This is a genomic window from Variovorax sp. 01N425 (assembly GCF_056399465.1).
The window spans coordinates 56,316-110,644 of record NZ_JBFTRJ010000017.1 but is presented as its reverse complement, the minus strand read 5'-3'; the positions used below and the strand labels follow the sequence as shown (position 1 = coordinate 110,644).

The following is a 54,329-nucleotide window of genomic DNA, read 5'->3' as shown; positions in this document are numbered from 1 at the left end:
GCCAGGTCTCGCCGTCGTACGTGTCCGGAATTTCGCTGTACTCGGCCCGGAAGATACGGTTGAACTCCCTGTTCTCGGCGGTATCGTATGAATAGTTGTACTGGCTCACACCATACAACCCTACGCCGGCATCGCCCAGCGGTCGCGTATTCAACAGATCCAAGACCTCAGTCACGATTTGCATCTGCTCGCCCAGCCGGTATTGGCCAGCCTGCTTGAGGAAGGCAGTGGCGTCGTCGCCGCTCATGGCGACGTAAAGCACTTCCGGCTTGGCTTGACGGATGCGAGCGATGTAGCTGGAGTAGTCCTTGGTGCCGAGGGGCGTCAGGACGCTTCCCACCGTTTGCTTGCCCAGGCCGCCTATGAGCTGCTCGAACGTCGAAAGACTGTTCTTCCCCCAGGCGTAGTCCTGGGCGATAGTGAAGAACTTCATCTTGGGCGACTTGGCGAACCAGAGCGAGATCGCGCGGGCACGCATGGGACCGGAAGTGCAAGTGCGGAAAGCGTTGGGGACGAAGTTCTGCGCCGTCAGCGATCCAACACCGCTGATGCCTGCCAAGTACAGGGCGTTCCAATCTGCAAGGCGCGGCATGATGGCCAGGGATTCGCCGCTGGATATGACACCGGTGATCAACTTGACACCGCGGCCTTCGATCAGTTCGGAGGTCTTGCGTACGCACGCAGCGGGGTCCCCCTGCGTATCTTCGAAAAAGAACTCGACCTGACGACCGTCGATGCCGCCTTTGGCGTTTACCATCTTCGCGAACAGTCGGCACGTGCGCTGGATCTGCGATCCAAGAGCCGACCAGTTGCCCGTGACGCCTGTCGGCACACCGATTCGCACTGCCTCCTTTGTTTGCGCCCACGCGGGCTGAAAAGTAGCCGCCAAACCTGCGCCTGCAGCGCCGGCCAAGAACCCTCTGCGATCGATAACCATGGTGTGCTCCTTGTGATTGCGAGGCAATGCTATATTCGCCATATACATCTGTCAACTAGGGTAGTTAAGGAATACAAGAGGCACTTTAATGGCGCAGAGCTTGCCTTTCTGGTGCACTCACACTTAGACACACCCGCAACCTGGACTCACGCGTATGACTTTGCCTTCCCCCCCTTCTCGTCCGATCTACATGGACTACATGGCGACGACCCCAACCGACCCGCGAGTGGTCGCCGCACTCCTTCCTTACCTTGGTGAGCATTTCGGAAATCCTGCCTCACGCAGTCATGTCTACGGGTGGGAGGCAGAAAGTGCTGTGGAGACGGCGCGCGCCCACGTCGCAAGTCTCTTAGGAGCCGATCCGCGTGAGATCGTCTGGACCTCTGGTGCCACCGAGGGCAACAACCTCGCCATCAAGGGTGCTGCTCACTTTTACAGCGGCAAGGGCAAGCACATCGTCACGCAGAAGACGGAGCACAAGGCTGTTTTGGACACGTGCAGAGAATTGGAGCGTGAAGGGTTCACGGTCACATACCTCGACGTTGAGAGCGACGGCCGCGTACGCATAGATTCGGTGCGAGAAGCCCTACGCGACGACACGATTCTGGTGTCCATCATGTTGGTCAACAACGAGATCGGTGTGATCAACCCAGTCGAGGAGATTGCGCAGTTGTGCCGTGATCGCGGCATCGTCTACCACTGCGACGCGGTGCAGGGGGCGGGCAAGATCCCGATCAACCTCAGCACATTCAACGCCGATCTGTTGACTGTGACCGCGCACAAGGTCTACGGTCCTAAGGGCATCGGGGCGCTGTATGTGCGTCGCAAGCCGCGGATTCGGATCGAGGCGCAGATCCATGGTGGGGGTCATGAGCGCGGGATGCGCTCCGGGACCCTTCCGACTCACCAGATCGTTGGTATGGGGGAGGCGTTTCGCCTAGCGAAGATCGAAATGGAGGCAGAGTCCGCGCGTGTGAGGCAGTTGCGGGACCGGCTCAGCGCAGGCCTGACCCAAATGGAGGAGGTGTATGTCAACGGCAGTCTTGAGCACCGGGTGCCGCACAACCTCAACATGAGCTTCAACTACGTCGAGGGGGAGTCGCTCATCATGGGAATGAAGGACATTGCGGTGTCGTCGGGTTCCGCCTGCACCTCCGCTTCTCTGGAGCCATCCTTCGTGCTTCGCGCTCTGGGTCGTAGCGACGAACTCGCCCACAGCTCCATTCGGTTCACGCTTGGGCGGTTCACTACAGAGGCGGAGATCGATGCGGTGGTCCGGCAAGTCACGGAAACTGTGGCGAGGCTTCGCCTGCTGAGTCCGCTGTGGGATATGTACAAGGAAGGGGTCGACATCTCATCGATTAAATGGGCTGCGCATTGACACGGGCATAGGTCGAAATCGCGGTGCGGTTCAAGACCCAGATCCGCTTGACGATGCCGGTGACGGGTCTCGCGGCTCCGAACGCTGGTCAAAGGCAGCCTGTTCGTTATGGCCGCAAGCGCCGGTGGCGGCTAGGATCGTGATCGGCCAGCATCCTTCGCAGTGCACAGGTCCGACGGCGCATGCTGGAGATGGGCGCCGAGCACCGAACCGGTAGGCGGGACGCCGGAGGCGTTCCGCAATCTGGCGCTGTCCGAACGTCGCCGCTGGGAGCTGGTGGCGCGTGCGGAAGAGATTCGTATTGAAGAAGGGCGAGGCGTGCACTCGGCTACGAAGGGCAGTCGAGCATTTCTGGGCATGGCCCAATGCGCCTGCAGGTGCTATGGGCCACTACCGCATTGAGCATGTTTACAGCCGTCGGCTCTATCGAAAGATGGAGCATTTTTCGATGCGTGTCTTCCAGCCGGACGCCGCGCTCGTCGCCGTACTTGTGATTCACCTACGTGGGCGTCAAATTGCCATGTCTCGCCGACGATCGAAATGCCATGTGACTGACTTTCCCTGGGCCACAGCAGAGACGTGTTGCCCCAGCCGAACTTCCACTGCAGGTCGCCACGCCACTAAGGTGAACCCCATGCCATCGTCAAGCACCGCAAAGCGCCCGCTCACGAGTTGAATAGAACAACGGTAGATGCCACTCGCTCTTCCATTCTCCCCAAGAGGCCGATAGGTCTGGCCTGTCCGCTCTTGCAGAGCCCCTCCGACGGCCACCAACTCGCGCTCCCTCAAGGTGTGCAGCAGATTGCGCGAAAGAACTACATGCGGGCCGCGTCGCTCAGCTAACCTCTGTTCGACCAGGAATTCCTGTCGGCCGCGCATTGCATCGCGCACCCGGGCGCCAAAACCGTGCGCCGCTAGTCCATCGCCATTTCCAATCAATTGCCGGTCCAGCCAGGTCGCGCCGATGGCTCGCACCTGTTGGTGGATCGGCAAGTGCGAGCGCAGTTCAATGACCGGAGCCGTGACTTTCTGCGTATCGTGCTGCTGGCCCTTCTGCGCTAAGTCAGACGGTACTCGCCAGACCCCATCGGCCACGCGCACCACAATGCCAGAGCGACGCAACGCTTCCAGCCGTCGCACATGAACATCGATAGTGGCCAGCGGATCGCGGTATGCCGCCTGCCGCAGTCGATCTAGGTGATTCGCGGTCTTGTAGATGCCGTCCTGGGAGATTGCCGCGATAGTGCGGTCGACCGCCCGCTCCCCTCCCGGCGTCTTCGCCTCCACAATGCCGTCCACCGGAAACGCCAAGAGATCGGCACCGGGCGGTAGTTTCAGATAGTGCGCCCGGCCATCAATGCCATCGACCACCAGATAGCCTCGGTCGTGCAGTTCGTCGGTCAGGCCCTTACCCGCGATGCGGCCGATGACGGGGGTGGTCGACGCGTCCTCCAGCACGCATTCACGCTGCTGGCCCTTGAGTGCCCGGCGCATGGTGTCCAGCGCCTCCTCGCGTTCGCCCATCGCGGTCAAGGTCCGCACCATGTCCGGCGCCAACCGCCACTGGTTGGCATCGACCCGCTCGGCCAACGCCATGGCTTCGAGCCGCTGCAGCCGCGCCCGCAGCACGTTCTGCCGTTGCCGGTCTTCGGGCCGACCGGTCAGGTCCACGGTCTCCGCCACGGCCTGGCGCATCAAGGCCCGGTCCAGGCCGGTGAGTCGCTGCTGCTCGATTTCGCGCTGGAGGCTTTGCCGGATCTCGGTCTCGGTGCGCGGCCCCAACCATTCGGTAGCAATCTCGCTGGCGCGCATGCGCATGCCCCGGGCGATGTAGTCCGGCGCGATGATGAGGTCTTCCGTGCCCGCGGTCCGGCCGTTCAAGACGACGTGGGTGTGCGGGTTGTCGGTGTCCCAGTGATCGACGGCCACCCAGTCCAGCGGCGTTTCCAAATCCACCGCCATGCGCTGCATGAGTTGCCGCGTGAAACCGCGCAGATCTTCCAGGTCGACCGCGTCCTCGGCCGAGACGATGAAGCGGAACTGTTGGCGATCTCCCCTGCCCCGCTCCTCGAAGGCCTTCAGATCGGCGGCATCGGTCTCGGGACCATAAGCCTGCCCGCGCTGCCCGTCGCGTGTCACCCCATCGCGCTCGATGTAGCGCAGGTGCGTGGATACCGAGTTCGCGCCGGCTTTCCGGAGCACCACGAAGCGGGCCTTGATAACCACGCGCCGAGCATGCGCGCCGAGGCGACCGCCGGCCATGCCGGCCGCGACGCGGCCCCGGCCAAAGGTCGATGCAGGCCGTCCTGCCCGCTTGCCCGACGCTTTGGCGCCGGCCTTCGAGACTTCCTTGAGAACCCGGGACACAAAGCGCTCCGGGCGCGGTCCTGCGTGGGATTTCGGGGCCGCGGGCCGGACACGAAAGCGCTCGCCATCCAGTTCCTTACGCGAAGCCAAGGCGGGCACTCTGGAGCGATGACGCGCAAGGGATCGAAAGCGGCACACGCGCAAGGCCGCAGCAACGTGGCGTTGCGCATCGGCGCAGCACCGGCATCGACAGGTGCCGTGCCGCGCCCAACCCACGTGCAGACTGACTTTGCGGGTGGCGGCGTGCCGCCCCTTTTATCTGGCCCTCCCTGCACCTCGGCGATTTCGCCTCCCGCATCCGCTCCCGGCTCCGACCTGCCGCCAGCCGCGCACGGGGCGCGCAACGTTGCCTGTGAGGCAGCGGCGGTGCAGCTCGCGCTGCACGCTGGCGGCGGGCTCTCTGCACGAAAGGGTGCAGCAGGGACGCACGTCCGGCTGCGATTCGGCGGCATGCTCGATCGCGAGATATCGCGAACTTCATGGCGAACTCCACGTCCACAAAGGCCGCGCGACGCCCAACACGGCCGACGCGGAGATGGGCCCAAAATACCGGCTGTCGAACGACGCCGGGTTCGTGTCGCCGAGCAGGAACAGTTCGCCCCCCGCAAGGGGGCGGCATTGCGACCAGGCTTGCAGCGGGCGATGCGCGCCGTCATGCGTCCGCGTGCTCGCCACCACGGCGCCGTCAATGCGCACGAGGTGCTCGCGAACACACACCGATTGCGGCGCAAGCGCGCCGACATGCTTGAGGATCGGCACGCCGCGCGGCAGGTAGCCGCGCTGAGCCGCGAAGGCGGCCACGTCGGCCGGAAGCCATGCCAGCACGATGCTGCCGACGTGCAGCGAGTCTGCGTTCTCCATGCGGCCGATGCGGTACCAGCCGCGCGGTACGCTGTCGCTCGGGTTGTAAACGATGAACACGCGGTCGCGTGTCGCCACCGGCATGACGGCCGGCGCGCACAGCGCAGCCAGGCCGACGCCCATGCAGGCGAAGAGCAGGCGCGGCGTCATCGCAGCGCCCCGCGCACCAGATGCGCCGCATGCCGCTCGGCGGTGTAGACCGGCAGCGGCTGGCGCGCAGCCAGCCGGTTGCCGACCGTGCGCCAGTACGTGACGGCCGCTGCGCACGGGTCGATGCCCGAGGCCTCGATGGCGTCGACCGCCGCGAGCACGGCCTTGACCTGGATCTCGCCGTCGGCGCGCAGCAGAATGCGCGCGCCCGGCTGTACACCGGCAACGCGCTGCGCGCCGTCGAGCGGCATGGGGGCCTGCAGCACCATCAGCTGCCAGAGCGCCGTGCCGTAGTCGTTGCCGATCCACTTGACGCGGCAGCAGACCGCATCCGGCTCGAAGATCGCAACGCGCCGCCAGCGATCGAGAATGGTCTCGCGCGCCGGCCGACCGAAGCGCAGCCAGACGTTCACGCGATGCTCGACGAAGGCCAATGACACCCGCATGGAGGTGGGCCCGCGCGTGGTCCCCGGACATACGACGGCTGAGGGCAAGGACTGCGCAGAAAGCGGCCGCGACTGCATCACGGTTCACCTCCGCCGTACTCACGCTCAAGCAACTCGCGCAGCATCTCGGCCGCAGTGACGTCGCGCTTGAACGCGGCCACCTTGATGTGGCCTCGCAACGCGGGTGTCACGTCGATGGTCAGGCGCGCGGTGTAAATCGACGCCTTGTCCGCGCCTGCTGGTTCGTCGGCCCGCCGCACCCAGGCCGACGCCGGATCGGCAGCCGGCCTGCGGCCGATCGGCGCGCGCTTCGGCGAAGTCGATGTCGCTCGCGACGTCATCGCAGCATCTCCCGCACGGCCTGCGCCAGCGCAGCGATCTCGCGCGCCGCGGCGCACGTCGGCGCCGCTTCGCAGGCGAGCCGCCCTGCAGCAACGCTGTCGGCGAACACGATGCGCTGCGAGATTTCGGCGTGCAGCGCGGCGAACGGCTGATCGGCCAGCGCCGCGCGCGCCTCGCGCCCGATGACCGTGCCGACCACGCGCCGGTTGATCACGAAGGCCGCGCGCAGTTGCGGCCGAAACACCCTCGCTTCGATCACGAGCTGCACCATCTCGTGGCTGGCCCACACGTCGTAGGCGCTGGGCTGCACCGGGATCAGCACCAGGTCGGCCGCCAGCAGCGCGGAGCGCGCAAGGGCCGCGACCCGCGGCGGGCCATCGATGACCACGTAGTCGGCCTGCGAGGCGATTTGCGGCGCCTCCTGGTGCAGCGAGTCCCTCGCCAATCCGAAGACGCCGTACAGCCGCGCCTGACCGTTCTGAAGCCGCCGCTGCGCCCAGTCCAGGGCCGAGCCCTGCGGATCGGCATCGAGCAGCGTGACGCGCCGGCCTTGCATCGCCAGCTCGCCGGCCAGATGCGTGGCGAGCGTCGTCTTGCCCGCCCCGCCCTTCTGGTTGAGCAGTGCGATCACCTTGCCGGGCCGAGGCCCACTTCCTGGCGAGCGGTTTTCGGCACTCTGACCTGCTTGGGCTGCTTCGGTCAAAGCACTGCCCATTGTTTGAGCAGCTTCGGCTCGCGCGCGCGTGACTTCCATTTATGTATCCCTTTAGATGTTTAGGCAGTCCCGAAGCCGTTGCCGGGCGCGGCCTCCGGCCCGATCGGTGCGGGCGATCCACCGATGTTTCTGCGGGTGATCCACCGAGGGTCGTGCGGGCGATCCACCGAGTCCGTCCCCACGTCATCCACAGGTTCTTCAACAGAAACTGTGGATAAGTCGCTTTGAAACAGTTCGCCCGGCGTCGGTCGGAAGGCCAACCACTCGATGCCGCCACTGCGCTCGAGGGACAGCCGGTAGCCCGGCACCGCCTGGCGCCGCACCAGATGGCGCACCTGCAGCGCGAAGTCGGAATGGCGCTGCAGGCTTCCGGACTTCAGGTGCAAGTGGCGCATGGCGAAGCGCCAGCCGCCGGGCTGCCGCCCTCCATGCTTGCGCACCAACCGATACAGCCAGCGCTCGATGCCGCCGGAAAGCTGGAAGTACGTGGGATCGAGCGTGAGCACCAAGGCCTCGTCCATCACGCCCGAGAAGAACCAGTCGGCCAGGATCAACTCGATGCCGTCGGCGCGTCCGTCGGAGCGGATGTATTCCTTCCACTCATTGATCCAGGAGAAGCGGTGCACGCGCATCGCGCCGCTCGGACGCTCCCGCTGGCGCAAGGTCGTGGCGACAGTGGTGGACTGCAGCCGGTCCAGCGCGGCGCGCAGCGCCAGGTAGTCGCTGCGGCCGGTGCCGCGCTGCGCGAAGCGCAGGATCTCGTAGGGCGTGGCCACCATCAGGCGCGAAGGCGCGATGCCTTCCTTCTTGGCCTGGACGATCTGGCTCGCGGCCCAGATCAGCACGTCGGCATCCCAGATCGTCGCAATGCCGTGCTCGGGCACCCCCTCGACTGTGAGCGAGACGCCGCCGGCTTCGAAACGGATCGGCACGGTGCGCGGCGACTTGGCCAGCGAGAAGAACGGGTAGGCCATCAGGTCCTGCGCATCGCGCAGCGCCATGTCAGCGCCCGGCAGCGCGCGGAATAGCGACAGCTGTTCGCGTTCGGAGGGGCGCTTCGACATGGATGACACTCCCTGCCCTGCTTGCCGGTCAGCGGACGGAGTCGCGCTGCACGTAGCCGGGATCGGACGTCATCTCATAGGCCCGACTGTTCGCCCAGGCCCGCAGATCCTCGACCGCGTAGACCACGCGCGAGCCGAACTTCCGAAATCGAGGCCCACCGCCCAGCACACGATGCTTCTCCAGCGTGCGCGGCGACAAGCGCAGGAATGTACCGGCCTCGTCGGTGGTCAGGAACTCGGGGTTGGCCGGCGCGGCGGGTGCCGCAAGGGGCCGCGGCGCAGCCATCGCAGCGCGGGCGGAAAACGGGGAACTGGCACTTGCCATGAGGGCCTCCATCGTTGTCGCGGGGCCGCGAACCATTCGCAGCCCAATGGAGGCAGTCTCGGGAGTAAGGGCCCTTTTGCGCAGGGAGATATTCAGCGCATCGGTTCGTCTCCGGGGGCATCGGCTGCACTGCGCTGTATGCCCGCGAGGCTCAGATAGCCACCGGCCATGTACGCCTCGGCACGCCGCAGCAGGTGCCGAACCTGAGCCCGCAACTCGCCATCGGCATGCCAGCGCGCTCTGGCCTCGATACCGAACAGGGTCTGGGCAATCTCGCGGTGCGACGCACCGGCCTGCGCGCCATCGAGCGCCTGCAAGGCGCGAAGATGCAGCAGTGCGGCGCGGGTGACAGCCCGTGAGGAATCCACGGCGGGGGCTTGGCCTCGCAGAAGCTGTGCCTGCGCGTTGAACGCATCCAACTGGCCGCGCAGGCCAGGGCCAAGTGGGACGGCGCAGGTGTAGGCCGCGCCATCGCAGAGGTCGTCGGCCAGTGACATGGGCAGCCGCTGCGCGGACACCTCGGTCAGCAACGTGAGGCCCGAGCCGCCGAGCGCCAGGCGCTTGCGGCCAGGCACGCGCCAAAGATCGAACGCCGGCCGAGTCGGCGCACCGTGCGCGCGCGAAGCGCGCACGTGCAGCAACTCGTCAGCCGCCGTGATCCAGAACGGCTGCGCTTCGCGCGCATCGAGACGGGGATCTTCGGCGCTGTCGCAACCCCCACCGTTCAAGCGATGCGGCGCGTCGTGCCCAGTCCGCCTGGTACTGCGGATGGCGGCGCAGGTACTCCCACGCGAGCGCGGGGCTGTCGAGATCGAGCGTGTAGAGGTAGGCCGCCGACGCGCGCCAGGGCGCGCTCGGCAGGCCTTCGGCCTTGCGGTCGGTCATGGCAGAACTCACTTCTTCTTGCTTGCGCGAAGGCTGCCACAAGCATGGCCGGAGTGACTGGCTTTTGCAGCGATGCGCTGTCGCGCGAGCTGCGACGATTCCGTGCGCCCCAGCCGCCAATGAAGTTCAGTCGTTGATCGACCCGTCGCGCTGCGCTTCGGCCAGATAGCCGGACAACGGCTGGCGTGCCCTGAAATGCGGATCGGCGACGATGCGCAACCCCTGGGGACCGCGCACACGCTCGAGCGCCGACAGGCTCACGTGCCCGAGTTCGGGGAAGCCCGTGCCGGCATCGGTCAGCCCATAGGCGCGATCGCCATCGGCATCGAGTTCGGTGAGCAACCAGCAGGCCGAGGCGTCCAAGGTGTACAGCTTGACGACGGGATAAGGATCGACGGCGCGGCCATCGGCGCGCGCTGCGCCGTTGGCCAGCATCTGGTCGCGCTGTTGTTCGGTGAGGAATGCCATGGCTTCGAGAGGAGACCTTGGAATGCTAGTGCTTTGCGCGATGCCTCGCTGTCGAATCGCACTCGATAACGCCTTGATGAGAATGCGTTTTGAACACTATAGATTGTAGCCCTATAGAGGTCGATAGGTTGTCATCGCCGTTCCCCGACGAACGACCGAATGACCTCCGCCACCCACTCTTTCCCCGCGGCTCTCAAGGCTGTGCGGAAAGCCCGTGGCCTGAGTCAGGAAGCGTTTTCCGACGTGTCGAGTCGCACGTACCTGAGTTCGCTTGAACGCGGCCTGAAGAGTCCGACCCTCAGCAAGGTGAGCGACCTGTGCGAGGTCATGGACGTGCATCCACTCACGCTGCTGACGCTCGCCTATGGCGGCGACGACAAGGCCAGAGACAAGCTCTTCGAGCGTGTACGGCGTGAGCTCGCCGAAATCCAGGGTTCGCACACAGAATGAAAGCGCGGCCGATTGGCCGCGCCTTTGGCGCTACGCCATGATGCGCCCTGCCAGCCGCGCTTCGCGCGCGTAGCCGCTCAGCCGCTTGTCAGCGACGAAGTAAAGATCGCGCTCAATAGGAAGCCCCCATCTCCCGCGCAAGCTCTCAAACTCCGTCAGGCTCACATAGCCGAGTTCGGGAAAGCCTTGCCCGAGGTCGCAGAGTCCAAACGCGATGTCTTCGGCGTCGAGTTCGGTCAACAGCCACGTCGCGCCCGCGTTGGGCGTGAACAGCTTGACCACCGGCAGCGGGTCGAAGTGAGAGTTCTCGATCGATTCTCGGCCGTTGGCCAGCAGCAGCGCGCGTTGCTCGTCGGTGATGAGCTTCGTCATGGTCTTTCTCCTTGGAAGGATTCCGGGCGGGATTGCCCGAGACCGAAGCCGCACGGCGCAGCGCAGCCGTCAGGGTTCGAAAGACGGCCGCCGGCCGCAAGCGCACGACGTGCGCGCAGACCTTGACGGCCAAGAACGGCGTGCAACGATGAAGGGAACAGCAAGCCAGCCCCTCCCCTGTCTTTCGGCAAGCGAAGCGCGCAGGCCGGGAACGCAGTGAGGGCCGTAGGCGTCAGGGATGGAAGCCCGAAGGGTCGAGACGCCACCGGCGGCTCGATGCGCAGCACGACAGCCCGGCCCGGCACCGCCGGGAGACGCACGAACATCTTCGCCGCCAAACCGTATGCACGCCGATTCGTAAAACCTGCGACGCGTCTTTGTACAAAGCGACGGATCCGCAGAACCGCCTGCGCATATTCACGGCTACTCGTGCATCCGTAGAACCGCAGAGTCGGAACGACGACCATCCACGGATCAGCAAATCAGGAAGCACGGATTGGCGCCAATCCGCACTTTCGCTATTCAGTACGCGCCTGCAACAGCAAAACGGCCCGCGACAAGCGCGGGCCGTTGATGGAACTCAGGGATAAAGCGCCCCGCCCGCAGGCGGGGCGCCGGGCGACGATCAGTCGCCCTTGCTGCGCGACCAGATCAGGTTGTGCGCGCCGTCATCGCCCTCGACCAGGCGGGCATAGATGGTCGCCGGGAACGAGGGGTCGTCCAGCGTCACCGACAGGTAGGGCCGGTCCGCCTTGCTGACCTTCTTCCATGCCGCGCCGATCTCGTAGCCCGTGCCCGCCACGATGCGGTAATCCGGGGCGTTCTCGCTTTCCTTGTCGCTGGGCGCGATCTTGACCTTGACGTTGAGCGTCAGGGTGCGAACCGTGCCGGTGAAGCCGTTGTTCTGTGCGGTGAAGGTGCCGATGTTGGCCATGATGAAGTCCTTTCGAAGTTGACCAGGTCCGCGCCCATCGCGGCCTTGGCGTGATCCGGACGGCGCGGGTCCGGGCGCGCCGCACCGAAGGCCGTAACGCGAGTGGAGGACCGGAAGGCCCGAGAAATTTGCCTCGCGAGGAAGACCGCAGGTCGGGGAAATTTGTCGGACCGCACGGTTGCGGCGATGAAGCCCGAGGCGAAGCGCAACGAAGAGAAGCGCCGCCGTGCCCGCGCCAGGATTCACGGCACATGCAAGGCCGTGGGCGTGCACCTGATCCCGAAAAGGACGCATGGTCCAGGCACCGACGACGCGGCGAGAGCTCTCCGGCATGGCCCTGACGCGGTCCAGGTCCAGCCGACTGAGAGGAAAGCGCCCCCGGAACGCCCCACAGCGTCGAGGCGGCAAACGCGATCGGCATCGGCGGCATGGAAGCAAGTCAGCCATCCACGGCGTGGGGCTGACCGGTGACACTGGATGGCCCGTCGTTCCCGACCGTCAGACCCGCTGGCCGCCGCGGGTCGCCTCGAGCGCACCGATCTTCGTGGCAATGCGCGACTCGATGCTCGCCCGGTGCGCCGCCACCAGCGTGACAGTCCCGTCGAACACGAGTTCGTGGTCGTCATGTACCTGAACGCGGAACGTCGCGCTGCGCTCGCCCAGGCCCTCCACCCATCCGCGCAGGCGCAGGCGTGTCGCCGGCGGGATCGGGCCGCGATGCTCGATGTGCACGGTGCGGCCCACGACCACCTCGACCGTCGAGTCGACATGCCTCTGCATTTCGCGAATGCAAATGGATTCGACAACCGCAACCAGATACCCGGTCGCCAGACATTCGATCAGCGTCTGCGCATAGTCGCTGCCGTGCGGCAGTTTCGCGAACAGTGACCGCGCGGTCTGGTCCTGCGGTACCGCATAGGTTTCTTCAAAGCAGATTTCGCTGACGCCTTGTTGGTTCATGAGGATGTGAGGGATGAAATCGTCGAGCTCTCCGAATCCGAGAGAGATGCGTACGCCTCTGGATCGGAACTCTCACGATGCTCACGCGATGCGCTGGCGCAGCCAACCCAACGGGGCATGCCGGGGCGTACCACGGCGCAGGGAATTCCGCTGGGTTGTGACGCTCAGCGCCGCCACGGCGTGTCCATCGCCCTCCCCTCGTCGCAAACGACAACGCGCGCGGCACACTTGCCGCGCGCGTTTTTTTGCACATCCAACGCCCCGGCCTCTGGCCGGGGCCTCATGCCTAGGCGACCGCCGCCAGTTCCTCGCGATCTTCGGCTTCCGCAGCGGCTTCATCCGCTGCGGGCACCGCTCCGATTCCAGACGATGTCGGCGTCTCAGGACGCGGTTCTGGCTTGCCCCTGAACATCACCGGCAGCCACCCGGTCCCCGCCACGAGCCTTTCGGCCTCGCTCGCCATCTCGGCCTTCTTGAGCTTGGACAGCCGGGTCACGTGATCGGGCGCAAAGGCCAGCACCGCCTCCAGAGCCTTGGCCTTGGACACATGCGAGAAATAGCCTTCGGCGGTCGGTGTCCACCAGTCGTGCATGTCGAGGCGCACGGCTTCGGCCAGTTCGGCGGCGGGCGTTTCGTCCTCGCGGGATGCCAGCACGCTGACCGTGGACGCCACGCACACCGCGAGCAGCGACAACAGCTCGTTCTGTGGCAGGACCAGCAGTTCGGCAAAAAGAGCCTTGGGCTCTTTCGGCAGGCGCGTGGCCCACGCCTCGCGGACCTTGCCCATGCCCATCGCCGCAGGCAAGTCCCCGATATCGGGTGCATGCAGCGCGAGCCCATCCTGCGGCGTGGCGATGATGTCGACGGGCGACCCGCCGGAACCGTAGCTGTCCAAGACCACGCGCAGCGCGAGCCGATGCACCAGCGCCACCAAGGCCACCTCCGGATGCCGGGCGACCTCAGCCTGCAAGGCGGCCGTGCGGTGGGCGCTCAGCCGCTTCGCCAGCTTCTCCGAGATACCGGGCTTGGCCGGCTCGTCAGCCTCATTACCATCGTGGCCGTTGCGTCCCCCGCCTGCCGCACCGGCTTCCTGCCGATCCTGCGCCCGCAGCGCCTTGGCCTCCTCTTCGCGCAGCAGGCCACGATGCACCACCGCACCGCCCATGTGATCCACGGACACCACGGCACCGGCCATTTCCATCGCACCGGACGGGTAGACCGTCAGGGACTGCTCGATGGTTTCCAGCTCGTCGCCGAGCCGATCCAATTCCTCCTGCAGCGCACGCTCGCCGTCCTCGCTCAGGCCCGCATCCTCGTCGTCAAGCCGGTCCTGCAACTCGTTCTGCTTCGCTTCGAGCTTGGCGATGCGCTTGGCTTCGGTCCGGTTTGGGTCGCGGCGCGTGCGCCGCAGGCGCTGGAACATATGGAGTTCGGCCGCCGTGGCGCGCGGCGCGACCTCGACCCACCCCCAGCCCTCCAGCTGAACCTGTTCGACAACATCGGCGAGCTTGTGGCGCGCGAGCGTGTCCAGCAATCCGGCATCGGTGAGATAGCCACTTTGCCGTTCGTCCGAAAACAGGTCGCGGCGCACGCCGCCCCCTGCGGCCTCGTAGGCCTCGAGCCCGACGAAGCGGGCCAGCGCATCGCGGCTCGCATCGATCTCTTCATGGGTCAGGTGCTCGCGCAGCGCCTCGGGGCTGCGCTGCCACGCCGGGCTGTCGTAGAACGCAGCCTCCTGCGCCGCGTGGTCGTCGGTGATGGCAAGCGCCATCAATTGTTCGAGGGTCGCGGTGCCGGTCTGATAGTCCGCCAGCAGGCGCGGCGAGACATTGGCGAGCCGCAGCCGGCGCTTGACCGCCAGCGGCGTCACGCCAAAGTCCGCTGCGATGGCTTCCACCGAACGGCCTTCGGCCACAAGCGACTTCCACGCGAGCAGTTCCTCGACGGGGCCCATGGCCTCCCGCTGCACGTTCTCGGTGAGGCTCGCCGTGCGCGCCAACGTATCGGCCACCCGCAGGCAAGGCACCGGCCAATCCTCCGGGATGCGCCGCTTCTTCGCGAGCAGCTTCAAGGCCGCGAGGCGCCGCCCACCGGCGACGACTTCGAAGTCCCCGTCGTCGCCAAACGGGATCACGGTGAGGTTCTGCAAGAGGCCCAGACGCCGGATGCTTGCGGCCAAGGCAGCGATTGACGTGCGCGCCTTGCGGCGCATGTTGCGCTTGGACGGCCGCGCGCGCAGCCGCGACAACGGCACCAGCACCATGTTCTGCGCAGGCATGGCCGCTTCAAGCGTGGAATCGTCTGGCGTATCAAAAGTATTCATGATCGAGCTCCTGTCCCATATCGGGACGTTGAAAAACAAAACTGGGAAGAAAACAAAAACCGGAACTGGATTCAGGGTGTGGGTCTGTGCATAGGCGCTCTCCTTGGGTGTTGGGCTCCGCAGGGGCCGCGAAGCCCTTTCGCGGCCATAGAGGCCGGCTGGGGCCGGCGCGGGTGCGCCGTCAAGGGAGAACAGCGAAGGCGTTGGCGCGGCCCGCAGGCGAAGCCGAGGACACGGGCGCCGCAGCGGCCCTTGACGGGAGGAGCGCCCGCAGAGGCCAGGCAAGCCGCAGGCAGCGGCGCGCAGGCGGCGGGTACCCGCCACCGGAGAGATGAGATCGAGAGAATCGGCCGGCACCGGCCGCCGGCCAGATGCACGCGCGCAGCGCGCATGCGAGTGGGAAATGAGTGGGAAGCAAAAAGGGGCGAAGCCCCTTTGGCTACATCAGCCCATGCTCCGCCATCGAGTAGATGACGCTGCCGCCGACGATCAGATGATCCAGCACCCGAACATCCACCAGCGAGAGCACGGTTCTGAGGGTTCGCGTGAGCGCCTGATCGGCCAGCAACGGCTCGGCCAATCCTGAGGGATGCCCATGCACCAGGAGCAGTGCGGCACTGTTGCGCGCCATCGCATCTTTGACCACCTCACGCGGATACACCGAGGTCTGTGCCACCGTCCCACGGAACATCTCCACCTAGTCCAGCACGCGGTTCTGCGAATCCACATGCACGACAGCGAACACCTCGTGCGCCAGTGCCCCGTGCCGCAGACGCAGGAAGTCCCGCACCAGCGCAGGCGAAGACAGTGCGTCGGCGTGTTGGGTGGCCTCATCGTAAGAGCGCGTCACGTCGAAGGGCATGCAGTGGTCGAAGATGACCCAGTGCCCATACTTGGGTTTGAGCGCCGCGAAGGGATTCTTGTAGACGCGTTGAGGTCCCTGCCAGCAGACACGTGGCAGCACCAGTCACGAGGCCGCACTCACCATAGGGATTTATATAGAGTGCTATTTACTAGTACACTAGAAAAATGCCCAGCTCGTCGCGTCTTGGTACGCAACTCTCATTCGCGCTCTATGGCGCGGCAAGCCGAATGATTCGCCTTCACAAGCCATTGCTTGATCCTCTGGGCCTGACGTTCCCACAGTATCTCGCGGTGTTGGAACTGCTCGACCGAGCGCCAGTCACTGTCGGCCTGCTCGGAATGCGCCTTTGCATGGACACCGGGACCATCACGCCGTTGCTCAAGCGCCTTGATGCAGCGGGGATCGTCACCCGAGAACGCGACGTGAAGGATGAGCGAAGGGTTCTTGTTGACCTTACAGCGCGTGGTCGTCGACTTGAATCCGAAATCCGCGGGATCACCGAGAAGATCAAAACGGCCTGCCAGATGAGCGAAAAGCAACTGGCAGATCTTCATCGCACCCTTGACGCCTTGGCGCACCCCGCGAACGACACCCTCCCACGCAACAAAGGAGTTTGAATCATGAAGATTGGCATCATCGGCGCAGGCCATATCGGAGGCACCCTAGCCCGCAAACTTTCTGCCGGCGGACACGCTGTAAAGCTGGCAGGCTCCAGAGGTCCAGAAGAAGTACGTGAGCAGGCCGAAAAGATTGGCGCGGTCCCCGTCGCATCGAAAGAGGCGGTCAGGGACGTCGATGTTGTCGTCCTCTCGATTCCGTTTGCGAAAATTCCTGACGTGGCCAACCTGTTTGCCGATGTGCCGGCTGAAACGGTTGTGGTCGACACGTCGAATTACTATCCCATGCGTGACGGTCAGATCGCCGAGGTGGATGAAGGTAAGCCTGAGAGCGTGTGGTCGAGTGAGCAGCTCGGGCGGCCGGTAGTCAAGGCGTTCAACGCGGCGCTGGCCCAGACCCTGGCGGAGGAAGGCTTGCCGGCGGGTGCGCCAGGTCGCATTGCGATACCAATCGCGAGCGACGACGCCCGAGCAAAGAAGATTGTGGAAGTCCTGGTGGATATGGCAGGTTTCGATCCCGTCGATGCAGGCGACTTGGCCAACTCTTGGCGTCAGCAGCCCGGCACCCCAGCCTATTGCACTGAACTCCCCGCGCCCGAGCTAGTGCAAGCGTTGGCGGTGGCAGACAAGTCGCGAGCACCGGCCAATCGTGACGCGCTCATTCGGGAGTTCATGAGCAGTGAATCGCCGCCGAGCCATGACCTGATCGTGCGTCGGAACCTCGCTGTGACCGCGCAGCTATAAGCAATGAATGGCGCCCGACTCGCGCTCGCCTTTGCCAGATGTAGCCGCTAAAGGGCCAACTCGTGAAAGCATCGGACAAGCAGGATCGGCTGCTTGTCTGATGTTCAGGTGGCGTCGCTCCGTGGGGAAACCAGTGCGCGTTCCGACTAAGTCCACCCGCCCACCGAGTACATATCGCTCACCGTTTACCGGCAGGCATAACTGGCCGCATTGCGAGTGTCACCCCCGAGAAAGGTTGGCTTCTTGGGGTAGGCGCAAAAGCATGTCCCCCCGGTTCGCAACTTCGCTTCGGGACGCTGCACATTGCTGCGGCAGGTTGGGCTCAGTAGACATCCTCGGCAACCTATGGACATACCGCGACAGCACTGGACGCCGCCGTGGAAATCGAAAGGCAAGGCCACATGCGAGCCCAAACCAACGATGGATCGAGCCAAGAGGTCGCCGCTGATCATGCAGTTCAACGAACCTTGCAGGCGGCTCATCTGCTTCAAGAAGCGCTTGTTCTTCTTCGCGCCGATCCAACGCTGCCGATGACACACACGACGAAGCGCGCGCCCGACAGGCTTCTGAGACTCCCTGAAGTCGAACGCCTTACCGGGCTGCGCAGATCGGCGATCTACGAGCAAATGCAAAGGGGCGTCTTTCCGCGATCGGTGAAGGCCGGACGGCGTGCTGCGACGTGGTCGGAGAGCGCCGTCCAATCATGGATCGCAGATCGCTTGGATGGACGCGCGAGTTGATGCTGGCGATGTGAACCGGCGCGCGTATGCCGCATCTCTACAACGGCCCAGGACCGTCGGAAATCCAGGACACGGTTAGGACACGAAGGCTCAAAAAGACAAAAGGGTTAGCAGATGCTTACCTGCTAACCCTTGTGAATATTGGCGGAGTGGACGGGACTCGAACCCGCGACCCCCGGCGTGACAGGCCGGTATTCTAACCAACTGAACTACCACTCCTGGTAGACAACGTTCACTCCTTGCGGAGCCAAGTGCTGACGACTTGTGCCTGCTTCACTTGCGCGAAACTGGCGACCCTACGGGGATTCGAACCCCGGTAGCCACCGTGAAAGGGTGGTGTCCTAGGCCTCTAGACGATAGGGTCAAAACCTTAGGAACCGTGCTGCGATCAGCACTTATCTTCTCGACACTTTGATGGTGGAGGTAAACGGGATCGAACCGATGACCTCTTGCATGCCATGCAAGCGCTCTCCCAGCTGAGCTATACCCCCATTTGACTTTCAGGCTTTTCTTTTCAGAATTACCCTGCGTCGCTGTCGAGCCTCAAATTATAGACCGAAAAATCAGGCCCTTTTCAAACGCTCGATAACTTTTTCACGAGAAAAGATGGCGAGCACCGAATCGAGGGATGGCGTCTGCGGTGTTCCCATCAGGAGGACGCGAACCGGCATCGCCAACACAGGCATTTTCACCGAATGCGCGGCCAGGACTTCCTTGATGGCCGCGGCGATCGAAACTTTTTCCCATGCCACGCCCGCGAGCTTCTCGGCGAGCGTTGCGATGACGGGCTTCACTGCATCGGTCACGTGCTGCGCGAGGTCGGCTTCGCTCGGCGCCACGTCCGTGTAGAACGCGGCGGCCCAGTCGGCCAGCGCGACCGTGGTTTCGCAGCGGTCCTTGAAGAGCGCGCAAATGGCGGGCAGCCGATCGTCGGCCTCGATGCCGCGCTTACTCAGCTGCGCGGCCACGAGCGGTGCAAGCTCCGCGTCGGGCTTGGCCTTGATGTACTGCGCGTTGACCCACGCGAGCTTCGCGGCATCCCATTGCGCCGGGCTCTTCGAAAGGTGCGAGCCGTCGAACCAGCTCACCATCTGCTCGCGCGTGAAGAGCTCGTCGTCGCCATGGCTCCAGCCCAGGCGCGCCAGGTAGTTGAGCATGGCTTCGGGCAGGTAGCCGTTCTCTTCATAGGCGGTGACGCTCACCGCGCCACGGCGCTTCGAGAGCTTCTGCCCGTCGTCGCCCAGGATCACCGGCACGTGGCCGAACGCAGGCAGCGGCGCACCAAGCGCGCGGAAGATGTTGATCTGCCACGGCGTGTTGTTGATGTGCTCGTCGCCGCGGAACACGTGCGTGATGGCCATGTCCCAGTCGTCGACCACCACCGCGAAGTTGTAGGTGGGCACACCGTCGGGACGCAGGATGATGAGGTCGTCGATCTCGCGGTTGTTGATGGTGATCTCGCCCTTGACCAGGTCGTTCCAGCTCACGTCGCCTTCGGGCGGGTTGCAAAAGCGCACCACCGGCGGCACGCCTTCGGGCACGGGCGGCAGCACCTTGCCGGGCTCGGGGCGCCAGCGGCGGTCGTACAGCGTCTTCTCGCCGCGCGCGCGCTGCGCCTCGCGCATTTCGTCGAGCTCGGCGGGCGTGCAGTAGCAGTGGTAGGCCGTGCCGGCCGCGAGCATCTGCGCGATGACTTCGCGGTAGCGCTCCAGGCGCTGCATCTGGTAGATGGGGCCTTCGTCGTAGTCCAGTCCGAGCCAGTGCATCGAAGCGAGGATCTGGTCGGTCGAGTCCTGCGTGGAGCGGGCCACGTCGGTGTCCTCGATGCGCAGCACGAACTCGCCGCCGTGATGGCGTGCATAGGCCCACGAGTAGAGCGCGGTGCGGGCCGTGCCCAGGTGAAGGAAGCCGGTGGGAGACGGAGCGATGCGGGTGCGAACTTTGCCGGTCATGGATCAATCAGGATTTCAGGGTGCCCAGGCCACGCAGCAGGTCGGCCTTGATGTCGTCGATGTGCTCCAGGCCGACCGCGAGGCGGATGAGCCCCTGGCTGATGCCGGCGGCCTGGCGCTGTGCTTCGGTCAGGCGGCCATGCGAGGTGGTGCCGGGGTGCGTGATGATGGTCTTAGTGTCGCCCAGGTTGGTGGCGATGCTCACCACGCGCGTGCTGTTGATCACGTGGAAGGCATTGGCGCGCGCCGCCTCCGGCGTGTCGCCGACCACGTCGAACGACAGCACCGCCCCGCCCTGCCCCGACTGCTGGCGCATGGCCAGTTCGTGCTGGGCGTGCGAGGCCAGGCCGGGGTAGTAGACGCGTGCGATGCCGGGCTGCGTTTCGAGCCACTGCGCGACAGCCAGCGCATTGGCGCACTGCGCCTGCATGCGGATGCCCAGCGTCTCGAGGCCCTTGAGCACCACCCACGCGTTGAACGGCGAGAGCGCCATGCCGGCGGTGCGCACCACCGGGCCGAACACGTCGACGATGAGCTTGGAGGGGCCGCAGATCGCGCCGGCCATCACGCGGCCCTGGCCGTCGAGGTACTTGGTGCCCGAATGGATGATGAGGTCGGCCCCCAGTTCGGCCGGGCGCTGCAGCACGGGCGTGCAGAAGCAGTTGTCGACCGCGAGCAGCGCGCCGGCGCCGTGCGCCAGGTCGGCCAGCGCCCGGATGTCGCAGACCTCGGTCAGCGGATTGGTCGGCGTTTCGGCGAACAGCAGCCTGGTGTTGGGCTTCAGGGCTGCGCGCCATTCGGCCACGTCGGTCTGCGAGACGAAGGTGGTCTCGACGCCGAACTTGGCAAACTCCTTGCCGAACAGGTTGAGCGTGGAGCCGAACACCGAGCGCGAGCACACCACGTGGTCGCCGGCCTTGAGCAGGCCCATGCACATCATGAGGATCGCGCCCATGCCGGTGGAAGCGCCGATGGCGGCTTCCGTGCCTTCGAGCGCGGCCAGGCGCTGCTCGAAGCTGGTGACGGTGGGGTTGGAGGTGCGCGAGTAGGTGAAGCCCTGCTCGGTGCCGGCAAAGCGGCGCGCCGAGGTCTCGGCATCGGGCTGCACGAAGCCGCTGGTCAGGAACAGCGCTTCGGAGTGCTCGCCGTGCTGGCTCGGCGCCAGGCCGGTGCGCAGCGCGAGCGTGTCGCGGTGCAGCCCGGGCGGCAGGGTTCGTTCGTCGGTCACTTCTTCGGCTCTCACTCGCTGTGGTTGGGAAGCGCCAGGCGCGAAGAATCTTCTTCGGTCTCCTCGACGCGCGGACGGTTGCCGTTCATGCGCGAGATGGCTTCGGTGTCGATGTCGCCGGTCACGTACACGCCGTCGAAGCAGGAGGCATCGAAGCCGTCGAGCTTGGGGTTGAGCGAGCCGATGGCGCGCTTCATGGCGTCGACGTCCTGGTAGATCAGCGCGTCGCAGCCGATCAGCTCGCGGATCTGCTCGACGGTGCGGTCGTGCGCGACCAGCTCGTCCTTGGTGGGCATGTCGATGCCGTAGACGTTGGGGTAGCGCACGGGCGGCGCCGCGCTGGCCAGGTAGACCTTTCGCGCACCGGCGTCGCGCGCCATCTGGACGATCTCGCGGCTGGTGGTGCCGCGCACGATGGAATCGTCCACCAGCAGCACGTTGCGGCCCTTGAACTCGCTGGCAATCACGTTGAGCTTCTGGCGCACCGACTTCTTGCGCACGCCCTGCCCCGGCATGATGAAGGTGCGGCCCACGTAGCGGTTCTTCACGAAGCCTTCGCGGTACGGCACGCCGAGCAGGTGCGCGAGCTGCGTGGCGCTCGGCCGGCTCGATTCGGGGATGGGAATGATCACGTCGATCTGGTTCGGCGGCACGGTGGACACCACGCGCTTGGCCAGCGTTTCGCCCAGGTTGAGCCGCGCCTGGTAGACCGAAATGCCGTCGAGCACCGAGTCGGGCCGGGCCAGGTAGACGAATTCGAAGATGCACGGGTTGAGCGTCGCCCCTTCGGCGCACTGCATCGAATGCACGTTGCCTTCGAGGTCGATGAACACCGCTTCGCCCGGCTCGATGTTGCGCTCGAACACGTGGCCCGAGCCTTCGAGCGCCACCGATTCGCTCGCCACCATCACGGTGCCGTCGGCGCTGCGGCCCATGCACAGCGGACGGATGCCGTAGGGGTCACGGAAGGCCAGCAGGCCGTGGCCGGCGATCAGCGACACCACGGCGTACGAGCCGCGCAGGCGCTTGTAGACATTCTTGACAGCGGCAAACACCTCGGCCGGATGCAACGGCACGCCGCGCGAGGAACGCTCGATCTCGTGGGCCAGCACGTTGAGCAGCACTTCGGAGTCGCTCTCGGTGTTGGTGTGGCGGTGGTCGGTGGAGAACAGCTCCGAGCGCAGCGCATGCGCGTTGGTCAGGTTGCCGTTGTGCACCAGCACGATGCCGAAGGGCGCGTTCACGTAGAAGGGCTGCGCCTCTTCCTCGCTGTAGGCGTTGCCCGCGGTCGGGTAGCGCACCTGGCCCAGGCCCACGCTGCCCGGCAGCGCGCGCATGTTGCGCGTGCGGAACACGTCGCGCACCATGCCCTTGGCCTTGTGCATGAAGAACTTGCGCTCCAGCAGGGTGACGATGCCGGCCGCATCCTGGCCGCGGTGCTGCAGCAGCAGCAAGGCGTCATAGAGCAGCTGATTGACGGGTGCGTTGCTGACAACGCCGACGATTCCACACATGAACGATTCCTCTCAGGGCAGGTAGCTTGCCAACTTTTCAGGCAGCGCGGGTTTCAGGCCCTGCAATGCCGCATCGAGAACATTGGCGCTGTGCGATTCGTGCCACCAGGCACTGTCGCTCAACGCCAGCAAATGAACAATGACCGCCAGCACGAGCAGGGCAACCACGCCCCGCGCCGCCCCGAAGGCCCCACCCAATATCCGGTCCACCGGCCTGAGGCCGACAGCCGCAATCAGCTTTCGCGTCAGCGCCGCCACCAGGCCCACGCCGAACGCCACCCCGACGAACACCAGCACGAAGGCCAGCGGATAGCGCCAGGTGGCCTGCGGGTCGCCGAAGGGCAGCCAGGCCGCCACATCCGACGCCAGCCACTGGGCGGCAATGAATGCAGCCACCCAGCCCACCAGCGAAATCACCTCGAACACCAGGCCGCGCACCAGGCCGAACAGCATCGACACGACGACGAGCGTGACGGCGATCCAGTCGAGCAGGGCCACGGCGGCGGGCGATGGCTACTACAACGTGAGGATGGCAGCCGACAAAGACAAGCCCTTGACCTTCTCGGCGGCCTTGTCCGCCTCGGCACGCGAGCCGAACGGGCCGACACGCACACGCGTGCGCTCGCCATCGGCCGTCTTGGCCACGTGCACATAGGTCTTGAGGCCGGCCTTCTCGAGTTTCTGCCGCACCTCGCGGGCCTTGTCGGCATCGGCAAAGGCGCCGACCTGCACCACGAAGCGGCCGCCGTCTTCGGACGCAGCGGGCTTGGTGCTGGTGTTGGACGGCTTGCCTTCGAGCAAGGCACGCGCGCGGTTGCCGTCGTCAGCCGAGGCCGGCTTGGGGGCGGCGGGCTTGGCTTCGGGTTTGGCTTCCGGCTTGGCTTCGGGCTTGGGCTTCGGCTCGGGTTTGTGTTCCGGCTTGGGCTCGGGCTTGGGTTCTGGCTTGCGCTCCGGCTTGGCCTCGGCCGCGGGCCGGGTCTCGGCCGGAGGCGTGCTGGCCGCCGGCTTGCCGGGATCGGTTATCTCGGTGCCGTCGGCGCTCTCGGTGATCATGCCGCCGCTGCCCGACGGTGCAGCGGCCACGCGGGCGCCGGGATCGGCCGCGCCGGTCGCCGGTGCGGCGGGTGCCGGCGTGGCGGGCACGGGCAGCGGCTTGACCTTGTTGCGGTCGGGAATCTCGATCGGAATGTCGACCGCGACCGGGCGCGGCTGGGTATCGAACAGCAGCGGGAATCCGATCACGCCAAGCAGCACCAGGACCGCCGCGCCCACCAGCCGGTGGCGCGCACGGCGCCGCATGGTTTCGACACTTTCCGCGGGGACGGCGGCCGGTGCGCTGCGTCCTTCGTTGCCTTGCTGGCCGCGCGTGCGGAACTTGAAAAACGCCATGAAGTTCGATCCCTGAAGGAGTGCAGCGAGGTGTGTGCCAGATGGTGCGGACGGGCCGGCGATCAGCCGCCGGGCAGCAGGTGTTTGGCTTGCAGCCGCGGAGTGCCATGCTCCAGCACGCCACCCACGGTGAAGAACGATCCGAAGACCACGATTCTATCAGCGGGGTCCGCGCGCTCGATGGCTGCGCGCAGCGCCTCCATCGGGTTCGCATGCACGCTGCCGGACACGTCGGTGCGCGTGTTCTGCGCCTGCCAGCTCGCGAGCAGATCTGCGGCCTTGGCGGCGCGCTGGGTCGGCAGGTCGGTGAAGTACCAGCGGTCGATCATCGGGCCGATGCGCGCGAGGATCGGGGCCAGGTCCTTGTCGGCCATGACGCCGAACACGCCATGCGTGGTGGGGTAGAAACCCATCGCGTCGAGGTTCTCCGCCAGCGCCGCGACCGCGTGGGCGTTGTGCGCCACATCGAGCACCAGCGCGGGCTCGCCCGGCACGATCTGGAAGCGGCCGGGCAGCTCGACCATCGCGAGCCCCGTGCGCACCGCCTGCGCGGTGATCGGCAGCCGGGGCCGCAGCGCCTCGAGCGCCGCGAGCACGCCGGCGGCATTGAGCAGCTGGTTGGCGCCGCGCAGCGCGGGATAGGCCAGCCCGCTGTAGCGCCGCCCGCGGCCCGACCAGCCCCACTGCTGCTTGTCGCCCGACACATTGAAGTCGTGCCCGAAGCGCCAGAGGTCGGCGCCGACGGCTGCTGCATGGTCGACGACGCTTTGCGGCGGCATCGGGTCGCTCACGATGGCGGGCTTGCCCGCGCGCATGATGCCGGCCTTCTCGAAGCCGATGCTTTCGCGGTCGGGCCCGAGATAGTCCATGTGGTCGAGGTCGATGCTGGTGATGACCGCGCAATCGGTGTCGATGATGTTGACCGCATCGAGCCGGCCGCCGAGGCCGACTTCCAGGATGGCCACGTCCGGCTTTTCCTCGATCATGCAGCGCAGGATGCCCAGCGTGGTGAATTCGAAGTACGTCAGGGGCATGTCGCCCCGGGCCACTTCCACCGCCTCGAAGTTTGCTATCAGTTTGGAAGCATCGACCGCTTCGCCCGCCAGCCGCAGCCGCTCCTCGAAGCGCACCAGGTGCGGCGACGTGAACACCGCCGTGCGGTAGCCGGCGTGCGTGAGGATCGATTCGAGCATGGCGCAGGTCGAACCCTTGCCGTTGGTGCCGGCCACGGTGATCACCGGGCAGTCGAAGCGCAGGCCCATCCGGGAGGCCATTTCCTTGGCGCGGTCGAGGCCGAGCTCGATGTTCTTGGGATGGAGTTGCTCGGCGCGCGCGAGCCAGTCGTTAAGGGTTTCCATGGAGCCCGGCATTGTCGCCGACCCGCAAAGCGCCCGGCGCCCCACGTTTTATCGGCATCATTGGCGTCCATGACAACCCTCTACGGCATTCCGAACTGCGACACCGTCAAGCGCGCCCGCACCTGGCTCGACGACCACGGCGTGGCCTACACCTTCCATGACTTCAAGAAACAGGGCGTGCCCGAGGCCGAGCTCGACCAGTGGCTCAGGAAGCCCGGCTGGGAGGCGCTGGTCAACCGCCGCGGCACCACCTGGCGCAAGCTCGACGAAGCCACCCGCAACGCGGTGGTCGACGCCGCCTCGGCGCGCGCCATGCTGCTGGCCAACCCGAGCCTGATCAAGCGGCCGGTGGTCAACTGGGGCCCGAAAACCGGCGTTACGACGGGGTTCGATGCCGAAGCCTGGGCCACCGTGAACGCCGTGAATGCCGTGTAAATGCCGGAACCCCGCCTTGCCGGCCGGCCTCCAACCTCGATCTGCAGGAGAGAACACCATGAACAAGCACGTTTTTCGCACCCTTGCGGGTCTTTCCGTGGCCGGCCTGCTGGCGACCGGCGCCAGCGTGGTGCAGGCCCAGCAAGTGGTCCAGGCCCGGGTGATTTCGGCCACCCCGATCCGCGAGACGACCGGCAGCGACGTGAGCTACAACGTCACCTACGAATACAACGGCCGCCAGTACACCACCCGCACCAACAGCCGGCCGGGCGCGACCATCCCGGTCGAGGTCGGCGCCTATGGCGTGACGACCTCGCCTGTGGCGCCGCAGCCGCAGTTGCAGCCCTACCCCGTCGAGGCCAACAACGGCGGCCAGCAACAACAGTATCAGCAGCAGTACCAACAGCAGCAGCCGCAATACGCGCAGCCGGACGGCGCGCCCTGGGACAACGTCGTGCCCGAGCCGGGCGTGGTGGTCTCCAATGCGCCGGCGCCGGTCTACGTGCAGCCGGCACCGGTGTATGCGCCGCCCGTCTACGTGCAGCCTGCCTACACCTATCCCTACGCCTATCCCTATGCCTACCCGCCGGTGGGCATTTCGCTCAACCTGGGGTACTCGAGGGGCTGGGGCGGCTACCGCGGATACGGCTACCGCCACTGGCGCTGAGCCGCCCGATGCGGCGGGCCGGGCTGGCGGTGCCGGCCAAGCCCTAAAATCGAGGACTTTTCCAACCCCCAAGGGGTGCGCCGCCGCGGTGGCGCGTCCTCGACAAGCCGACCGCGCATGCGCCGGCGCCATCCAATGACGACGACTACCGACACTCTCAACAGCGCCGCAGTGGCGACCAAGGCCAATGTGTATTTCGACGGCAAGTGCGTGAGCCACAGCCTCACGCTGGCCGACGGCACCAAGAAATCGGTCGGCGTGATCCTTCCGTCCACCCTGACCTTCAACACCGGCGCGCCCGAGATCATGGAAGGCACCGCCGGCAGCTGCGAATACCAGCTGGCGGGAACCACCGAATGGATCGCCTCGGGCGCCGGCCAGAAGTTCAGCGTGCCGGGCAATTCGAGCTTCCAGATCCGGGTCACTGGCGAGCCCTACAGCTACATCTGCCACTTTGGATAAACCCCCAAGCTCCGCGCACTTCGTGTCGCTTCGCCAACCCCCTTGCAGGGGGCGATACCAGTGGCCCGGCAAAGCCGGTTCCACGGTATCCCCGGCACAGAGCGCGGCACCGACGCCATGAGTCATTGAACAGCGCCACCACAAACGGAACACCCACATGTCGACCATTCTCCAAAACGTTCCCGCCGGCCAGAAGGTCGGCATTGCCTTTTCGGGCGGCCTGGACACCAGCGCGGCACTGCACTGGATGAAGCTGAAGGGCGCGATTCCCTATGCCTACACCGCCAACCTCGGCCAGCCCGACGAGCCCGACTACGACGAGATCCCGCGCAAGGCGATGCTCTACGGCGCCGAGAACGCCCGCCTGATCGACTGCCGCGCGCAGCTCGCCAACGAAGGCATTGCCGCGCTGCAGGCCGGCGCCTTCCACGTCACCACCGCCGGCGTCACCTACTTCAACACCACGCCGCTCGGCCGCGCGGTGACCGGCACCATGCTGGTGTCGGCCATGAAGGAAGACGACGTCCACATCTGGGGCGACGGCAGCACCTACAAGGGCAACGACATCGAGCGCTTCTACCGCTACGGCCTGCTCACCAACCCGAACCTCAAGATCTACAAGCCCTGGCTCGACCAGCTGTTCATCGACGAGCTCGGCGGCCGGGCCGAGATGTCGGCCTTCATGACCAAGGCCGGCTTCGGCTACAAGATGTCGGCCGAGAAGGCCTACAGCACCGACTCCAACATGCTCGGCGCGACGCACGAGGCCAAGGACCTGGAGAACCTCGACAGCGGCATGCAGATCGTGCAGCCGATCATGGGCGTGGCGTTCTGGAAGGACGAGGTCGAGGTCAAGCGCGAGACGGTCAGCGTGCGCTTCGAGGAAGGCCGCCCGGTCGCCCTCAACGGCGTCGAACATGCGAACCTCGTCGAGCTGATCCTGGAAGCCAACCGCATCGGCGGCCGGCACGGCCTGGGCATGAGCGACCAGATCGAGAACCGCATCATCGAGGCCAAGAGCCGCGGCATCTACGAGGCTCCGGGCCTCGCGCTGCTGTTCATCGCCTATGAGCGCCTGGTGACCGGCATCCACAACGAAGACACCATCGAGCAGTACCGCGACCACGGCCGCAAGCTCGGCCGCCTGCTCTACCAGGGCCGCTGGTTCGATCCTCAGGCCATCATGCTGCGCGAGACCGCACAGCGCTGGGTGGCGCGCGCCGTCACCGGCGAAGTGACGATCGAGCTGCGCCGCGGCAACGACTATTCGATTCTCAACACCGTCTCGCCCAACCTCACCTACAAGCCCGAGCGCCTGAGCATGGAGAAGGTCGCGGGCGCGTTCACGCCGCTGGACCGCATCGGCCAGCTCACGATGCGCAACCTCGACATCGTCGACACGCGCGAGAAGCTCGCGATCTACACCCGCACCGGGTTGCTGTCGCCGGGCCAGGGCACCGCGGTGCCGCGGCTCTCGAACGACGACGAGACCAAGTAAGCGCCACGCGCTTTCTCCAATGACGAACGGGCCCTCGCGGGCCCGTTTGCTTTGGTGCGTACGCCTGGTGCGCCGCTCCGGCCGGTCAATCGCCGCCGCCACCCCCGCACCCGCCGCCACAACCGCCGCCGTCGCCGCCGGACGAATCCCCTCCCCCGCCGCCATCGCCGCCGCCGCTGCTCGATTCGCTGCCGCCGAAGCCGCCGGCATCGCCCGAGCCGCCGCCATCGGACGACGAGTCGCCGAAGCTGGTGCCGCAATGGGCATCGGAGCCGGCATGCCGGTCGACCGCCCTGCAGTCGGGCACGTAGTCGAAGCCGCCCGGGATGCCGAACTTCACGTCCAGCGCGAACAGGAGCGGCAGGCGCGCCGGCGCGCGCGGATCGATGCTTTCCTCCTTGCAGGCCCAGTACCAGCTGCGGCGCAGGCCGTCGTTGCGCTTCGGGTCCTTGCCCAGCACCTCGGCCGGGCTGTGGTGCAGCATGCCGCCGAAGGCGGCCTTGCACCAGTTCTGGTAGCCCTGCGTGTGCAGGATGAACTCGTGCCAGGCCGTATCGACCACCTTGGACGGCATGGCGACGAACTTGCGGCCGCTGCGCAAATGCGCCATGAAGAACTGGCGCAGCCCGCGCAGCACCAGTTCGGCGTCGCGCTGGCTCAGGCCGGGATGGGCCGCGCGCAGCTTGCCGGCCAGGAAGGGCGGCAGCCGGGCCTCGCGGATGAACTGGCGGCGCAGGCTGGTTTCCATGAAGCCGAGCGCGGCCGCCAGCGCCCAGGCGGCCAGGATCAACGGCACCAGCGCCAGCCGGCCGTGGCGCAAGGCGAAGAACACCGTAACGAAGGCGCCCGCCACCACCGCCCGCCGGGTCCAGATCAAGGCGGCAATGCGCCGCCGGTAGTTCAGGTGCAGGAAGTCGAGATCCATGCCGTCAGACGACCACCGGCTCCGGCTCCAGCCGGATGCCGAAGCGCTCGTACACGCTGGTCTGGATGGCCTTGGCCAGGGTCATGACCTCGCCGCCCGTGACCGGGTTCTCGAGGCCGCCGCGGTTCACCAGCACCAGCGCCTGCCGTTCGTAGACGCCGGCATTGCCGACCGACTTGCCCTTCCAGCCGCAGGCGTCGATGAGCCAGCCGGCCGCGAGCTTGATGCTGCCGTCGTCCATCGGGTAGTGCACGATCTTGGGGTCGCGCGCAATGATGTCGGCGCACTGCTCGGGCGTGACCGTGGGGTTCTTGAAGAAGCTGCCGGCGTTGCCGAGCACGCGCCAGTCGGGCAGCTTGGCGCGGCGGATGGCGCAGACCCAGTCGAACACATCGGTGGCGCTGGGCGTGAAGTTGCCGGTTTCTTCCATCTTGCGCTCGAGGTCGAGGTAGCCCACCACGGCTTTCCAGGGCTTGGGCAGGCGAAAGCGCACACGGGTGATCAGCGCCCGGCCCGACAGGCCGAAGTCGTTGGGGCCGCTGCGCACATGCTTGAACACCGAGTCGCGGTAGCCGAAGGCGCACTGCGCGGCGTCGAGCGTGAAACCGCGCCCGGTGTCCAGGTCGATGGCATCGAGCGAATCGAAGCGGTCCTGCAGCTCGACGCCGTAGGCGCCGATGTTCTGCACCGGCGCGCCGCCCACGGTGCCCGGAATAAGCGCCAGGTTCTCGAGCCCCGGGTAGCCGCGCTCGAGCATCCATTGCACCGCGTCGTGCCAGATTTCGCCCGCGCCGGCCTCCACGATCCAGGCGCGCGGGGTTTCCTCGACCAGCCGCAGCCCCTTGATCTCGACCTTCAGCACCAGCGGCTTGACGTCGCCGGTGAGCACGATGTTGCTGCCGCCGCCCAGCACGAAGCGCGGCGCATCGCGCCAGCGGGGGTTGGCCCGCAGCTCGGCCACGTCCGCCTCGCTGGCGATGCGCGCGAGGTTCTGCGCGCGCGCGACGATGCCGAAGCTGTTGTACGGCTGCAGCGGGACGTTGTTCTCCACGATCATGGGAGAATTGTCGCATCCAGCACCCGTGAATTCAGGAGAGCCCATGCCGTCTTTCGATACCGTCTGCGAGCCCAATCTGCCCGAAGTGAAGAATGCGGTCGAAAACACCGCCAAGGAAATCGCAACGCGCTTCGATTTCAAGGGCACGGCCGCCGCCGTCGAGCTCAAGGACAAGGAAATCACCATGATCGGCGACGCCGAGTTCCAGCTCGTGCAGGTCGAGGACATCCTGCGCGCCAAGCTCACCAAGCGCAGCGTCGACGTGCGCTTCCTCGACAAGGGCGACGTTCAGAAGATCGGCGGCGACAAGGTCAAGCAGGTCATCAAGGTCAAGAGCGGCATCGAGTCCGAGCAGGCCAAGAAGATCACCCGCATCATCAAGGACAGCAAGCTCAAGGTGCAGGCGGCCATCCAGGGCGACGCGGTGCGCATCACCGGCGCCAAGCGCGACGACCTGCAGGCGGCCATGGCACTCATCAAGAAAGACGTGCCCGACATGCCGCTGTCTTTCAACAACTTCCGCGACTGAGCCGCAAATGAAGGCCCTCGTCGTCGCAGCGCAGCTGCTGGCTGCCGCTGCAGGGGCGCATGCGGCCAGCTCCGTGATGCTGACCGGCACCATCGGCAGCCGCGCGATCCTGATCGTGAACGGCGCGCCGCCCAAGACGGTGGCGGTCGGCGAGACCTTCCAGGGCGTGAAGCTGGTGTCGCTGCAGGCCGAGCAGGCGGTGGTCGAACTCGAGGGCAAGCGCGTCAATCTGCGCATGGACACGCCGGTCAGCATTGGCGGCGGGGGAGGCACCGGTGGCGGCAGCCGCATCGTGCTGCCGGCCGACAGCCGCGGCCATTTCATGACGCAGGGCGCCATCAACGGCCGCCCCGTCACCTTCATGCTCGACACGGGCGCCACTTCTATCGCCCTGTCGGCCGACGATGCCCAGCGCATCGGCCTGGACTACAGCAAGGGGCAGCGCATCCAGATGAGCACCGCCAACGGCGTGTCCAGCGGCTACAAGCTGCGGCTGCAATCGGTGCGCGTGGGCGACGTGGAGGTGTACGACATCGACGCCATCGTCTCGCCGCAGCCCATGCCCTTCGTGCTGCTGGGCAACAGCTTCATCAACCGTTTCTCGATGCGCCGCGACGCGGACCAGATGGTCCTCGAAAAACGCTATTGACCGCCCGCGTCAGGCCTGGGCGGCCGTGACCACGATCTCGATCTTGTAGGCCGCATTGGCCATCTTGGCCTGCACCGTTGCGCGCGGCGGGGTGTTGCCGGCGGGAATCCAGGCATCCCACACCTCGTTCATGGCCGCGATGTCGGTGATGTCGGCCAGGAAGATCTGCGTCATGAGGATGCGCGACTTGTCGCTGCCGGCCTCGGCGAGCAGGCGGTCGACCATGGCCAGCACCTGGGTGGTCTGGCCGCGGATGTCCTGCGTGGTGTCGTCGGGCACCTGGCCCGCCAGGTAGATGGTGCCGTTGTGCACGGCTGTTTCGGAGAGGCGCGGGCCGACGTGGAAGCGTGTGATGGATGCCATGGTGTTTATCAAGCCTTTTTCTTCGAGCCGAGTTTCGACTCCGTGCCGGCCGCGAGCCGGCGGATGTTCTCGCGGTGCCGCCAGACCAGCAGCAGACTCATGATGATGATCGCAATCAGCACCGTGCGGTCGAGCGGCCACGCAATATTGCCGCCCAACAGGTAATAGGCCGGCGCAAAGAAGGCCGCCACCAGCGACGACAGCGACGAATAGCGGAAGAACACCGCGATGATCAGCCAGGTGGCGCCGGTCGCGAGCCCCAGCCAGGGCGCGATGCCCACCAGCACGCCGGCCGCCGTGGCCACGCCCTTGCCGCCCTGGAAGCCGAAGAACACGGGGTAGAGGTGGCCCAGGAAGGCCGCCAGGCCGGCCAGCGCGGCCACGCCTTCACCCAGGCCCCACTGGGCGCCGAAATGGCGGATCAGGAACACCGGCAGCCAGCCCTTGAGCGCATCGAGCAGCAGCGTGGCCAGCGCCGCGCCCTTGTTGCCCGAGCGCAGCACGTTGGTGGCACCGGGGTTGCCGCTGCCGTAGCTGCGCGGATCGGCCATGCCGAGCGCCTTGCTCACGATGACCGCAAAGGACAGCGAGCCGATCAGGTACGAAGCCACGATGGCGATGAAAGACGGCAGATGAAAGCTCAAGGCGGCGCTCCGCGGGGAGGAATGGTTGTTCTTGTTCGGCGACGCCGGCTATTCTGCCAGCGCGCACTGCACCGGCGTGGCGCCGAGCAGGGCGACGCACACCTGCGGGTCGATGCCCACGAGGTAGCCGCGCCGCCCGCCGTTGATCGCGATCCTCGGCAGTTCGAGGATGGTCGATTCGATGTACACCGGCATTGCGCGCCGCGTGCCGAAGGGCGAAGTGCCGCCCACCATGTAGCCGCTGTGGCGCTGCGCGACCTCGGGCTTGCAGGGCTCGACCGACTTGGCGCCGATCTGCCGCGCGAGGTTCTTGGTCGACACCGTGCGGTTGCCGTGCATCAGCACGATCAGCGGCCTGGCGTCCTGGTCCTGCATCACCAGCGTCTTCACCACCGTGAAGGGATCGAAGCCCAGCACGGCCGCGCTGTGCTGCGCGCCGCCGTGCTCCAGGTATTCGTACGGATGCTCGGTGAAGGCGACCTTGTTCGCGCGCAGCAGCTGCGTCGCGGGGGTTTCGGAAACGTGTGCCTTCTTGCTCACTGGTGCACCCTTGGCGCTGCGCGCCTTCCCGCCAAGCGGGAGCGAGCTTGCTTGGGGCGGCCCGGCGCGGCGCTCACGCCGCCGGGTCCCGGATCTCCCACCGGATCCTGTCGATCTCGGCCAGCACCTCGGGCGAGAGCGTGGTGCCGTAGGCATCGATGTCTTCGTCCAGCTGCGCCACCGTCGTCACGCCGATGATGGTGCTTGCCACCTGCCACTTGGTGTAGCAGAAGGCCAGCGCAAGCTGCGTGGGCGTCAGGCCGTTGTCGCGCGCGAGCTGGTTGTACAGGCGCGCGGCCTTCAGCGCATCGGGGCGGCCCCAGCGCAGCTTGCGCACCGACTCGTAGCGCGCGATGCGCGCGTCCTGGGGCGCATCGGGCCCGGTGATGCCGCTCTGGTCGTACTTGCCGGTGAGCAGGCCGTAGGCCAGCGGCGAATAGGCCAGCAGCGACACGCCCAGCCGGTGCATCGTCTCGTCCAGCCCGTTCTCGACGCCGCGGCTCGCCAGGTTGTAGACGTTCTGCACCGTGGCCACGCGCGGCAGCCCGTGCTGCTCGGCCAGCCGCACGAACTCGTGCACGCCGTAGGGCGTTTCGTTCGACAGGCCAATCGCGCGCACCTTGCCGGCCTTCACCAGTCCGCCGAGGGCTTCGAGCTGCTCCAGGATCGGGGTCTGCGAGACCTCCTTGGCCGGGTCGTAGTAGATGTTGCCGAAGGCCGGCACATGGCGCTCGGGCCAGTGGATCTGGTACAGGTCGATGACGTCGGTCTTCAGGCGCTTCAGGCTCGCGTTGCACGAGGCCACGATGTCGGCCGCCGTCATGCCCACGCCTTCGCGCACCCACGGCGTGTTGCGCAGCGGGCCGGCCACCTTGGTGGCGAGCACGAGCTTCTGCCGTGCACCGGGGTTGGCCGCAAACCAGTTGCCGATGATGGTTTCGGTGACGCTGTAGGTTTCCTGGCGCGTGGGCACCGAGTACATCTCGGCCGTGTCGATGAAGTCGACACCGCGCTCGAGCGAGCGGCTCAGGATGGCGTGGGAGGTGGGCTCGTCCACCTGTTCGCCGAAGGTCATGGTGCCCAGGCAGATGGGGGTGACGTGCAGGTCGCTCTGGCCGAGTTGGATTTTTTTCATGCGCGGGATGCTACCGCCCTCCTCCGCGGCGCGCTCGCGGCGCAGCCAAAACCCGGACGCGTGCTGTCCTGTGCCGGACTGCGGCCCGCCGCCCGGCTCCGTATCATCGGCGCCCATGTACCAAGCCCTCCGCCCCTCGCGCAGCGAATTCGTGCCCGTGCGCAATCTCCGCTACCACGTGCGTCTCTGGGGCGAGGCCTCGCCCCACAAGCCGCCATTGGTGCTGCTGCACGGCTGGATGGACGTGGCGGCCTCCTGGCAGTTCGTGGTCGATGCGCTGGCCGAAGAACGCTTCATCGTCGCGCCCGACTGGCGCGGCTTCGGCCTCACCGACGGCGGCGGTGTCGACAACTACTGGCTGCCCGACTACCTGGCCGATCTCGAATGGCTGCTCGACCACTACGCGGGCGAAGGCGATGCGGCGCGGCCGGTCGACCTGGTCGGCCACAGCATGGGCGGCAATGTCGCCATGCACTACGCGGGCACCCGGCCCGCGCGCATCCGCCGCCTCGTCAACCTCGAAGGCTTTGGCATGCCGGCGCGCAAGCCCGAGGAAGCGCCCGCGCGCTACGGCCAATGGATCGACGAGCTCAAGCGCCTGCACCGCGGCGAGATGGCGCTGGCGGGCTACTCGGGTGTGGACGGCGTGGCGCGGCGGCTCATGAAGACCAACCCGCGCCTCACGCCCGACAAGGCCGGCTGGCTCGCGAGCCACTGGTCCGCGCTCCAGCTGCAGCCCGACGGCAGCGAGCGCTGGCAGATCCTCGGCGACGCCGCGCACAAGATCATCAACGCGAACATCTTCCGGGTCGACGAAACGCTTGCGCTCTATGCACGGATCTCGGCGCCCACGCTGATGATCGAGGCCGCCGACGACAGCCTGCACGGCTGGTGGAAGAACCGCTACACGCTCGAAGAATTCCACGAGCGGCTGAAGTCCGTGCCGTCGGTGCGCATCGAGCAGCTGGCCGACGCGGGCCACATGCTGCACCACGACCAGCCGCAGCGCGTGGCGGGATTGATCGAGCAGTTCCTGGCCGGCTGAGGCGGCCGGCGCTTCAGGCCGCGGCGCGCCGCAGCGCCGCGCGCGCCAAGAGCCGCGTGGAGTCGAGCGTGGGCAGCGGCGAATTCACGTCGTTCATGATGAGCGGAATCTCGGTGCAGCCGAGCACCACCGCATCGCAGCCGTCTTCGTCCTTCATGCGCTGGATCACGCGCCGGAACGCCAGCACCGCGTCGGGCGTGAACACACCGCGCACCAGCTCGTCCATGATGATGCGGTTGATCTCCTCGCGCTCCAGGGCCGTGGGCCGGACGTATTCGAGCCCCCGGGCCGAGAGCTTCTCGGGATAGACCTCGCTGTCGACCAGCCAGCGCGTGCCGGTGATGGCCAGGCGCCGGAAGCCGCGCTGCGCGGCCTCGTCGGCCACGCACTCGGCAATGTGCAGCCACGGCAGCGGCGAACGCGCCTCGATGAAGGGCAGCGCCTGGTGGATCGTGTTGTCGGGGCAGACGAGAAAGTCGGCACCGATCTTCGCGAGCTTGCTCGCCGAGGCCAGCATCACCTCGCCCACGCCATGCCAGTCGCCGCGGTAGATGTGCGCCATGTAGTCCGAAAGCGAGGGCGTGTGCATGGCCACTTCAGGATGCGCATGCGGGCCGAGCAGCTCGGCCCCTTCCACGCAGATGGTCTGGTAGCAGAGCGCCGCGCCTTCGGCGGAGCACCCGACGATTCCGATGTGCTGGGTCATTCGCACATCCTACAGGCGGCGGCGCCGAAGCCGCAACGCGGCATGAGGCCCGGCCCGCGCTGGCCTGCTACTTGCAAAGAAGCGCACATGCCAGACGCAAAAGGCACAACGATGAAGCACCCCTGGCCCCATGCGGGTTCACCGGTGAACGAGCGCTTCAAACATAAGTTCGCAATCACTGCTTCGGCCGCCACGCAGTGGGCGATGCTGGTGCAGGAGGTGCTGTCTTGAGCAAGGGAGTTTTTCGCATGCCCCGAGTCGTACGCGCACACACGCCGCTGGGCGAAGACCAGCTCATGTTCCGTTCGATGCACGGAACCGAGGGGCTGTCGCAGCTGTTCGAGTTCGAGGTCGAACTGCTGAGTCCCAGCATGTCGATCGACATGAAGGCCGTGCTGGGCAAGCCGCTGGCGCTGGAGATACAGACTGCGGGCGCGCCGCGCTTCCTGAACGGGCAGATCGTCCGCTTCACGATGATCGGCAAGGAGGACGGCGCCTCGCGCTACGTGGTCTACCGCGCCACGGTGCGGCCATGGCTCTGGTATCTCACGCGCACCAGCGACTGCAAGATATTCCAGAACAAGTCGGTGGTCGACATCCTCGAAGAGGTGTTTGCGGACTACGGCTTTGCCTTCGAGAAGAAGCTCAGCGCGAGCTACAGGCAGTGGGAGTACTGCGTCCAGTACCAGGAAACGGACTTCGCCTTCGTGAGCCGCCTCATGGAGCACGAAGGCATCTACTACTACTTCACGCACGAGAAGGGCCAGCACACGCTGGTGCTGGCCGACGACATCGGCGCGCACGAGACCCTGCCCGGCTACGCGAAGATCGGCTACCTGGCCGCCGACCGCGGCGCCGACCCGCGGCAGGAAGTGATCGACCAGTGGCAGGTCACCGAGGAGATCCGCCCCGGCAGCTACGTGGTGGACGACTTCGACTTCAAGAAGCCCCGCGCCGACCTGATGAACATGCGCAGCCAGCCGCGCGGCAACGAGCACGGCCAGTACGAGATGTACGAATGGCTCGGCGGCTTCAGCGAGGCCGAACAGGGCGAGCACTACTCGCGCATCCGCCTGGAGGAAGCGCAGGCGCAGGCCGAGCGCGACATCGGCCACACCAACGTGCGCGGCATGGCGCCCGGCTACCGCTTCACCATGCAGAACTGCCCGCGGCAGGAAGACAACCGCGAATACCTTGTGGTGTCGGTGTCGTATGCGCTGCGCGAGGGCGGCTACGCCAGCGGCGGCGCCGAAGGCCACTACAGCTTCGACTTTGCCGTGCAGCCCAGCGCCTATGTCTTTCGCGCGCCGCGCGTCACGCCGCTGCCGCGCACCAACGGGCCGCAGACGGCCACCGTGGTCGGCAAGGCGGGCCAGGAATTCTGGGTCGACCAGTACGGCCGCGTGAAGGTGCAGTTCCGCTGGGACCGCTACGGCAAGAGCGACGAGAACAGCTCCTGCTGGGTGCGTGTCTCCAGCGCATGGGCCGGCTCCAACTACGGCGCCGTCAACCATCCGCGCAAGGGACAGGAGGTGGTGGTCGACTTCATCGGCGGCCATCCCGACCGGCCCATCATCATCGGCCGGGTCTACAACGCCGACCAGATGCCCCCGCTCGAACTGCCGGCGCAGGTGACCGTGAGCGGTTTCGTGAGCCGCAGCCAGGACGGCTCGCCGGCCAACGCGAACGAATTCATCCTGGACGACGCGCCGGGCTGCGAGCTGGTGCGCATCCATGCCGAGAAGGACTTCGAGATCGATGTCGAGAACGACCTGCGGATCCACGTCGAGAACGACGAGACAGAAACCGTCGACGGCCACCGCATCACCCACATCCTGAAGACCGACACGCTCACCGTCGACCAGACCCGCGACACCCTCGTCAAGCAGAAGGACACCGCCGAATACCGCAACGGCTCGAAGCTCACCGTCTCGGGCGCGCTCACCGAGCACTTCTTCGACAACCGCATCGAGACCACCACCAAGCTCGGCTCGAAGGAGACGGTGCTCAGCGGCCTGTCGGAGGTCACGGTCAACGGCGGCCTGCGCCACGAGACCTTCGACAAGGGGCTGCTGGTCGACGTGAAGCTCGGCATGGACGAGGAGATCCACACCGGCAACTCCATACTGAAGACGCTCGACGGCAACCGGCAGGAAAGCTACCAGACCGGTTGGCAGCGAACCATCGTGAGCGGCGGCGGCAAGGACAACATCAAGGACGGCCTCACCGAAACCATCGAGACAGGCGACCACCACTCGACCGTCTCGGCCGGCGACTACAACGGCAAGGCCCGGAAGGTGACCATCGAGGCCACGGCGGGCGACGTCGAGATCAAGGCCAGCGGCGACTTCACCTTCGAGGGCAACCACGTCAAGCGCGTGAACCGCGTGCTGCTGTGGGACTGGTCGCCGACGGCGGTGACGGCCACCGGCCTGTCGAGCGCGACCTACGGCGTGAACAACAGCAACGCCGGCTTCACGTTCACGACCAACATCAAGAAGATGGATGCCACCGCGCAGATCATGAACATGTACGCACACCAGGCCAACTTCGGCGCGGTGAGCTTCTCGAACGTGGTGGCCTCGGAGCACACCGGCGGCTTCTGGGGCGCGCTCAAGGGCTTCGTGCTCTTCGGCTGAACGCCTTGGCCGGATGCCGAATGTCCCCTTCTCGATCTGGTGGGTGCTGGCACCGCTGCTTGCGTGGCTGGGGTTCACTCTTTGCGTCACGCTCCTGCGCGAGCGCCGCAAGCACGCCGAGAGCCTGTCGCGCACGCGAAGGGCCCTCGGCATCCTCGCGCACGGTACGCCTGCCATGGCGCAGGTGATTGCCTTTTCCGACACCGGCCAGCGCCGCTCGGGCGAAGGCACGACCTGGGCGATCGCGCAGCTGCGCCTTCGCATACAGGCCGCCGAGACCGGCGAGACCTTCGAGGTCGACCAGACCACCGCCATTCCCCTCGCCCAACTGCCCGGCCACGCGGCCGGCCGGACCATCGCGGTGCGCTTCGATCCGGCGAGCCGCGAGGTCGCCGTCGAGCGCAGCGGCACCTCGGCCGCCCACTACGGCGCCGACAGCTCCCGGCTTCGTGCACCCTCGGAGGTTTCCGACCGATGAAAACCGTCAAGCCGCTGCGCCTGGGCATCCTCACCCGGCCATACCGCTGGCAGGGCGTCGACCAGCTCGGCGTGGCCGTCACGGCGTTCGCCAGCCTCGAGGCGGAACCGAAGCTCATGGCCGACCAGGAGCTGTGGCAGACCGTCGGCGAAGAGATCGGCGGCCTGGGCGTGTTCGACGCGGGCGTGCCCAAGTGCATGCCGGAGGTGCTCGCGAGCGGCCATGGCTACACCCACCACCAACAAGACAAGACCGCCTGCGCCGTGCGCCTGCGCGTCGCCGATCTCGAGAAGTCCCTGCACGTGTCGGGCGAGCGCTACTGGCTCGACGGCCGCCTGACCGCACCGCAGCCCTTCGAGGCCATGCCGCTGGACTGGGCGCACGCTTACGGCGGGCCGGGCGTGCCGGAGAACCCGGCAGGCATCGGCGCGTTCGACGAGCTCATCAACGGCGTCCGCACGCGCCGCGCACCCAACGTGGAGGCCGTGCATGCCCGCGTGCGCTCGCGCGGGCAGGCGGTGGCGCCCGCGAGCTTCGGCGCCGTGCCCATCGACAGCCCGCAGCGCATGGCCCTGATGGGCAGCAAGTTCGGGCAGCACTGGCTGGAGCACCACTTCCCGGGGTTCGCGCAAGACATGGACTGGCGCTTCTTCAACGCCGCGCCCGAAGACCAGCGCTGGCCCGCGCGCCAGGAGCTCCCGCCCGGCGCGCCCTACGAAATTCTCAACATGCACCCGGAAAAGCCGGTGCTGAGCGGCCGCCTGCCCGACTGGCGCGCGCGCTGCTTCGCAAGCTTCGACAAGGAAGGCCGCGGCCTGCACGAGATCGGCCTGCGCCTGACCACGGCCTGGTTCTTCCCGCACCGCGAGCGCGTGGCGCTGATCTGGCACGGCGTGCTGCCGGTGCGCGAGGACGATGCGGCAGATGTGCGGCACATCATGCCGGCACTCGAGCTGCCGCAGGAGCCGCGCGAGCTCGCGCATTACCAATCCGTGCTGCTGCAGCGCCTGGACACCGCGCGCGGCGGCCTGCTCGCCTTTCGCGACAGCGACCTCGCACCCAAGGCGGTCCTCGGGCGCTGGGGCATCCTCGACGCGCCCGACCCGATGGCGCGGCCGCTGCTGCGCAACCTGCGTGCCGGCCAGCAGCGCGACCACGAAAGCCGCCGCGCCGAACTCATCGCGCTGGGCGTCGATCCCGACAAGTACCTGCCCGCGCCCCAGCCCCCGGCCGCGCCGCTGGAGTTCGACGACGTGCCCGAGTACTTCGAGCGCATGCAAGGGGAAATGATGGAAGCCCGAAAAAACCTGCAAGCCCAGGGCGAACAGATGCGCCGCCGGCAGGAGGAAGAAATCGACCCCGCGCTGCTGCAGAAAAGCCGCGAGCAGCCGCAGCGCTTCGACCCCGACGCGCTGATACGGCAGCTCGAACAGCTTGCCGCCGCGCCACCCGCCGGGACCCCCGCAAGCCCCCCGCCCACGCTCATCTCCCTGGGCACCAAGGATCGGATGACCGCGCAGATCCGGCAGGGCTACCTCCACGGCGCCCACCTGTCCGACGCCGCGCCGCCCATGCCCTCGTTCCGCGCCGCGAAGATCCGGCGGCGGCTGGCCGAGGCCGCGCCCGGGGCGCGCAATTTCTCGGGCATGCGGCTCGTCGGGGCCGATCTCTCGGGCATGGACCTGCGCGGGGCCGACTTCTCCGGCGCCGCGCTCGAAGACGCCAACCTCGACGACGCGCAACTGTCGGACGCCAACTTCAACGGCGCGGTGCTGGCACGGGCCCGGCTCTCGCGCACGTCGCTGGCCAGTGCGACCTTCCGCAACGCCAACCTCGGCGGCGCGCACTGCGAGTTCGCCGATTTCTCCGGCGCCGACCTGAGCAGCGCCAACTGCGAGAAGACGCGCTTCGCGTCCTGCAGCATGGCCAACACCGTGCTCGACCAGACGCGCTTCACCGAAAGCGAGATGAGCCATTGCGACTTTCGCGGCTCCGACTGGCACCAGGTCTTCCTGACCAAGCTGCGCATGAGCGGCATGGCCTTCGGCGGCGCCTCCTTCCAGCAGGTGGTATGGCTCGAATGCGCGCTGGAGGATGTGCGCTTCACCAATGCGTCCCTGGTGCGCTGCAGCTTCGTCACGAGCGACTGCAGCCGGTCGGTCGATTTCTCCGACGCCCGGCTCGATGCCTGCAGCTTCGCGCACGGCAGCACGCTGGCCGGCGCGGTATTGCGCCGCGCCGCGCTCAAGCAATGCGGCCTGCGCACGACGCCGATGCAGCAGGCGGACCTGCGCGAAGCGCGCCTGGACAACTGCGATTTTTCGGAATGCGCGCTGCAGGGCGCCAAGCTCGAGCGGCTCGTCGCGGGCGAGAGCCTCTTCGTGCGTGCCGACCTCACCGGCGCCAGCTTGCGCGGCGCCAACCTCATCGACGCCAACTTCTCGAAGGCCGTCTTCGCGCAGGCCGACCTGAGCGGCGCCAACCTGTTTCGCACCGACGTGTCGCAAAGCCTGATCGACGGCAGCACCCACCTGCTCGGCGCCTACACACGGCACGCCAAGACCTGGCCCGCACGGCGCGCCGCAGCGCCCGAATGACCCGCGATGAACTCGTCGACAGGATCCGCCATGGCACCCAGGTCGGCAACGCCGATTGCAGGGGATGGGACTTGAGCGGCCTCGACCTCTCGGGCGCGATGATGGACGACGTCGATTTCAGCGGCGCGAACCTCGCCCGGGCCAATCTCGAAGGCAGCTCGCTGTCGCACTGCCAGCTCTCGGGATGCGACTTCTCCTTCGCCCAGTTGAAGGAGGCGCAGTTCTTTCGCAGCCGCATGGAGGCGGCACGCTTCGATGCCGCCACGCTGGAGGGCGCCTCCTTCGTCGAGTGCCACGCGGCGCGGGCGAGCTTCGCGCAGGCCAGGCTCGATCTCACCAAGTTCTTTCGCTGCGAGCTCACGCAAAGCCGCCTGCAGTCGCGGCAGTTCGAGCGCGCGAGCTTCATGGAATCGCAGCTCGACCGGGCCGATTTCACCGGCGCGGCGCTGGGCCATGTGACCTTCTACCGCCTCGACCTGAAGACGGCGATTTTCCAGGGTGCATCCGGCCTCAACGCAATGTTCCTGGAGTGCGACCTGAGCGGCCAGCGCTTCGCGGGCCTCTCGCTGTGCATGTGCCAGTTCACGGACAGCCGCCTGGACGATGCCGACTTCAGCGGCGCCACGCTCACCCAAGCCAACTTCAAGGGCACCACGCTGAAGCGCGCGAACTTCTCGAACGCGGACGCATGCCAGGCGCTGTTTCCTGAAGCCGACCTCAGCGATGCGAACTGCAGCGGCGGGCGCTTCGACCAGTCGATCTGGGCCCGGGCTCTGCTGGAACGCGCCGACTTCTCGCAAGCCCGCTTGCCGCTCGGCGTGTTTCACCACGCGCGCTGCGCCGGCGCGAACTTCCGCAACGCCGACATGCAGGACGCCGATCTTTCATATGCCGACCTGACCGGTGCCGACCTGGGCGGTGCGCATTTCCTGCGCACGCGCCTGCACCGCGCCCAGCAGCAGGGCGCGCGGTTTTCCAGCCGCAACGGGATCATCGACAACGAGCCCGAACTCTTCAAGGCACAGGCCTGGTCCGACTCGCACTGAGCCCCGCAACCGCCCGCCCGCTTTCCAGACGTCCACACCCACATCAAGAAGGGAATCCGCCATGAATGTCATTCCACTGCGCCCCGCCCTTGCGGCAGCCACCGCGCCGGTTCATCTCGTGGGCCGGCTGGCGGCCGCACTGCCCGATGCGCACTTCGATGTCGAAGACGAGGGCGGCGGGACCTGGCGCTGCCGCCGAGCCGCCAGTTGCCTGCTGCGGCCCGAGGTGGGCGACACCGTGCTGCTGTCCGGACCGGACGGAGCCCGGGTGTACCTGATCGCCGTGCTCGAACAGGCCGACGATGCGGTCAGCCGCATCGACACATCAGGCGCCCTCTCGATCGAAAGCCCCGGCGACGTGCGGCTGCGCAGCGGCGGCGAGCTTCAGATGCACGCCGCGCAATGGAAGCTCCAGGCCACGAGCGGACAGTGCCGCGTCGACGACCTGCACTTCACCGGCCAGGCCCTCGACGCCACGGTGGGGCGGCTGCGGCTGGTCGGGCTTGTCCTCGAATCGGTGGCCGATCGCATCGTGCAGATGGCGCGCAACGCGCTGCGCGTGGTGGACGAAACCGAGCAGGTCCGCGTGGGCCATCTCGACTGCGAAGCCGGCGGCACGGCGCGCCTGCATGCCCGGCACACGGTGGTCACGGCCAGCGAGCTCGTGAAGGTCGATGCCGCGCAGATCCACATGGGCTGACCCGGCCCGCAGCAAAAGGAGCACCGCAATGTTTGCCAACTGCCAGCTGATGGGAATGGACCTCGCCTTTCCCGATGTCTGCAAGACCCCGCCCGCCGCGATGGCGCCCATTCCCTACCCCAACATGGCGTTCGGCCCCACGGCCGTGCCCAACGCGTGGAACATCCTCTTCATGTGCATGCCCGCGCACAACATGGCAACCACCACGCCGATCACGCTGGGCGACACCACCGGGGCGGGCGGCGGCATCGTCTCGCAGACCTTCATGAGCCAGTCGCGGCACGTGACGGGCGCGTTCACGGTGCTCATCAAGGGCACGCCGGCCACGCGCATGACCAGCCTGAGCACGCAGAACCGCAGCAACATGGTGGGCATGCGCATCGTGCCGAGCCAGTGCAAGGTGATGATTCTTTCGCCCTGAGAGCCATTGCGCTGCGCACGAACTGCGAGACAAAATGAACCATGCATGACACCGCCTACGAACATGGCCGCCGCTTCTTCGCGTTGTACTGGCAGCCGCATTTCAGGGATGTGGTCGAGCTCGGCAGCCAGGACGTCAACGGCTCACTGAGGGACCATGCCCCCGCCACGGCGAGCTATCTCGGTCTCGATGCCGCGCCGGGCCGGGGCGTGGACAAGGTGGTCACGCCGGGCGACCCCCTGCCGCTGCCCGACGCCTGCGCCGACGTGGTCGTCACGAGTTCGGCCCTCGAGCATGACCCCTGCTTCTGGGAAACTTTTCTGGAGCTCGTGCGTCTGCTGCGGCCCGGCGGTCTGCTCTATGTCAATGCGCCAAGCAACCATGCGTTTCACCGGTATCCGGTCGATTGCTGGCGCTTCTATCCCGATGCCGGTGTGGCGCTGGTCGAATGGGGCCGGCGCCGGCGGGTCGAAGTCGAACTGGTCGAGTCCTTCGTCGCCCGCCCCGCGGCGTCCGGCTGGGCCGATTTCGTCGCGGTCTTTCGCAGGCCCGGACCGCCCCTCGTGCGCCTGGGACGGCTGGCGGACTTCGGCGAAACCCAGAACGGATACGACGCCGAGTCCACGGAGCTCCTGCGCCACCACGCGGAAACCTTCGACATGCTCGCGCTGGCGCAGGCACGGCAGCAGCTGCAGAACTGCGAACGGGAGCGCGACGAACTCCGGGCCCAGGCCGCCAGCGCGTCAGGCGAGCTCGGCAAGGCCTACGAGGCCATCCTTGCCCTCAAGCAGGAGTCCGAGGCGCTGCGCCGCGAACTGCACACACTGCGCGGCCATCCGTCTTCCGGCGCGTAGGCACGCGCTCCGGCTCTCCGCCGCTCAGGGGACGCTTTCGTTCACGCTTCGTCGTCGGCGTCGTTGCCCGTGAGGGACAGCACTTGTTCGACGAAAGCCTCGAACAGCGGCAGTGCGGCGGGCAGTCCATCGAAGGAATGCGCCTCGCCGGCGTCGAAGACATGCGGCTTGCCGGCCGGCAGGGCCACCCATTCACCGGCCTCGAACAGCAGGCCCAGGTAGCCGTCCTGCGTGGGCAGGTAGAAAAGCCCCACGCGGTCGAGAACCCGCTGGCCTTCCGGTGCGTCGTCTTCGCGGCCCCAGGCCACACCTTGCCGCGCCAGGTGTTCGGTGATCCAGCCGTCGCACACATGCGTGTCGCGCCAGCTTCCTTCGGCATCGAAAACGGCGAGCACGGGCATGGGCGTCCTTGGCTTGAGAAGAAGAACTACTGCAGGAAGCTGGGCTTGGCGTAGCCCTGGAACTTGCTGTCGACCACGGCCTTGAATTCCTTCGAGCGGTAGGCCTCGGCAATGTCCCTGGCCCAGGGCGCGTTCCTGTCCGCGCTCTTCACGGCCACCACGTTCAGATAGTAGTCGGGCGTCTTCTCGAGCACCACGGCTTCGCTCAGCTTCAGGCCCGACGAGATCGCGAAGTTGCCATTGACGATGGCGTACTCTGTGTCGCCCAGCGAGCGCGGCAGCTGCGCGGCCTCGAGCGGAATGAACTTGAGCTTCTTCGGGTTCTCGGCCACATCCTTCTCGGACGCGCGCAGCGCATCGACGCCGGGCTTGATGGTGATGAGCTTGTTCTGCTCCAGCAGCACCAGCGCGCGGGCCAGGTTGCTCGGGTCGTTGGGCAGCGTGAAGCGGTCGCCCTCCTTCACCTCGGCCAGCGTCTTGCGCTTGGTGGAGTACACGCCCAGCGGTGCAATGGGGCCCTGCACCAGTTCGGCAAGGTCCAGCTTCTGGTCGGCCGAGAACTTCTTCAGGTAGACCTGGTGCTGGAAGAAGTTGGCATCGAGCGAACCTTGCGCGAGCGCGAGGTTGGGCTGCACGTAGTCGTTGAACTCGACCAGCTTCACCTTGTAGCCCTTCTTCTCGAGGATGGGCACGATGCCGGCCTTGAGCTGGTCGATGTTGGAGCCGGCGGTGCCGCCGATCACGAGGTTCTTCTTGGCTTCCTGGGCCTCTGCCAACGAAAGGCCGCCGAACGACAGGGCAACCAGGGACAGGGCAAGGACGGAGCGGCGCAGCAGAGCGGTTTTCATGAAATCAAAAAAAGAAGGAACGAGAGAAAAAGAGATTCAACGCTTGTCCAGCCTGCGCGCCGTGGTGTTGCCCACGAACTGCAGGATCTGCACCAGCACCACGAGCAGCGCCACGGTGAGCACCATCACGTCGGTCTGGAAGCGGTAGTAGCCATAGCGGATGGCCAGGTCGCCAATGCCGCCGCCGCCCACCACGCCGGCAATTGCCGAGTAGGAGAGAAAGCTCACCGCCAGCACCGTGAGCGCCAGCACCAGGCCCGAGCGGGCCTCGACCACCAGCACGCGCCAGACGATCTGCAGCTCCGAGGCGCCCATGGCATGCGCCGCCTCGATCACGCCGCGCGGCACTTCGCGCAGGCACTGGTCGACCAGCCGCGCGAAGTACGGAATGGCCGCGAACGACAGCGGCACCGCGGCCGCCAGCGGGCCGATGGACGTGCCCGCGATCACCCGCGTGAACGGCACCAGCGCCACCAGCAGGATGATGAAAGGAAACGAGCGCACGGTGTTCACGATCCAGTTGAGCACCAGGAACGCCGGCTTGTTCTCGAGCGACTGGCCCGGGCCCAGCAGGAACAGCAGGATGCCCAGCGGGCCGCCGATCAGCACCGCGGCCGAAAGGCCGATGGCCAGCATCATGAAGGTCTGGCCCGTGGCCACCCACAGCTCGGGGAGGATGGGGGCGATGTTCTCAAACATAGGCCACCTCCTGCGGGCTGCGCTGCAATGACGGCGGGCGCGGCGCGATGGGTTCGCGCGCCTCGCGTTCGCGGCGGCGCACCAGCTCGTCGATCTCGCGGCCCAGCGCGGTCTTGCGCTCTTCGCTCGGCGCATCGACCACAGCGAACTGCTCCACCAGCCGGCCCTTCTCCAGGATGGCCACGTTGCGGCACAGCACCTCGACCACCGAGAGCTCGTGCGTGACGATCACGATGGTCACGCCGATCTTCTGGTTGATGTCGCGCAGCGTCTCGAGCAGCGCGCGCGTGGTTTCGGTGTCCAGCGCCGAGGTGGGCTCGTCGCACAGCAGCACCTGCGGCCGCGGCGCCAGCGCGCGCGCAATGGCCACGCGCTGCTTCTGGCCGCCCGAGAGCTGGGCCGGGTAGGTGTCGATCTTCTCGGCCAGGCCCACCAGGGCCAGGCATTCGCGCACGCGGGCGTCGATCTCGGCCCTGGAATGGCGGCCGTGGATCTTCAGCGGGAAGGCCACGTTGTCGAACACCGTGGCGTTCTGCAGCAGGTTGAACTGCTGGAAGATCATGCCGATGTTCTGGCGTGTGCCCCGCAGCTCGCGGCGCGAGAGCGTGGTGAGGTCGCGCCCGCCCACGAAGACCTGGCCCGCATCGGGCCGCTCCAGCAGGTTGATGAGGCGCAGCAGCGTCGACTTGCCCGCGCCGCTCTTGCCGATCAGGCCGAACACGTCGCCCTGGTGGATGTCGAGCGAGAGCGACTGCACGGCGTCGAACACCTCGCCGCTCGGCAGTGCGAATGACTTCTGCACGGATTGAAGACGGATCACGGGCTGCGCGTTGCCGCGGCCCGCATCGGACGAAGGGTTGCTCATAAAAAAGGCAGCGGCGGGCGCGGAGCCGGCCGCAAAGGTTCGCGAAAAGGGGCCGAGTATGAAAACAAAGGCGTCAAAAGGGAACGAACAAATCCGCTCGTGCTTATGCTTGAAAACACATAAGACCTCGGATTGAGGGTTGTGCATTGCCATATCGATATGAAGATTCGTTCGTTCCCAAACGTGCCGGGCAATGCCACATTCGCGCCTTCTTTTTTGTTGTGAAACGCACATCCGATCTATGCAGAACCTCTTTCGCCGCCGCAGCCTCGTCCTTGCCACGCTGGCCGCCTCCCTCTTCTGCGGCAGCGCCGCCTTCGCGCAGGACAACGGCAACAAGAACACCGTCAAGGTTGGCATCTCGGTCGGCAGCGCCGAGCAGGTGTTCGAGGTGGTGAAGAAGGTGGCGGCCAAGAACGGCCTGAACATCCAGCTCGTGGTGTTCAACGACTACCAGCTGCCCAACGCGGCGCTGGCCTCGGGCGACCTGGACGCCAACGCCTTCCAGCACCAGCCCTTCCTGGACAACCAGAACAAGGCGCGCGGCTTCGACATCGTGCCCGTGGGCCTCACCATCACCGCGCCGCTGGGCTTCTACTCGCGCAAGATCAAGTCGATCGACCAGCTGCCCGACGGCGCGGCGGTCGGCATCCAGAACGATCCGTCGAACGGCAACCGCGCGCTGCTGCTGTTGCAGTCGGCCGGCCTCGTCACGCTGAAGCCCGAGGCGGTGAAGAACAACACGGCCACGCCGCTGGACGTGGTGAGCAACCCCAAGAAGCTCAAGCTCGTGCCGCTCGACGCCGCCCAGCTCCCGCGCTCGCTCGACGACCTGGCGATTGCCGCCATCAACAACGACTATGCCGAGAAGGCCGGGCTTTCGCTCAACAAGGATGCCGTGATCAAGGAGGCCGCGAAGAGCCCCTATGCCAACCTGATCGCCGTGCGCCGCGCCGACAAGGACAAGCCCTGGGCCAGGCGGCTGGTGGCGGCCTACCAGTCGCCGGAGGTGAGGAGCTTCATCGAGACGCAGTTCAAGGGCTCGCTCGTCCCCGCGTTCTGATCCAAACGCAGATTCCCCCTTGCCCCCTGTGCGCCCGCGCCGCGCACAGGGGGCTTTTTGCTTCTACGGCGGGTTGCCATCGATGACCTCCTCCGGTATTCCAACCAGAACTACAACCGGAAAATCATCGCGATCAGTTTTTCAGTAACTTATTGAATTTAAAAGGCTTTCATCCTAAACTGACCAGAACTTAAACCGGAATCCATGTCCGTCAATCCCGCACCTTTGCAGGTCTACGACCAACCTCATCAGTTCGAGCCATTGCTGCCAACGCAAAAACTCGGCGAACTGAGCGAAATCACGCGCCGAATATTCGAGAAGTCGTCCGAGATGAAAGGCTCCGCAAGTCCGCAAGCACGGGCTGCGCTGCGCGAGATCGTCCGATCGATGAACTCGTACTACTCGAACCGCATCGAGGGACAAAGCACACATCCCGTGAACATCGAGCGCGCGCTGAGCAAAGACTTTTCCGACACGCCGGACGTCGCCAGACGGCAGCGTGTCGCACTGGCACACATCGACGCCGAACGGGAACTGGAAGAAATCGTCACCACCGAAGCGGGCGCACTGAGCAGCGGCTTCCTGAAACAAGCGCACGAGAACCTGTACCGCCGCCTCCCGGAACCCGATCGCCTCACCGATGACGGTCGGGTCATCATTCCCGGAAGCCTCCGCACGCATGACGTCGCGGTGGGCCGCCACCAGCCGCCAGCGTGGAAATCGATCCCTCGGTTTCTCAAGAGGATGGATGAGGTCTACGGTGGCCTCAAGGGCATCGATGCTGTGATCTACACCATTGCAGCCGCACATCATCGAATGGCCTGGACGCATCCCTTCGAAGACGGAAACGGGCGTGCCATCCGGCTGCAGACCCATTGCGCCCTGCATTTGATGAGCGGCGGCCTCTGGTCTGTCAATCGCGGCCTGGCTCGCCAGCGCGACCGCTACTTCGAGATGCTGGACAACGCGGACAGCGCAAGGCAGGGAGATCTCGACGGGCGGGGGAATCTCAGCGAAAAAATGCTCTGGGAGTGGTGCCGCTACTTCCTCGAACTGTGCGAAGACCAAGTCAGTTTCATGGCTTCGATGCTCGACCTTTCCAAGCTCAAGGACCGCATGCGCGCCTACTTGCTGGTGCGCGGCGCGACGGAGGGCATCACGGAATATCGCGAGGAGGCACTGCTGCCGCTGCATACGATTGCCGTTGGTGGCACGGTGTCGCGCGGAGAGTTCATCCGGATGACCGGACTGGAAGAGCGAACGGCCCGAAAAGTGATTTCTCGATTCATCAAGGACGGACTTCTGAAAAGCGACAGCCATCGTTCGGAGCTGAGCATCGGTTTTCCGCTCGGCTCGCTGAACATCCTGTTTCCGAACCTCTACCCCGAGGCGGCAACGGCGGTGCTGGAATAGGCCGCACCGAATGCGGGAACCGCCCCCATCCCAGCCTTCCCCCGGAAGGGGAAGGAGCAATACAGGGGCTCTGCAGGGCGGGTTACCGGTCCGTGAGAAAATGACGGGTTTCCCCCGAACACAGTCAGGACACCCCATGGACGCAGAACAAATCAACCAGATCGGCGCAACGCTTGCAGACCTGAGCGCCCGGACTGCGGATTTACGGAGGTATCTTTGACTACGATGCCAAAGCCGAACGCCTGAGGACGGTCAACGCGTCGCTCGAAGATCCCAACGTCTGGAACGACCCCAAGAAGGCCCAGGAACTGGGCCGCGAGAAAAAGTCGCTCGACGACGTGGTCGTCACGCTCGACCGCCTCACCAGCGGCCTGTCGGACAACACCGAGCTCTACGAGATGTCGAAGGAAGACGGCGACATGGACGGCTTGCAGTCCATTGCCGATGACGCCGCCGCGCTCGAAGCCGACATCAAGCAGCTCGAATTCCGCCGGATGTTCAACAACCCGGCCGATCCGCTCAACGCCTTCGTCGACATCCAGGCCGGCGCCGGCGGCACTGAGGCCTGCGACTGGGCCAGCATGCTGCTGCGCCAGTACCTGAAGTACGCCGAGCGCAAGGGCTTCAAGACGCAGATCGAGGACGAAACCCCGGGCGACACCGCGGGCATCAAGGGCGCGACCATCAAGGTCGAGGGCGACTACGCCTTTGGCCTCTTGCGCACCGAAACCGGCGTGCACCGCCTCGTGCGCAAGTCGCCGTTCGACTCGTCGGGCGGGCGCCACACCAGCTTTGCCTCGATCTTTGTCTACCCGGAAATCGACGACTCCATCGAGATCGAGATCAACCCGGCCGACGTGCGCACCGACACTTTCCGCGCCAGCGGCGCGGGCGGCCAGCACATCAACAAGACCGACTCGGCCGTGCGCCTCACGCACATCCCCACCGGCATCGTGGTGCAGTGCCAGGACGGCCGCAGCCAGCACAGCAACCGCGACGTGGCGTGGAAGCGCCTGCGCTCGCGCCTGTACGACCACGAGATGCGCAAGCGCCAGGAAGAGCAGCAGAAGCTCGAGGACAGCAAGACCGACGTGGGCTGGGGCCACCAGATCCGCAGCTACGTGCTGGACAACAGCCGCATCAAGGACCTGCGCACCAACGTCGAAGTCTCGGCCACGCAGAAGGTGCTCGACGGCGACCTCGACGTGTTCATCGAAGCCTCGCTCAAGCAGGGCGTGTAAGCGATGAGCCTGAAGCACGGGAAGGTCGAAGCCTTCATCTTCGACATGGACGGCACCATGATCGACTCCATGCCCTGGCATGCGCGCTCGTGGGTGGAGTTTGTCGAACGCCACGGCCTGAAGCTCGACGTGACCGACATCCTTGCGCGCACCACGGGCCGCACCGGCGCCGAGTGCATGCGCGAATTGTTCCAGCGCGAGCTTTCCGACGCCGAGTGCCTGGGCCTGGTGCACGAGAAGGAAGAAATCTACCGCGCCATGTTCAGCGACAACTTCACCGAAGTGGCCGGCTTCACCGCCTTTGCCAAGGCCGCCGTGGCGCGCGGCCTGAAGGTGGCCGTGGGCACCGCCGGCGACCGGCACAACATCGAGTTTGCGATGTCGCGCCTGAAGATGAACCCGCTGCCGCTGGCCATCGTCGGCGGCGACGAAGGCTTTGCCGGCAAGCCCACGCCCGAGATCTTTCTTGAAGCCGCGCGCCGCATCGGCGTGGCGCCCGAGCGCTGCATCGTCTTTGAAGATGCCCCCTTCGGCATCGAGGCCGCGCGCCGCGGCGGCATGCGTGCCGTGGCGGTGTGCAGCACCCATTCCGCCGCCGAGCTTGCCGGCCCCCATGTGATTGCCGCGGTTCGCGACTACGACGAACTCGCCCATTCGAATTTTCTGGAGACACTCGATGCTGCTGCAGCGTGACGCCCAAGGGCAACCGATTGCCATTCGCCGCGAAGACTATGCCGCTCCGGCGTTCTGGATCGACACTGTCGACCTCACCTTCGACCTCGACCCCGCCAAGACCCGCGTGCTCAACCGCATGCAGCTGCGCCGCAACCCCGACGCGCCGGCCCAGCCGCTGCGCCTGGACGGCGACGAGCTGAACCTGGCGCGCGTGCTGGTCAACGGCCAGGGCGCATCGTTCCGCATGGAAGGCGACCAGCTCGTGATCGACGGCCTGCCCGATGCCTTCGAACTCGAGATCTTCACCACCTGCTGCCCCATCAAGAACACCAAGCTGATGGGCTTGTTCGTGAGCGAAGACACCTTCTTCACGCAGTGCGAGGCCGAGGGCTTCCGCCGCATCACCTATTTTCTCGACCGTCCGGACGTGATGGCGATGTACACCGTCACGCTGCGCGCCGCCAAGGCCGCGTATCCGGTGCTGCTGTCGAACGGCAACCTCGTCGAACAAGGCGATCTGCCCGAAGGCCGCCACTTTGCCAAGTGGGTCGACCCCTTCAAGAAGCCCTGCTACCTGTTCGCGCTGGTGGCCGGCAAGCTGGTGGCGCGCGAGCAGCGCATCACCGCGCGCAATGGCAAGGAACACCTGCTGCAGGTGTACGTGCGCGCCGGCGACCTCGACAAGACCGAGCATGCGATGAACTCGCTGGTCAACTCCGTGCTGTGGGACGAAGCCCGCTTCGGCCTGCCGCTGGACCTGGACCGCTTCATGATCGTGGCCACCAGCGACTTCAACATGGGCGCCATGGAGAACAAGGGCCTGAACATCTTCAACACGAAGTACGTTCTGGCCAACCAGGCCACCGCCACCGACGCCGACTACAGCAACATCGAAAGCGTGGTCGGCCACGAGTACTTCCACAACTGGAGCGGCGACCGCGTGACCTGCCGCGACTGGTTCCAGCTCTCGCTGAAGGAAGGCCTCACCGTCTTCCGCGACCAGGAGTTCAGCCAGGACCTGTGCGCCGACGCCTCGGCCCGCGCCGTCAAGCGCATCGAGGACGTGCGCGTGTTGCGCACCGCCCAGTTCCCCGAAGACGCCGGGCCCATGGCCCACCCGGTGCGGCCCGACAGCTACATCGAGATCAGCAACTTCTACACCGTCACCATCTACGAAAAGGGTGCCGAGGTGGTTCGCATGATGCAGACGCTGGTCGGCCGCAAGGGCTTCGAGAAGGGCATCACGCTGTACTTCGAACGCCACGACGGCCAAGCCGTGACCTGCGACGATTTCGCCCAGGCCATTGCCGACGCCAACCCCGATTCCGAACTCGCCCGCCTGCTGCCCCAGTTCAAGCGCTGGTACAGCCAGGCCGGCACGCCGCGCCTTGCCGCCCACGGCGTGTACGACGCGCAGAACCGCAGCTACACCCTGAGCATCGTCCAGAGCTGCCCGCCCACGCCGGGCCAGCCCACCAAGGAACCCTTCGTCATTCCGGTGAACATCGGCCTGCTCGACGCCAGCGGGCGCGAACTGCCGCTGCAGCTCGAAGGCGAAAGCGAAGTGACGCGCGGCGCGCCGGGCACGCCCTGCACGCGCACCGTGGTGCTCTCGCGCGCCGGCGAGCAGATCACCTTCGTCGGCCTCGACGCCGAGCCCGTGCCCTCCATCCTGCGCGGCTTCAGCGCGCCGGTGATCCTCGACTTCGAATACACCGACGCCCAGCTGCTCACCCTGCTGGCCAACGACCCCGACCCCTTCAACCGCTGGGAAGCCGGCCAGCGCCTGGGCCTGCGCGCCGCGCTGCAGGGCATTGCCGCGCTGGCCACCGACACCACCCCGGTGCTGAACGACGCCTACCTGGACGCCATGCGCAGCGTGCTGCGCAACCCCAAGCTCGATGCCGCCTTCAAGGAACTGGTGCTCACGCTGCCTTCGGAAACCTACATCTCCGAGCAGCTCGATGTGGTCGATCCGCAGCGCGTGCACCTGGTGCGCGAAGCCATGCGCGCGCAGCTGGCCACCGCCCTCTTTTCGGACTGGCAGCAGGTCTACGAAGAAAACCACGACACCGGCGCCTACACGCCCGACCCCACCTCGTCGGGCCGCCGCGCGCTGGCCGGCATGGCGCTCAGCTTTTTGTGCCTGGCGGCGCGCGTTTCGGGCGACACCGTGTGGCCCGGCAAGACGCTGCAGCGCTTCAAGGACGCCGGCAACATGACCGACCGCTTCAACGCGCTCAACGCGCTGGTGTCGTCAGGCCACACCCTGGCCGCGCAGGCGCTCGCGCGCTTCCACGCCCTCTTCAAGGACGAGGCGCTGGTCATCGACAAGTGGTTCTCGCTG

At 66.3% G+C, this 54,329-nt stretch carries 56 protein-coding genes, 3 tRNA genes and 2 pseudogenes (2 of these 61 cut by a window edge); 24 read left to right on the top strand and 37 right to left on the bottom strand.

What is annotated here, in order from left to right; translation table 11 throughout:
- A protein-coding gene (locus AC1DSC_RS26680) for an ABC transporter substrate-binding protein (protein WP_478131957.1) crosses the window boundary here: on the bottom strand, positions 1-937 show its 5' portion. Its footprint begins 260 nt before the window's first position; only the first 937 of its 1,197 coding nucleotides appear in the window; the start codon lies at positions 935-937; its stop codon lies beyond the left edge, outside the window.
- 154 nt (positions 938-1,091) lie between these two features.
- Between AC1DSC_RS26680 and AC1DSC_RS26675 the strand changes: the two genes are divergently transcribed.
- Positions 1,092-2,318 carry an IscS subfamily cysteine desulfurase gene (locus AC1DSC_RS26675; RefSeq protein WP_478131956.1) on the top strand — a complete coding sequence of 409 codons (1,227 nt, stop codon included), beginning with the start codon at positions 1,092-1,094 and terminating at the stop codon, positions 2,316-2,318.
- 510 nt (positions 2,319-2,828) lie between these two features.
- Here the strand turns inward: AC1DSC_RS26675 and AC1DSC_RS26670 are convergent.
- The 10 genes and pseudogenes from AC1DSC_RS26670 to AC1DSC_RS26625 form a co-directional block, all read right to left on the bottom strand.
- The gene (locus AC1DSC_RS26670; protein ID WP_478131955.1) at positions 2,829-4,784 is read right to left on the bottom strand and encodes a DUF3363 domain-containing protein; all 1,956 of its coding nucleotides are present in this window, start codon (positions 4,782-4,784) and stop codon (positions 2,829-2,831) included.
- A 378-nt stretch (positions 4,785-5,162) separates the two neighbouring features.
- Positions 5,163-5,696 carry a S26 family signal peptidase gene (locus AC1DSC_RS26665; RefSeq protein WP_478131954.1) on the bottom strand — a complete coding sequence of 178 codons (534 nt, stop codon included), beginning with the start codon at positions 5,694-5,696 and terminating at the stop codon, positions 5,163-5,165.
- Complete coding sequence (locus AC1DSC_RS26660; RefSeq protein WP_478131978.1) at positions 5,693-6,220, bottom strand: DUF2840 domain-containing protein; 528 nt, start codon at positions 6,218-6,220, stop codon at positions 5,693-5,695. The genes AC1DSC_RS26665 and AC1DSC_RS26660 overlap by 4 nt, the downstream gene beginning before the upstream one ends.
- A complete protein-coding gene (locus AC1DSC_RS26655; RefSeq protein ID WP_478131953.1) occupies positions 6,220-6,483 on the bottom strand; it encodes a chromosome partitioning protein ParB in 264 nt (87 codons plus the stop codon). The genes AC1DSC_RS26660 and AC1DSC_RS26655 overlap by 1 nt, the downstream gene beginning before the upstream one ends.
- On the bottom strand, positions 6,480-7,238 hold the full coding sequence (gene parA, locus AC1DSC_RS26650) for a ParA family partition ATPase (protein WP_478131952.1): 759 nt from the start codon (positions 7,236-7,238) through the stop codon (positions 6,480-6,482). Before parA ends, AC1DSC_RS26655 begins: the two co-directional genes overlap by 4 nt.
- A gap of 200 nt (positions 7,239-7,438) precedes the next feature.
- Positions 7,439-8,263, bottom strand: a pseudogene (locus AC1DSC_RS26645) (replication initiator protein A); the annotation flags it as partial.
- A 28-nt stretch (positions 8,264-8,291) separates the two neighbouring features.
- Positions 8,292-8,588 carry a helix-turn-helix transcriptional regulator gene (locus AC1DSC_RS26640; protein WP_478131951.1) on the bottom strand — a complete coding sequence of 99 codons (297 nt, stop codon included), beginning with the start codon at positions 8,586-8,588 and terminating at the stop codon, positions 8,292-8,294.
- A gap of 92 nt (positions 8,589-8,680) precedes the next feature.
- Complete coding sequence (locus tag AC1DSC_RS26635) at positions 8,681-9,220, bottom strand: DUF2285 domain-containing protein (protein WP_478131977.1); 540 nt, start codon at positions 9,218-9,220, stop codon at positions 8,681-8,683.
- 13 nt (positions 9,221-9,233) lie between these two features.
- The gene (locus tag AC1DSC_RS26630; protein WP_478131950.1) at positions 9,234-9,473 is read right to left on the bottom strand and encodes a transcriptional regulator domain-containing protein; all 240 of its coding nucleotides are present in this window, start codon (positions 9,471-9,473) and stop codon (positions 9,234-9,236) included.
- Positions 9,474-9,599: 126 nt separating this feature from the next.
- Positions 9,600-9,941 carry a DUF2958 domain-containing protein gene (locus AC1DSC_RS26625; RefSeq protein ID WP_478131949.1) on the bottom strand — a complete coding sequence of 114 codons (342 nt, stop codon included), beginning with the start codon at positions 9,939-9,941 and terminating at the stop codon, positions 9,600-9,602.
- Positions 9,942-10,100: 159 nt separating this feature from the next.
- On the opposite strand from AC1DSC_RS26625, the gene AC1DSC_RS26620 reads away from it, so the two are divergent.
- Complete coding sequence (locus AC1DSC_RS26620) at positions 10,101-10,391, top strand: helix-turn-helix domain-containing protein (protein WP_319356937.1); 291 nt, start codon at positions 10,101-10,103, stop codon at positions 10,389-10,391.
- 30 nt (positions 10,392-10,421) lie between these two features.
- Here AC1DSC_RS26620 and AC1DSC_RS26615 read toward each other — a convergent pair whose 3' ends face one another.
- From AC1DSC_RS26615 to AC1DSC_RS26590, 6 genes and pseudogenes are all read right to left on the bottom strand, one after another.
- Positions 10,422-10,763 carry a DUF2958 domain-containing protein gene (locus AC1DSC_RS26615; protein WP_478131948.1) on the bottom strand — a complete coding sequence of 114 codons (342 nt, stop codon included), beginning with the start codon at positions 10,761-10,763 and terminating at the stop codon, positions 10,422-10,424.
- Between the two features lie 625 nt (positions 10,764-11,388).
- Positions 11,389-11,697, bottom strand: a complete 309-nt coding sequence (locus tag AC1DSC_RS26610; RefSeq protein ID WP_012747205.1) for a DUF736 domain-containing protein — start codon at positions 11,695-11,697, stop codon at positions 11,389-11,391.
- Positions 11,698-12,195: 498 nt separating this feature from the next.
- Positions 12,196-12,657 carry a thioesterase family protein gene (locus tag AC1DSC_RS26605; RefSeq protein WP_478131947.1) on the bottom strand — a complete coding sequence of 154 codons (462 nt, stop codon included), beginning with the start codon at positions 12,655-12,657 and terminating at the stop codon, positions 12,196-12,198.
- Between the two features lie 286 nt (positions 12,658-12,943).
- On the bottom strand, positions 12,944-14,980 hold the full coding sequence (locus AC1DSC_RS26600; RefSeq protein WP_478131946.1) for a ParB/RepB/Spo0J family partition protein: 2,037 nt from the start codon (positions 14,978-14,980) through the stop codon (positions 12,944-12,946).
- A 439-nt stretch (positions 14,981-15,419) separates the two neighbouring features.
- Positions 15,420-15,671, bottom strand: coding sequence for a JAB domain-containing protein (locus tag AC1DSC_RS26595; RefSeq protein WP_478131945.1), 252 nt, complete (start codon positions 15,669-15,671; stop codon positions 15,420-15,422).
- 120 nt (positions 15,672-15,791) lie between these two features.
- Positions 15,792-15,908 (bottom strand): annotated as a pseudogene (locus AC1DSC_RS26590) (MBL fold metallo-hydrolase); the annotation flags it as partial.
- Positions 15,909-16,072: 164 nt separating this feature from the next.
- Here AC1DSC_RS26590 and AC1DSC_RS26585 point away from each other — a divergent pair.
- The 3 genes from AC1DSC_RS26585 to AC1DSC_RS26575 all read left to right on the top strand — a co-directional run bounded on the left by AC1DSC_RS26585 (position 16,073) and on the right by AC1DSC_RS26575 (position 17,946).
- Entirely contained in the window at positions 16,073-16,462 is a 390-nt protein-coding gene (locus AC1DSC_RS26585; protein WP_478131944.1) for a MarR family winged helix-turn-helix transcriptional regulator, read from the top strand.
- A 3-nt stretch (positions 16,463-16,465) separates the two neighbouring features.
- A complete protein-coding gene (locus AC1DSC_RS26580) occupies positions 16,466-17,206 on the top strand; it encodes an NADPH-dependent F420 reductase (RefSeq protein WP_478131943.1) in 741 nt (246 codons plus the stop codon).
- A gap of 401 nt (positions 17,207-17,607) precedes the next feature.
- A complete protein-coding gene (locus AC1DSC_RS26575; protein ID WP_478131976.1) occupies positions 17,608-17,946 on the top strand; it encodes a helix-turn-helix transcriptional regulator in 339 nt (112 codons plus the stop codon).
- A gap of 142 nt (positions 17,947-18,088) precedes the next feature.
- On the opposite strand, the gene AC1DSC_RS26570 is transcribed toward AC1DSC_RS26575, so the two are convergent.
- The 9 genes from AC1DSC_RS26570 to folC form a co-directional block, all read right to left on the bottom strand.
- Positions 18,089-18,165: transfer RNA gene (locus AC1DSC_RS26570), tRNA-Asp, on the bottom strand.
- Between the two features lie 69 nt (positions 18,166-18,234).
- A tRNA-Glu gene (locus tag AC1DSC_RS26565) sits at positions 18,235-18,310 on the bottom strand.
- A gap of 51 nt (positions 18,311-18,361) precedes the next feature.
- Positions 18,362-18,437 (bottom strand) — tRNA-Ala (locus AC1DSC_RS26560).
- 72 nt (positions 18,438-18,509) lie between these two features.
- A complete protein-coding gene (gltX, locus tag AC1DSC_RS26555; RefSeq protein WP_278877852.1) occupies positions 18,510-19,898 on the bottom strand; it encodes a glutamate--tRNA ligase in 1,389 nt (462 codons plus the stop codon).
- A gap of 7 nt (positions 19,899-19,905) precedes the next feature.
- Entirely contained in the window at positions 19,906-21,126 is a 1,221-nt protein-coding gene (locus tag AC1DSC_RS26550; RefSeq protein WP_278877849.1) for an O-succinylhomoserine sulfhydrylase, read from the bottom strand.
- Between the two features lie 11 nt (positions 21,127-21,137).
- Entirely contained in the window at positions 21,138-22,640 is a 1,503-nt protein-coding gene (gene purF, locus AC1DSC_RS26545; protein ID WP_015866537.1) for an amidophosphoribosyltransferase, read from the bottom strand.
- A 12-nt stretch (positions 22,641-22,652) separates the two neighbouring features.
- Positions 22,653-23,138 (bottom strand): CvpA family protein, encoded by a 486-nt coding sequence (locus tag AC1DSC_RS26540; RefSeq protein WP_015866538.1) that lies wholly within the window; start codon positions 23,136-23,138, stop codon positions 22,653-22,655.
- 18 nt (positions 23,139-23,156) lie between these two features.
- Complete coding sequence (locus tag AC1DSC_RS26535) at positions 23,157-24,029, bottom strand: SPOR domain-containing protein (RefSeq protein WP_307596313.1); 873 nt, start codon at positions 24,027-24,029, stop codon at positions 23,157-23,159.
- A gap of 62 nt (positions 24,030-24,091) precedes the next feature.
- Positions 24,092-25,399, bottom strand: a complete 1,308-nt coding sequence (gene folC / locus AC1DSC_RS26530; protein ID WP_369663214.1) for a bifunctional tetrahydrofolate synthase/dihydrofolate synthase — start codon at positions 25,397-25,399, stop codon at positions 24,092-24,094.
- A 57-nt stretch (positions 25,400-25,456) separates the two neighbouring features.
- Here folC and AC1DSC_RS26525 point away from each other — a divergent pair, with 57 nt between their 5' ends.
- From AC1DSC_RS26525 to argG, 4 genes are all read left to right on the top strand, one after another.
- Positions 25,457-25,822 (top strand): ArsC family reductase, encoded by a 366-nt coding sequence (locus AC1DSC_RS26525; RefSeq protein WP_369663215.1) that lies wholly within the window; start codon positions 25,457-25,459, stop codon positions 25,820-25,822.
- Between the two features lie 58 nt (positions 25,823-25,880).
- Positions 25,881-26,489, top strand: a complete 609-nt coding sequence (locus tag AC1DSC_RS26520; RefSeq protein WP_369663216.1) for a hypothetical protein — start codon at positions 25,881-25,883, stop codon at positions 26,487-26,489.
- A gap of 135 nt (positions 26,490-26,624) precedes the next feature.
- Complete coding sequence (ppnP, locus tag AC1DSC_RS26515; protein WP_369663217.1) at positions 26,625-26,951, top strand: pyrimidine/purine nucleoside phosphorylase; 327 nt, start codon at positions 26,625-26,627, stop codon at positions 26,949-26,951.
- A gap of 157 nt (positions 26,952-27,108) precedes the next feature.
- The gene (gene argG, locus AC1DSC_RS26510) at positions 27,109-28,449 is read left to right on the top strand and encodes an argininosuccinate synthase (protein WP_015866544.1); all 1,341 of its coding nucleotides are present in this window, start codon (positions 27,109-27,111) and stop codon (positions 28,447-28,449) included.
- Positions 28,450-28,534: 85 nt separating this feature from the next.
- Here argG and AC1DSC_RS26505 read toward each other — a convergent pair whose 3' ends face one another.
- Together AC1DSC_RS26505 and murB are read right to left on the bottom strand one after the other, a co-directional pair.
- Complete coding sequence (locus tag AC1DSC_RS26505) at positions 28,535-29,374, bottom strand: glycine-rich domain-containing protein (protein ID WP_369663218.1); 840 nt, start codon at positions 29,372-29,374, stop codon at positions 28,535-28,537.
- Between the two features lie 4 nt (positions 29,375-29,378).
- Positions 29,379-30,431: a UDP-N-acetylmuramate dehydrogenase gene (murB, locus tag AC1DSC_RS26500; RefSeq protein WP_369663219.1), complete on the bottom strand. Its 1,053-nt coding sequence runs from the start codon at positions 30,429-30,431 to the stop codon at positions 29,379-29,381.
- A gap of 43 nt (positions 30,432-30,474) precedes the next feature.
- On the opposite strand from murB, the gene AC1DSC_RS26495 reads away from it, so the two are divergent.
- On the top strand, positions 30,475-30,960 hold the full coding sequence (locus AC1DSC_RS26495; protein WP_015866547.1) for a YajQ family cyclic di-GMP-binding protein: 486 nt from the start codon (positions 30,475-30,477) through the stop codon (positions 30,958-30,960).
- Positions 30,961-30,967: 7 nt separating this feature from the next.
- On the top strand, positions 30,968-31,609 hold the full coding sequence (locus AC1DSC_RS26490; protein WP_369663220.1) for a retropepsin-like aspartic protease family protein: 642 nt from the start codon (positions 30,968-30,970) through the stop codon (positions 31,607-31,609).
- Positions 31,610-31,618: 9 nt separating this feature from the next.
- Here the strand turns inward: AC1DSC_RS26490 and AC1DSC_RS26485 are convergent, their stop codons facing one another.
- From AC1DSC_RS26485 to AC1DSC_RS26470, 4 genes are all read right to left on the bottom strand, one after another.
- Positions 31,619-31,972: a RidA family protein gene (locus tag AC1DSC_RS26485; protein WP_015866549.1), complete on the bottom strand. Its 354-nt coding sequence runs from the start codon at positions 31,970-31,972 to the stop codon at positions 31,619-31,621.
- 8 nt (positions 31,973-31,980) lie between these two features.
- On the bottom strand, positions 31,981-32,616 hold the full coding sequence (plsY, locus tag AC1DSC_RS26480) for a glycerol-3-phosphate 1-O-acyltransferase PlsY (protein WP_015866550.1): 636 nt from the start codon (positions 32,614-32,616) through the stop codon (positions 31,981-31,983).
- Between the two features lie 48 nt (positions 32,617-32,664).
- Positions 32,665-33,156, bottom strand: a complete 492-nt coding sequence (locus AC1DSC_RS26475; RefSeq protein WP_015866551.1) for an aminoacyl-tRNA deacylase — start codon at positions 33,154-33,156, stop codon at positions 32,665-32,667.
- A 73-nt stretch (positions 33,157-33,229) separates the two neighbouring features.
- Entirely contained in the window at positions 33,230-34,291 is a 1,062-nt protein-coding gene (locus AC1DSC_RS26470) for an aldo/keto reductase (RefSeq protein ID WP_369663221.1), read from the bottom strand.
- A gap of 115 nt (positions 34,292-34,406) precedes the next feature.
- Here AC1DSC_RS26470 and AC1DSC_RS26465 point away from each other — a divergent pair, with 115 nt between their 5' ends.
- Positions 34,407-35,336, top strand: a complete 930-nt coding sequence (locus AC1DSC_RS26465; protein ID WP_369663222.1) for an alpha/beta fold hydrolase — start codon at positions 34,407-34,409, stop codon at positions 35,334-35,336.
- Positions 35,337-35,349: 13 nt separating this feature from the next.
- Here AC1DSC_RS26465 and AC1DSC_RS26460 read toward each other — a convergent pair whose 3' ends face one another.
- On the bottom strand, positions 35,350-36,042 hold the full coding sequence (locus tag AC1DSC_RS26460; protein ID WP_369663223.1) for an aspartate/glutamate racemase family protein: 693 nt from the start codon (positions 36,040-36,042) through the stop codon (positions 35,350-35,352).
- A 248-nt stretch (positions 36,043-36,290) separates the two neighbouring features.
- On the opposite strand from AC1DSC_RS26460, the gene AC1DSC_RS26455 reads away from it, so the two are divergent.
- The 7 genes from AC1DSC_RS26455 (at position 36,291) to AC1DSC_RS26425 (ending at position 44,777) form a co-directional block, all read left to right on the top strand.
- The gene (locus AC1DSC_RS26455) at positions 36,291-38,681 is read left to right on the top strand and encodes a type VI secretion system Vgr family protein (protein ID WP_369663224.1); all 2,391 of its coding nucleotides are present in this window, start codon (positions 36,291-36,293) and stop codon (positions 38,679-38,681) included.
- Positions 38,682-38,694: 13 nt separating this feature from the next.
- Positions 38,695-39,159, top strand: coding sequence for a hypothetical protein (locus AC1DSC_RS26450; protein ID WP_369663225.1), 465 nt, complete (start codon positions 38,695-38,697; stop codon positions 39,157-39,159).
- Positions 39,156-41,756 carry a DUF2169 family type VI secretion system accessory protein gene (locus AC1DSC_RS26445; RefSeq protein ID WP_369663226.1) on the top strand — a complete coding sequence of 867 codons (2,601 nt, stop codon included), beginning with the start codon at positions 39,156-39,158 and terminating at the stop codon, positions 41,754-41,756. Before AC1DSC_RS26450 ends, AC1DSC_RS26445 begins: the two co-directional genes overlap by 4 nt.
- Entirely contained in the window at positions 41,753-42,802 is a 1,050-nt protein-coding gene (locus tag AC1DSC_RS26440; protein ID WP_369663227.1) for a pentapeptide repeat-containing protein, read from the top strand. Before AC1DSC_RS26445 ends, AC1DSC_RS26440 begins: the two co-directional genes overlap by 4 nt.
- Positions 42,803-42,863: 61 nt before the next feature.
- Complete coding sequence (locus AC1DSC_RS26435; protein WP_369663228.1) at positions 42,864-43,502, top strand: DUF3540 domain-containing protein; 639 nt, start codon at positions 42,864-42,866, stop codon at positions 43,500-43,502.
- Positions 43,503-43,530: 28 nt separating this feature from the next.
- Complete coding sequence (locus AC1DSC_RS26430) at positions 43,531-43,923, top strand: DUF4150 domain-containing protein (RefSeq protein WP_018905449.1); 393 nt, start codon at positions 43,531-43,533, stop codon at positions 43,921-43,923.
- Positions 43,924-43,964: 41 nt separating this feature from the next.
- The gene (locus tag AC1DSC_RS26425; protein ID WP_369663229.1) at positions 43,965-44,777 is read left to right on the top strand and encodes a methyltransferase domain-containing protein; all 813 of its coding nucleotides are present in this window, start codon (positions 43,965-43,967) and stop codon (positions 44,775-44,777) included.
- Positions 44,778-44,818: 41 nt separating this feature from the next.
- Here the strand turns inward: AC1DSC_RS26425 and AC1DSC_RS26420 are convergent, their stop codons facing one another.
- Genes AC1DSC_RS26420 through AC1DSC_RS26405 form a run of 4 tightly spaced genes read right to left on the bottom strand, consistent with a single transcriptional unit; the run spans position 44,819 to position 47,590 of the window.
- Positions 44,819-45,178 carry a cupin domain-containing protein gene (locus tag AC1DSC_RS26420; protein WP_018905447.1) on the bottom strand — a complete coding sequence of 120 codons (360 nt, stop codon included), beginning with the start codon at positions 45,176-45,178 and terminating at the stop codon, positions 44,819-44,821.
- A gap of 26 nt (positions 45,179-45,204) precedes the next feature.
- Positions 45,205-46,026 (bottom strand): MetQ/NlpA family ABC transporter substrate-binding protein, encoded by an 822-nt coding sequence (locus tag AC1DSC_RS26415; protein WP_369663230.1) that lies wholly within the window; start codon positions 46,024-46,026, stop codon positions 45,205-45,207.
- 36 nt (positions 46,027-46,062) lie between these two features.
- The gene (locus AC1DSC_RS26410) at positions 46,063-46,725 is read right to left on the bottom strand and encodes a methionine ABC transporter permease (RefSeq protein ID WP_015866564.1); all 663 of its coding nucleotides are present in this window, start codon (positions 46,723-46,725) and stop codon (positions 46,063-46,065) included.
- Complete coding sequence (locus AC1DSC_RS26405; protein ID WP_369663231.1) at positions 46,718-47,590, bottom strand: methionine ABC transporter ATP-binding protein; 873 nt, start codon at positions 47,588-47,590, stop codon at positions 46,718-46,720. Before AC1DSC_RS26405 ends, AC1DSC_RS26410 begins: the two co-directional genes overlap by 8 nt.
- Before the next feature lie 241 nt (positions 47,591-47,831).
- Here AC1DSC_RS26405 and AC1DSC_RS26400 point away from each other — a divergent pair, with 241 nt between their 5' ends.
- From AC1DSC_RS26400 to pepN, 5 genes are all read left to right on the top strand, one after another.
- Positions 47,832-48,653 (top strand): MetQ/NlpA family ABC transporter substrate-binding protein, encoded by an 822-nt coding sequence (locus AC1DSC_RS26400; RefSeq protein ID WP_369663232.1) that lies wholly within the window; start codon positions 47,832-47,834, stop codon positions 48,651-48,653.
- Positions 48,654-48,857: 204 nt separating this feature from the next.
- A complete protein-coding gene (locus tag AC1DSC_RS26395) occupies positions 48,858-50,066 on the top strand; it encodes a Fic family protein (RefSeq protein WP_015866567.1) in 1,209 nt (402 codons plus the stop codon).
- Positions 50,067-50,202: 136 nt separating this feature from the next.
- A protein-coding gene (gene prfB / locus AC1DSC_RS26390; RefSeq protein ID WP_125964635.1) for a peptide chain release factor 2 occupies positions 50,203-51,307 on the top strand; the annotation gives its coding sequence in 2 pieces (ribosomal slippage) (positions 50,203-50,283 and positions 50,285-51,307; 1,104 coding nt in all).
- Between the two features lie 3 nt (positions 51,308-51,310).
- Complete coding sequence (locus tag AC1DSC_RS26385) at positions 51,311-52,000, top strand: HAD family hydrolase (protein ID WP_369663233.1); 690 nt, start codon at positions 51,311-51,313, stop codon at positions 51,998-52,000.
- Positions 51,984-54,329, top strand: partial view of an aminopeptidase N gene (gene pepN, locus AC1DSC_RS26380; RefSeq protein ID WP_369663234.1) — the 5' portion only. Its footprint extends 369 nt past the window's final position; the window shows 2,346 of its 2,715 coding nt (coding positions 1-2,346); the start codon lies at positions 51,984-51,986; its stop codon lies beyond the right edge, outside the window. Before AC1DSC_RS26385 ends, pepN begins: the two co-directional genes overlap by 17 nt.

What these genes read in the sequence shown, in the direction of transcription:
- AC1DSC_RS26675 (WP_478131956.1), top strand. Translation starts at nt 1,092, where the DNA reads ATGACTTTGCCTTCCCCCCCTTCTCGTCCGATCTACATGGACTACATG.
- AC1DSC_RS26665 (WP_478131954.1), bottom strand. Translation starts at nt 5,696, where the DNA reads ATGACGCCGCGCCTGCTCTTCGCCTGCATGGGCGTCGGCCTGGCTGCG.
- AC1DSC_RS26660 (WP_478131978.1), bottom strand. Translation starts at nt 6,220, where the DNA reads ATGCAGTCGCGGCCGCTTTCTGCGCAGTCCTTGCCCTCAGCCGTCGTA.
- AC1DSC_RS26655 (WP_478131953.1), bottom strand. Translation starts at nt 6,483, where the DNA reads ATGACGTCGCGAGCGACATCGACTTCGCCGAAGCGCGCGCCGATCGGC.
- parA (WP_478131952.1), bottom strand. Translation starts at nt 7,238, where the DNA reads ATGGAAGTCACGCGCGCGCGAGCCGAAGCTGCTCAAACAATGGGCAGT.
- AC1DSC_RS26640 (WP_478131951.1), bottom strand. Translation starts at nt 8,588, where the DNA reads ATGGCAAGTGCCAGTTCCCCGTTTTCCGCCCGCGCTGCGATGGCTGCG.
- AC1DSC_RS26630 (WP_478131950.1), bottom strand. Translation starts at nt 9,473, where the DNA reads ATGACCGACCGCAAGGCCGAAGGCCTGCCGAGCGCGCCCTGGCGCGCG.
- AC1DSC_RS26625 (WP_478131949.1), bottom strand. Translation starts at nt 9,941, where the DNA reads ATGGCATTCCTCACCGAACAACAGCGCGACCAGATGCTGGCCAACGGC.
- AC1DSC_RS26620 (WP_319356937.1), top strand. Translation starts at nt 10,101, where the DNA reads ATGACCTCCGCCACCCACTCTTTCCCCGCGGCTCTCAAGGCTGTGCGG.
- AC1DSC_RS26615 (WP_478131948.1), bottom strand. Translation starts at nt 10,763, where the DNA reads ATGACGAAGCTCATCACCGACGAGCAACGCGCGCTGCTGCTGGCCAAC.
- AC1DSC_RS26610 (WP_012747205.1), bottom strand. Translation starts at nt 11,697, where the DNA reads ATGGCCAACATCGGCACCTTCACCGCACAGAACAACGGCTTCACCGGC.
- AC1DSC_RS26605 (WP_478131947.1), bottom strand. Translation starts at nt 12,657, where the DNA reads ATGAACCAACAAGGCGTCAGCGAAATCTGCTTTGAAGAAACCTATGCG.
- AC1DSC_RS26600 (WP_478131946.1), bottom strand. Translation starts at nt 14,980, where the DNA reads ATGAATACTTTTGATACGCCAGACGATTCCACGCTTGAAGCGGCCATG.
- AC1DSC_RS26595 (WP_478131945.1), bottom strand. Translation starts at nt 15,671, where the DNA reads ATGTTCCGTGGGACGGTGGCACAGACCTCGGTGTATCCGCGTGAGGTG.
- AC1DSC_RS26585 (WP_478131944.1), top strand. Translation starts at nt 16,073, where the DNA reads ATGATTCGCCTTCACAAGCCATTGCTTGATCCTCTGGGCCTGACGTTC.
- AC1DSC_RS26580 (WP_478131943.1), top strand. Translation starts at nt 16,466, where the DNA reads ATGAAGATTGGCATCATCGGCGCAGGCCATATCGGAGGCACCCTAGCC.
- AC1DSC_RS26575 (WP_478131976.1), top strand. Translation starts at nt 17,608, where the DNA reads ATGCGAGCCCAAACCAACGATGGATCGAGCCAAGAGGTCGCCGCTGAT.
- gltX (WP_278877852.1), bottom strand. Translation starts at nt 19,898, where the DNA reads ATGACCGGCAAAGTTCGCACCCGCATCGCTCCGTCTCCCACCGGCTTC.
- purF (WP_015866537.1), bottom strand. Translation starts at nt 22,640, where the DNA reads ATGTGTGGAATCGTCGGCGTTGTCAGCAACGCACCCGTCAATCAGCTG.
- AC1DSC_RS26535 (WP_307596313.1), bottom strand. Translation starts at nt 24,029, where the DNA reads ATGGCGTTTTTCAAGTTCCGCACGCGCGGCCAGCAAGGCAACGAAGGA.
- folC (WP_369663214.1), bottom strand. Translation starts at nt 25,399, where the DNA reads ATGCCGGGCTCCATGGAAACCCTTAACGACTGGCTCGCGCGCGCCGAG.
- AC1DSC_RS26525 (WP_369663215.1), top strand. Translation starts at nt 25,457, where the DNA reads ATGACAACCCTCTACGGCATTCCGAACTGCGACACCGTCAAGCGCGCC.
- AC1DSC_RS26520 (WP_369663216.1), top strand. Translation starts at nt 25,881, where the DNA reads ATGAACAAGCACGTTTTTCGCACCCTTGCGGGTCTTTCCGTGGCCGGC.
- ppnP (WP_369663217.1), top strand. Translation starts at nt 26,625, where the DNA reads ATGACGACGACTACCGACACTCTCAACAGCGCCGCAGTGGCGACCAAG.
- argG (WP_015866544.1), top strand. Translation starts at nt 27,109, where the DNA reads ATGTCGACCATTCTCCAAAACGTTCCCGCCGGCCAGAAGGTCGGCATT.
- AC1DSC_RS26505 (WP_369663218.1), bottom strand. Translation starts at nt 29,374, where the DNA reads ATGGATCTCGACTTCCTGCACCTGAACTACCGGCGGCGCATTGCCGCC.
- murB (WP_369663219.1), bottom strand. Translation starts at nt 30,431, where the DNA reads ATGATCGTGGAGAACAACGTCCCGCTGCAGCCGTACAACAGCTTCGGC.
- AC1DSC_RS26495 (WP_015866547.1), top strand. Translation starts at nt 30,475, where the DNA reads ATGCCGTCTTTCGATACCGTCTGCGAGCCCAATCTGCCCGAAGTGAAG.
- AC1DSC_RS26490 (WP_369663220.1), top strand. Translation starts at nt 30,968, where the DNA reads ATGAAGGCCCTCGTCGTCGCAGCGCAGCTGCTGGCTGCCGCTGCAGGG.
- AC1DSC_RS26485 (WP_015866549.1), bottom strand. Translation starts at nt 31,972, where the DNA reads ATGGCATCCATCACACGCTTCCACGTCGGCCCGCGCCTCTCCGAAACA.
- AC1DSC_RS26470 (WP_369663221.1), bottom strand. Translation starts at nt 34,291, where the DNA reads ATGAAAAAAATCCAACTCGGCCAGAGCGACCTGCACGTCACCCCCATC.
- AC1DSC_RS26465 (WP_369663222.1), top strand. Translation starts at nt 34,407, where the DNA reads ATGTACCAAGCCCTCCGCCCCTCGCGCAGCGAATTCGTGCCCGTGCGC.
- AC1DSC_RS26460 (WP_369663223.1), bottom strand. Translation starts at nt 36,042, where the DNA reads ATGACCCAGCACATCGGAATCGTCGGGTGCTCCGCCGAAGGCGCGGCG.
- AC1DSC_RS26455 (WP_369663224.1), top strand. Translation starts at nt 36,291, where the DNA reads ATGCCCCGAGTCGTACGCGCACACACGCCGCTGGGCGAAGACCAGCTC.
- AC1DSC_RS26450 (WP_369663225.1), top strand. Translation starts at nt 38,695, where the DNA reads ATGCCGAATGTCCCCTTCTCGATCTGGTGGGTGCTGGCACCGCTGCTT.
- AC1DSC_RS26445 (WP_369663226.1), top strand. Translation starts at nt 39,156, where the DNA reads ATGAAAACCGTCAAGCCGCTGCGCCTGGGCATCCTCACCCGGCCATAC.
- AC1DSC_RS26440 (WP_369663227.1), top strand. Translation starts at nt 41,753, where the DNA reads ATGACCCGCGATGAACTCGTCGACAGGATCCGCCATGGCACCCAGGTC.
- AC1DSC_RS26435 (WP_369663228.1), top strand. Translation starts at nt 42,864, where the DNA reads ATGAATGTCATTCCACTGCGCCCCGCCCTTGCGGCAGCCACCGCGCCG.
- AC1DSC_RS26430 (WP_018905449.1), top strand. Translation starts at nt 43,531, where the DNA reads ATGTTTGCCAACTGCCAGCTGATGGGAATGGACCTCGCCTTTCCCGAT.
- AC1DSC_RS26425 (WP_369663229.1), top strand. Translation starts at nt 43,965, where the DNA reads ATGCATGACACCGCCTACGAACATGGCCGCCGCTTCTTCGCGTTGTAC.
- AC1DSC_RS26420 (WP_018905447.1), bottom strand. Translation starts at nt 45,178, where the DNA reads ATGCCCGTGCTCGCCGTTTTCGATGCCGAAGGAAGCTGGCGCGACACG.
- AC1DSC_RS26415 (WP_369663230.1), bottom strand. Translation starts at nt 46,026, where the DNA reads ATGAAAACCGCTCTGCTGCGCCGCTCCGTCCTTGCCCTGTCCCTGGTT.
- AC1DSC_RS26410 (WP_015866564.1), bottom strand. Translation starts at nt 46,725, where the DNA reads ATGTTTGAGAACATCGCCCCCATCCTCCCCGAGCTGTGGGTGGCCACG.
- AC1DSC_RS26405 (WP_369663231.1), bottom strand. Translation starts at nt 47,590, where the DNA reads ATGAGCAACCCTTCGTCCGATGCGGGCCGCGGCAACGCGCAGCCCGTG.
- AC1DSC_RS26400 (WP_369663232.1), top strand. Translation starts at nt 47,832, where the DNA reads ATGCAGAACCTCTTTCGCCGCCGCAGCCTCGTCCTTGCCACGCTGGCC.
- AC1DSC_RS26395 (WP_015866567.1), top strand. Translation starts at nt 48,858, where the DNA reads ATGTCCGTCAATCCCGCACCTTTGCAGGTCTACGACCAACCTCATCAG.
- AC1DSC_RS26385 (WP_369663233.1), top strand. Translation starts at nt 51,311, where the DNA reads ATGAGCCTGAAGCACGGGAAGGTCGAAGCCTTCATCTTCGACATGGAC.